Below are 57,365 nucleotides of genomic sequence, written 5' to 3'. Positions count from 1 at the left end.
CGCCGTCCGGGTGGTGTGGCTCACGGCGTCAGACTGGCGCGATTCGAAAGCCCGGCCGGGCGTCCTCGCGCTGCTACCCTCCGATGCCAATTGACCACGTTCGGTGAAACTCAGGGGTGTGTGCGTGAAGGTCGTCTGCGTCGGAGGCGGGCCCGCCGGCCTGTATCTCGCGATCCTGCTCAAGCGGCAGAACCCGTCCCACGACATCGCCGTCCACGAACGCAACCCCGAGGGCTCCACCTACGGCTGGGGCGTCACCTACTGGCGCGCCCTCCTCGACCGGCTGTACGCCTGCGATCCCGAGTCGGCCCGGGCCATCGAGGACAGCTCGGTGCGCTGGACCCAGGGTGTCGCCCACGTCCGCGGCCGGACGGCCCGGCAGCCCGGCGACGCGGGCCACGGCATCGGCCGCCACCGCCTTCTGGAGATCCTCGCCGAACGCGCCCGCAGCCTCGGGATCCGGCTGGAGTTCGAGGACGAGATCACCCCCGAGGACCTCCCCGAGGCCGACCTGGTCGTCGCCGCCGACGGCATCCACAGCGCCCTGCGCACCCGGCACGCCGGCCACTTCGGCACCGAGGCCACCGAGGGCCGCAACCACTACGTGTGGCTCGGCACCACGCGGGTCTTCGACTCCTTCACCTTCGCCTTCGTCGAGACCGGGCACGGCTGGGTCTGGTGCTACGGCTACCCGTACGACGACGGGCACAGCACCTGCGTCATCGAGTGCGCCCCGGACACCCTCACCGGCCTCGGCCTCGACGCGATGGACGAGGCCGGTCAACTGGCGCTGCTCGAGGAGCTGTTCGCCGGCATCCTCGGCGGCCACCCGCTGACCGGGGGCTCCTCGGCGGCCTGGCCCGCCTTCCGTACCCTCACCAACCGCACCTGGCACCACGGCAACCTCGTCCTGCTCGGCGACGCCGCCCACACCACCCACTACTCCATCGGCGCCGGCACCACCCTCGCCCTGGAGGACGCGATGTGCCTGGCCGGCGCCCTGCGCGAGCACGCCGTCCTGCCCGAGGCCCTCGCCGCCTACGAACGGCGCCGCCGGGCCGAACTGGTCTCCGCCCAGAGCGCAGCCCGCCTCAGCGCCCAGTGGTACGAGAACCTGCCCCGCTACATCGGCCTGCCTCCGCACCGCATGTTCGCGCTGCTCGGGCAGCGGCACTCGCCGCTGCTGCCGTACGTCCCGCCGCAGCTCTACTACGGCCTCGACAAGGCCGCCGGACGGCTGGAGATGCTCCGCAGGTTCAAGCGGTGGCTCGGGCCCCGGGCGGCGCGCGCCCTGCACGCCCGGTCGTAGGCGCCGTACGGTCGCGGAATGGTTTGGGTGAAAGGTCATTCACTCGATAGGGTGAATGGGAATTCACCTCCACATCCGCGTCGCCCGCAGGAGTGCCGATGGACCAGCCCGCCCCGACAACAGGCCACCGGGGATCGCCGGCCGCCCCGCCCTCGCTGCGGGGACGGCTGACCATCCCGGTGCTGGCCTTCGGCGGGATCCTCATGGCCGTCATGCAGACGGTCGTCGTCCCCCTCCTGCCGGATCTGCCCCGGCTCACCCACTCCTCGGCCGGCGCCGTCTCCTGGACGGTCACCGCGACCCTGCTCGCCGGAGCCGTCCTCACCCCCGTGCTCGGCCGGGCCGGTGACATGTACGGCAAGCGGCGGGTGCTCACCGGGGCCCTCGCCCTGATGACCCTGGGCTCCGTGATGTGCGCCCTGTCGTCGGACATCACCGTGCTCATCGTCGCCCGCGCGTTGCAGGGCGCCGCCGCCTCCGTCGTACCGCTCTCGATCAGCATCCTGCGCGACGAACTCCCGCCCGAGCGCCGGGGATCGGCGGTGGCGCTGATGAGTTCCACCGTCGGCATCGGCGCCGCGCTGGGCCTGCCGCTGGCCGCGCTCGTCGTGCAGTACTACGACTGGCACACCATGTTCTGGCTGACCAGCTTCCTCGGGGCGCTGGGCGTCGCGGCCGTGTGGTGGGCGGTACGGGAGTCCCCGGTCCGCGAGAGCGGCCGCTTCGACGTCCTCGGTGCGCTCGGGCTGGCCGCCGGGCTGACCTGCCTGCTGCTCGGCGTCTCACAGGGCGGCCAGTGGGGCTGGGGCAGCCCCCGTGTCCTCGGGCTCTTCGGCGCCGCCGTCCTCGTGCTGGCCCTGTGGTGGTGGCAGCAGCTGCGGACCGGGCAGCCCCTGGTCGACCTGCACCTCGTGGCCCGGCCGCGGGTCGGCCTCTCGCACGTCGCCGCCCTGCTCACCGGGTTCGCCTTCTACGCCAACTCACTCGTCACCGCCCAGCTGGTGCAGGCGCCGAAAGCCACCGGGTACGGCCTCGGCCTGTCGATCGTGGCCACCGGCCTGTGCCTGCTCCCCGGCGGCGTGACCATGCTGCTGTTCTCGCCGCTCTCCGCCCGGATCTCCGCCTCCCGCGGACCGCGCATCACCCTGGCCCTCGGCGCGGCGGTCATCGCCTGCGGATACGCGGTCCGCATCGCCGACAGCCGCGACCTGTGGATGATCATCCTGGGTGCCACCGTCGTCTCCACCGGCACCACCCTCGCCTACTCCGCGCTGCCCACGCTGATCCTGCGGGCCGTACCGGCGGGCCAGACCGCCTCCGCCAACGGCGTCAACGTCCTCATGCGGACCATCGGCCAGGCCACCTCCAGCGCCGCCGTGGCCGCCGTCCTCACCCACCACACCAGCCTCGTCGGCGGCGCCCCGATCGCCACGCTCCACGGCTATCTGCTGGCCTTCGTGATGGCCGGCGTCGTCGCCCTCGCGGCCGGTGCCGCCGCCCTCTCCATCCCCGGCGACAAGGCGCCCGACGACACCCCGCGGGTCCGCAGCCGTGCCGGGAGTGTCAGGGACGACGCGCTGGAGGGAGCGTGAGTGCCGTGAACACCCGCCCCGGCACCCCCGCCCCGGCTCCCGCCCGCCGGGACGCCGAGGCCACCAAGGCGGCCATCCTCAGAGCCGCCCGGTACCTCCTCGCCCGGCACGCGCACGCCGACATCACCCTCAAGGACGTCGCCGAACGCGCAGGGGTCAGCGCACCGCTGATCCTCAAGTACTTCGGCAACAAGGACAGCCTCTTCGCCCGTGTCATGTCCTTCGACACCGACGCGGCCGCCCTGCTGGACGCACCCCTTGAGGACCTCGGCCGGCACATGGTCCGGCACGTCCTGGAGAGCCAGCGCGACCGCGGTGCCGACCCGCTGCTGCGCATCGCCTTCGCACCCCTGCACGGCGACCACGGAGACGTACTGCGCGCCAACTTCCGCGCCCACGTGGTCGACGCCCTCGCCGCCCGGCTCACCGGCCCCGACCCCGGCCTGCGTGCCGAACTCGCGGTCGCCCAGCTGATCGGCCTGGGCGTGATGTACGGCATCGCCCGCGGCCCGCGGCTGCGGGACCGCGCGGCCACCGACGTCACGGACATCGCCGACCGCTACGGCCCGGCCCTCCAGGCCCAGCTGACCCCCTAGGGCCTGTCTGACAATTCCCGTCTGCCGCGCGACGCCATGCACGCACTCTCGCCGCACCGGCCCCAGATCCAAGTACGTCCAGTACGAGGGTCTGGGGCCGGCACGCCGAGAGCACGCACCTGACGCCGCGCGGCCGCCCTTCGGGCAACGACGCGAATTGTCAGACAGGCCCTAGTCCGGCTCCGCGGCCGGCCCCGTCAGCAGCGCCTCGGCCGACCTGCGGAAGGCGGCCGTCAGCCGGTGTCTGTCGCCGGCGCGGGTCGCCAGCACCACGTGGCTCGGTTCCAGGCCGTGCAGCGGGACCGTGGTGAGGTCCGGGCGGACGACCGCGCCCGGCACCCAGGGCACGATCGCCACGGCCTGCCCGGCGGCCACATGCTCGAACTTGTCCTCCACCGCGCCGATCAGCGGCCCGTCGGGCGCGGGGCTGCCGTCCGGCCGGGGATCGACGCGCCAGAACGCGTTCCACAGCGGATCCCGGCCGCGGGGCAGCGGCTCGTCGGCGATGTCGTCGAGCGTGACCGACTCCTTCCCGGCCAGCCGGTGGTCCAGCGGGACGACCAGGACGCGCGGCTCGTCGTGGAGGACGGTCACCCGCAGACCCTCGGTGGCCAGCGGCAGACGGGTCACGACCGCGTCCGCCCGCCCCGTCAGCAGGGCCTCGCGCGGCTCGTCCCAGTCGAGGTGCACGGTCCGCACCTCGGCGTCCGGGAAACGGCGGCGCAGGTCGCGTACGGCGGGGGTGACGAAGATCCCGTTGATGTAGGCCCGGGTGACGGCCGCGGCCTCGCCCGCGGCCCGCAGCAACCCCTCGGCCCGCGGCAGGAACACCTCGCCGGCCTCGGTGAGCCGGGCCCCCTGCGGGGTGCGGTCGAAGAGCCGCGCCCCCAGCACCTGCTCCAGCCGCTGGATCTGCCTGCTCAGCGCCGGCTGCGTGACGTGCAGGGCGCCCGCGGCCCGGCCGAAGTGCCGATGCTCGGCGACGACGGTGAAGTACCGGACGAGCCGCAGATCGAGGTCGGGGACGGAAGCGGGATCGGCCATTTCTCCAGAATACGTTCGGCGACCTGCGTTCATGCCTGAAGTGCATTGCGCATTGCGAAAGAGGTTTTGGACGCCCCCGGCCCGTCGGCCCAACGATGGACGCACCACCCCCTCATCCGAAGGAGCACCCACCATGCGCGTGTTCGTCACCGGCGGCAGCGGCTTCATCGGCTCCGCCCTCATCCCCGAACTCCTCGGCGCAGGCCACCAGGTCCTCGCCCTCGCCCGCTCGGACAAGTCGGCCGAGTCCCTGCGGGTGGCGGGCGCCGAAGTGCACCGCGGCAGCCTCGACGACACCGAGGACCTGGCCCGCGCGGCGGCCGTAACCGACGGCGTCATCCACCTGGCCTTCAACCACGACGACTTCCCGAACCTCACCGGCGCGGCGGAGAGCGACCTGCGCGTGATCGAGGCGGTCGGCGCCGCGCTGGAGGGCTCGCACCGCCCCTTCGTGATCACCTCGGGAACCCTGATGCTCGCCTCCGTCGACGGGGTGGCGACAGAGGAGGACACCCCGGTGCCGGGCACCTACCGCGCCGACTCCGACCTCGCCGCCCTCGCCCTGGCCGGGCGCGGCGTACGCAGCGCGGTGGTCCGCCTGGCCCCCTCGGTGCACGGCCGCGGCGACCAGGGCTTCCTGCCCCGGCTGATCGACGTCGCCCGGGAGAAGGGCGTCGCCGCGTACGTCGGCGACGGCACCAACCGCTGGCCGGCCGTCCACCGCCTGGACGCGGCCCGCCTGTTCCGCCTGGCCCTGGAGTCGGCCCCGGCGGGCACCGGCCTCCATGGCGCGGCCGACGAGGGGATCCCCTTCAAGGACATCGCGGCGGCGATAGGCAGCGGCCTCGGCGTTCCGCTGCAGAGCATCCCGGCGGACGAAGCCCAGGCCCACTTCGGCTGGCTCGGCATGGTGGCGGCCGTCGACAACGCGACGTCGAGCGAGCGGACCCGCAAGCTGCTGGGCTGGGATCCGGAACAGCCGGGCCTGATCGCCGACTTGGAGGAGGGGCACTACTTCCCCCATTAGCCCGCGCATGTCAACGGCGCACAAGCATCCCGTCCAGGAACCCGTTGCTGAAAACCCGGTGTGGGTCGAGGCGGTCCACCACCTCGACCGCCGCATCCCACACCGCACTTCCGAACGACTCCGGAACCCTCGTGCCCAGCACCTCCTCATCGCTCCACACACCGGACTCCGTATAAGCCCACCCCTTGGACCACTCCACCCGGGTCCCTTCGAACCTCTCGAACAGAAACCTCTCCAACTCCCGCAGGAACGCCTCCGCATGAGGCGTCCCCGGCAGCGTCAGCACATCCAGCCACACAGCGGTGTCGGCCCCCTCGCGGGGCCGCACCGCCGACAGCAACGGCACCTGTGCCCCGGCCACCCCGGCGTCGGACGCCTCGTCCAGTCCCGTCACCCGGATCTCCACCGACCCGTTGACCGGGAACCGCCCGGACGCCGCGTAGGCGGTCAGCCGTTCCCGGTAGAACGACGTGAACTCGTGCACCACCCGCTGCACGTCGGGCCGCCCCGTGAGCACCGCGTACCCGTTCGCGCCGACCCGCAGCGTGGTCGGCCTGATGTACAGCAGCGTGTTCTTCGACGCCCCCCAGATGTCCGAGGACGACGTCGCCGCCAACCCCACGGTGGCCACGTCCAGTTGCGCGTTCCCGAGCACCGGCGCCAGGTACCAGGCGGCGTCCGACACCATCCGCCCCACCAGGTCGGCGACCACGGTCGGTACGTTGTCGGAGAAGGGGTAGTTGTACGGCGAGGTGACGTGCCGCGAGGTGAGCGGCCTGTCCGGTGCCACGCTCCACTCCTTCAGCCACGGGTACTCGGTGAAGGCGAACCAGATCGCCTCGACCCGCCCGGACCGCCGCAGGAAGCCGTCCAGGGTCCGGCCGCCGGAACCGGGCGCGGCGAACAGCTCGGCGGCCGGGACGTCGGTCCGGCTGACGCACCGCAGCCTGCTGTTCGCCCCCACCCGCAGCACGACCTCGGTGACCAGCGCGCGGCCCAGATGCGTCAGCAGCGCCGCGCAGTCCGCCTCGTCGCGCCGGAACGTCCGCAGGACGTACGCTCCGGCGCTCCCGTCCCACACCACCGCCGTCAGCGACAGCACGAGGTTGCTCAGCGAGCCGTAGGTGTGCCCGGGCACCGGGTCCTCGCCGTCGGCGGGTACGGCGGTGCCGTGCGCGTCGATCGCGAGCGCGCCGCCGAGCGTCAGATCGCCCGGCGCGGGCGCGGCGGTGAGCCCGAGGCCCTGGTCCTCCAGGAAGGTGAGCAGCGCCTCCAGGGTCACCCCGGTCCCGGCCCGGACCGCGGAGCCGGAGTCCAGGGAGAGCCCGGTGAGATGGCTCGTGGTGTCGACGAGCAGAACCTGTTCGGCGGCTCCCGTCCCCTCGGTGATCGTCAGGGGCGACCAGCCGTGCGAGGAGCCACGCGCGCGGACCCGCCACCCGTTGCGCCAGGCCCAGTCGACGACCGCGAGCACCTGACCGGCGTCGGCCGGGGCACAGGCCCACAGCCCGTCGGCGGTGATCTCGCCGACCCAGTTGCGGTAGGCGGAACGATACAGCGCGACATCCGCGGGGAAGCCGGGCAGTTCGGCGGCGGCCACGGCCGGATCGGCGGCGAGCAGCACCGGAACGGCGGCGAGCGCGGCGGCGGACCGCAGGAAGCCACGGCGGCTCCAGCCGTCCACGGCAGGGAAGTTGTCCGATGAACGATCAGTCACGCCGACACGCTAGGGGCCCGGTGGACACACCTCCGATTTCCGTCCACCAAAATCACCCGTGTGAGTGAAGGATTCACAGGCGGTCGGTGATGCACCGGCCCGTGACACCGTTGTCGGTGGCGGATGACAGACTGGCGCCATGGACGAACGCGTAATCGGCAGGTCGGGACAGCGGGCATCGGTCGTCGGCCTCGGCACATGGCAGCTCGGCGCCGACTGGGGCGAGGTGGACGACAAGGAGGCGCTCGCCGTTCTGGAGACGGCGGCGGAGGCAGGGGTGACCTTCTTCGACACCGCCGACGTGTACGGGGACGGGCGCAGCGAGCAGACCATCGCCACGTTCCTGCGCGGCAGGCCGGACCTGCACGTGCTGGTGGCCACCAAGATGGGCCGCCGGGTCGACCAGATCCCGGAGAACTACGTCCTGGACAACTTCCGCGCATGGAACGACCGGTCGCGCCGCAACCTCGGCGTGGACCGCCTGGACCTGGTGCAGCTGCACTGCCCGCCGACGCCGGTCTACTCCTCCGACGCGGTGTACGACGCCCTCGACACCCTGGTCGAGGAGGAGCGCATCGCCGCCTACGGCGTGAGCGTCGAGACCAGCGCGGAGGCCCTCACCGCGATCGCCCGCCCGGGCGTGGCCAGCGTGCAGATCATCCTCAACCCGTTCCGCATGAAGCCGCTGCACGAGGTGCTCCCGGCCGCCCGCGAGGCCGGCGTCGGCATCATCGCGCGCGTGCCCCTCGCCTCCGGGCTGCTGTCCGGCAAGTACACCAAGGACACCGTCTTCGCGGCCGACGACCACCGCACCTACAACCGCCACGGCGAGGCCTTCGACCAGGGCGAGACCTTCTCCGGCGTCGACTACGCGACGGGCGTCGAGGCCGCCGCCGAGTTCGCCGCCCTCGCCCCCGAGGGGTACACCCCGGCCCAGCTCGCCCTGCGCTGGATCATCGACCAGCCCGGCGTGACCACCGTGATCCCGGGCGCCCGCAATCCGGAGCAGGCCCGCGCCAACGCGGCCGCCGCGCAGCTCCCGGAGCTGTCGGGGGAGACGGTCGCCGCGATCCGCGACCTCTACGACCGCCGGATCAAGGACCAGGTGGAAGCCCGCTGGTAGCACCGGAGCGGGCCGGGAGCGCGGCCCTGCCGCTCCCGGCCCGCGCCGTTTGAAGGCCCGTCCCGTGGGTTACACGCACTCCATGACCGACCAGGAGAGGCGGACCGGCCGAGACGAGACGGCGGACGAACGCGCCGACCGCATGTGGACGGATCTCATCCAGGAGGTGCGCGTCGCGCAGACCGGTGTGCAGATCCTCTTCGGCTTCCTGCTCACCGTGGTCTTCCAGCAGAAGTACGCCCAGCTGTCCCACGTGGACAAGACGATCTACGTCGTGACCGTCATCCTGGGCGCGTCCGCGACGGGTGCCCTGATCGGCCCGGTCTCCCTGCACCGGCTGGTCTCCGGCCGCCGGGTGAAGCCGGAGGCGGTACGGCTGGCGTCCCGGCTGACCTCGATCGGCCTGTTCCTGCTGCTGGCCACCATGACCGCCTCCCTGGTGCTGATCCTCCGGGTGGCCACCGAGGGGAGCCGGGTGACCTGGGTGGTGGCGGGCATCGTCGTCTGGTACCTGGCGTGCTGGTACGGCCTGCCCCTGTGGTCCCGGCACCGCCACACGGCCCGCTGAGCCCGGTCGCACGGCCACTCCCGCGCGGCGTCGCACCACGGCCGAGCCGTGTCACACGCCCCGCCGAGCCGCCTCCAGCACCCGCAGCTGCCGGTCGTGCACCCTGCTCAGCACCAGCACGGACACCGTCGCCCCGATCAGCGCGCAGAACATGTCCCACTGGGTGTCCCACACATCGCCCTGCGTGGCCAGGAAGGCATCCGCGCCGTGCCCGCCGATCTCGGCCGCCAGCCACTCCAGCAGCTCGAAGCAGGCGCTGAACGCGAGGCACGCGCACACCGTCAGCGGGGCCAGCCAGCGGCTGCCGCGCAGCGGCGAGGTACGGACGAGCAGCTCCCGGACCAGGACCGCCGGCACGAACCCCTGCATGAGGTGCCCGAAGCGGTCGTAGGGATTGCGGGACAGGTGGAAGGTGTCGCGCACCCAGTCGCCCACCGGCACCTCGGCGTAGGTGTAGTGACCGCCGACGGCGAGCACCAGGGCGTGCGCCGCGAGGAGCCCGGCCAGCAGCCCGGTCAGCGGGAAGCGGCGCCAGGTCAGCACCACCAGCGGCAGCCCGGCCAGCACCCACACCGTCTCCAGGAACCAGGTCGTACGGTCCCGCGCGCCCCACGCCGAGAGGGCCAGGCCGGCCACCACCACCCCGGCGAGCAGGGCCGGCGGAACCCGGCGGGGCACGCGGTGCGGAACGGGGCGCGGGGCGGGGTGCACTGCGGTCATCGCGGACTCCTTGTCGTGGGAGCCCCATCGTGACCGCGGCGTCCGGGCGCCTGCATGAGTACGGCTACTCAGCCGGTGGCGAGGATCTCCGCGAGTACGTCGTCCACCGGGACCTCTTCGCGGCCGGGCGGCACGGCCATGTAGGTGTCGCTCAGGAAGGAGGCCAGCGCGGGTGCCCACGCGAACACCACGGCGTGGTGGCGGCTGCCGCCGGGCAGCGGGTCGCCGAGGAAATCCATGCGCACTTCCCTCCAGCGCCCCTGCCGCACGGGACGCAGCCGGACGTCCCCCACCCCGACCGGTTCTCTCAGCCCGTCGTTGAGCATCTCCCGGTCCAGCCGCCACCGGGCGAGCACCCGGCCGTCCAGGGTGAACACCGCGGTGACGGCGAACGGGTCACCGGCGTCGTACGACAGATGGGCGAGGACGGGACAGCGGCCCGTCCCGTCCGTCCGCAGCTGTACGACCAGGGTCCTGTGCACGATGGGGTTCACGCGAGTGGCCTCCGAGAACGATCGGCTTGGTGCCCTCTAGTACCCCTCTCGCGGGAAAAACGCTCAATCCCGAGCGGAATTCTCCTGCGCGTACGGTGCGTCCTGCGCCCCCGCGGTGGGCTCGGTGCTCTTCGTGCCGCGCAGCGCGGCCAGGCAGGAACCGATGGCCTGCCGGAGGTCCTCCAGGCGCTGGACCATGTCGTCCTCGTAGAAGTCCTGGGCGTCGTCGAAGGTGAGCTCCTCGAACGCCCTGGTCGCCTTCTGCAGGCTGTTGTAGAACTTGGTGCGCTTCTCCTGGACCCGCAGTTCGGGGTCGGCCTCCACCGCCTCCACGACCAGGTTCCTCATGGTGTCGTAGGCCTCGGTCGCCCACTCGCCGGAGTCCTCGTCCTCGTCCAGTTCGTCGAGGAGCGACAGATGGCGCTCGGCCTCCTGGCGCAGCTCCGAGGGCGCGTCGACGGTCTGCCCGGCCGGGGTCCTGATCTGGCCAGACTCGGCGATCTGCCGGACGTAGCCGATGCGTTCGGCCGAGCGGCTCTCGCTGGCGACGGCCTTCTTCAGGTCCGCGGTGCGCACCACGTCCCGGGCCAGTACGGTCTGCAGCTCCGGGTCCTCCTTGATGCGGTCGAGGAGGGCAGAGCGGGCGGCGCGGGCGGTGGACGGGTCCGCGAGGATCGCGGCGCGCAGCGCGGTGGGGTTCTCGGCGACCTCGAGGGCCTTGGTGGGCCGGATGCCCTCGGCCTCGGCGGCCTCCGCGATGGCCGTGCCGCGCTCGGAACCGGCACTGCTGCGGGAGACGTAGTAGTCCAGCCAGACGTCGGAGTCCGGCAGTTCCACCTCCTGGCCCGGTGCGAGGGCCTCGAAGTGCGGGACCAGACCGTCGTCGGCGGCCTTGTCCCAGGCCTTGTAGTAGCGCATGACCCGCTCCGCGGAGCAGCCGGCCAGCTCGGCGAACTCTTTCGCCGACACCTTCGGCGTCCCGTCCGCGCCCTGACCTCCGGGCCGCACGCTGCGGGCCACCATCAGCCCGAACGTCCAGCCTCCGGTCCGCACGTAGGCGCCGAACTCGCGGGCGTCCCGCGCCACCAGGTCGGAGAGGGGAGCCGGAGACGCGCTGGACGTCTCGGACGGGTCGATCGCTAGGGTCACGGAGGACACTCCTGAAGGCTGCCGAACTGCGTACGTACCGACGGGCAGCCTATATCGACCCATTGGCCGGGGTTTGCCGGACCGGTGGAGATCAGCCGAGGGCGTCGCGCAGCGCCGGCAGCAGCGTCTTGCGCGACCAGTCCAGGTACTCCGGCTGCGACTCGCCGCCGATCTGCACCAGGGCGATCTCCCCGAACCCGGCCTCGGCGTACGGCCGTACGGCCTCGACGAAGTCGTCCGGATCGTCCCCGCAGGGGATGGACGCGGCCACGTCGTCCTGGGTGACGAACTGGGTCGCGGATTCGAAGGCGTCCGGGTGCGGCAGTTCGGAGTTGACCTTCCAGCCGTTGCCGAACCAGCGGAACTGGGCGTGCGCGCGCTTGACCGCCGTGTCCCGGTCGGGGTCCCAGCACACCGGCAACTGGCCGACCCGGGGCTTGCCCGAGCCGCCGTGCCGGTCGAAGGCGTCGAGGAGGGAGGACTTCGGCTCGGTGGCGATGACCAGGTCGGCGAGGTGCCCGGCGAGGGTACAGGACTGCTCGCCGGAGACCGCGATGCCGATCGGCGGCGGCTCGTCCGGCAGGTCCCACAGTCGGGCCGACTCCACGTCGAAGTGGGTGCCCCGGTGGTTCACATGGCCGCCGGCGAACAGCGCCCTGATGATCTCCACCGCCTCTTCCAGCATCTCGTGCCGTACGTCCACCGACGGCCAGCCGCCGCCCACCACGTGCTCGTTGAGATTCTCTCCCGCGCCGAGGCCGAGCCGGAACCTGCCCCCGGACAGCAACTGCACGGTGGCCGCCTTCTGGGCCACGACCGCCGGGTGGTACCGGAACGTCGGGCAGGTCACGTAGGTCATCAGCGGGATCCGCTCGGTGGCCTGGGCGGCGGCACCGAGCACACTCCACACGTAGGGCGAGTGACCCTGCGAACGCAGCCACGGAAAGTAGTGGTCCGAGGCCACCGAGAAGTCGAAGCCCGCCTCCTCGGCCCCCACCAGATGGTCCACGAGATCACGTGGACCGGCCTGCTCGGTCATCATCGTGTATCCGATTTGCACCATGGGAGCCGAGTCCCCCGACCGGGCGGCCGGAAAACGGATCAGCCGGCTCAGGTACGGAACGTCTCCAGGAAGGTCTTCATGGCGAGCTTGTCCGCGGCGCCGTCCCAGTCGGCGGCGGGTGCCGTGATGCGCAGTGAGAAGCTGCGGCCGCCGCCGAGCAGGAAGCCACGGCCGAAGGTGTGCACCCGGTCGGCACCCGTGCCGGACAGCCACTCCATGTCCGCGGCCTTGTGGCCCTGGTAGGTGGTCGCCTCGATCTCGCCGACCCGTTGGTAACCGTCCAGCTTCGCCAGCCCCGGTTCCACGTCGTCCCGCCAGATCGCGACCGGGTCCGGGCCCGCCTGGGTGCTGTAGGTGACCGCCAGGGTGCGCAGGTCGTCGCCGCCCGGGCCGAAGGTGACGCGGTAGGCGACGTCGTCCCGGGCGGTGTCGAGGCGCTTCCAGCCCTGCGGGAGCGCCACGGAGAACCCCTCCGGGGCGGTGTAACGGTGAAAGCCGGCCGGGAGGGCACCGGCGGTGGCCGTCGCCGTGGCAGACGCAGATGCGGATGCGGATGCGGATGCGGAGGCCGACGCGGTGGAGGAGGAGGGGGCCGTCCGGGACGGGGAGGCGCTGGGGACGTTGCCGTCCGTGCGGTTGCCCGGGGCGCCGGCCGTGGCCGAGGCGCTCGGCGCCGAGCCGGCCGTGGCGGCGCCCGGCAGGCCCTGGGTCGCGGCCAGCACCGCTACGGACACGGTCACCACGGCCAGCGCGGTCCCGCCGATCATGGTGGTTCGGCTCCACCCGGAGGCCCGGGCGGCGACGTAGGCGCCGCGCAGCCGGGAGACGGGGGCGGGCTGCTCGGTCGTCTCGGGGTCCTCGTCCAGGACACGTGTCAGTGCCTGACGCACCACTGCCCGGCTCAGCCGCTCCCGGGAGTTCTTCCGCAGCAGCCCCTGCACCACCTGGGTCAGCGGCCCGGCCCGCAGCGGGGTGCGCAACGGCAGCCGGTCCACGCCCTTGAGGGTGGCGTCGGCCTTGCCCCGGTCCCGGAACGGCGGCCGGCCCTCGACCATCGTGTAGAGGATCGCGCCGAGTGCCCACAGGTCGGCGGCCGGGCCGATGCGCTCGTCGCGGGCCTGCTCCGGCGAGGCGTACGACGGCGCGGTGACCCGGGGCGCCAGTGTCGCCCCGGCCAGACCGAACCCGGTGACGACCACCGGGCCCCGGTCCCGGACGAAGATCTGGCCGGGGCTCAGCTCGCCGTGCGTGTAGCCGTCGGCATGCGCGGCCTCCAGCACGTCGAGCACCTCCAGGGCGATGCGTGCGGCCCGTACGTAGGTGAAGGTGGCCTGCTGGGCGAGCAGTTCACTGAGCGGCGTCCCGTCGATCAGCTCCGTCACCGTCCACAGCGCGCCGGCCTCCTCGAAGGCGTCGATCACCATGGCGACCCGGCCCGGCCGCAGCGCGCTCATCACCTCGGAGGAGCGCAGAATGCGGGCGGTGGCCCGGCGCACGGTGTCCTCGGTGGGCGCCTCGGGGAACGCGATCTCGGTCACCAGACGCGGTCGCTCGGCCTGCACGTCCTCCGCGTACCAGCTGACGCGGTTCGGCTCGCGGTCGGCGACCTCGAGGAGCCGGTACCTTCCGGCGACCAACTCTTGTGCGGAGACATGCGCCTTGACCATCGTCATCCCTCGCTGAAACCCCTGCCTCGTCATTAACCAGAGGTACGCGGGACGTGCCCCGGTGTGTTCAAAGAATCTGCAACTCGGGGAGCGTTCTTGCCTTTTATTCAACCGGCCGCACCGGCCCGGCGCTTGGGGAAAACAGCGTATGGCCGGGCTTCGACCTGTGGGTAACCGACGGTAAAAGCCCGGCTGCGATCCGCTGGTCAGTCCAGTCCGAAGCGCTCGGTCCACTCCGAGATCTCCCGGTGCGTCACATTGCCCCCGCACACCACGAGGCCGATCCGCGCCCCGGCGCCGACCCGCGCGAGCACCTGGCGGGCCGCGGGCAGCAGACAGCCGGCGGCCGGCTCGGTCCACACCTTGGCGTGCTCGGCGAACTCCAGACTGCCCCGCACCGCCTCCCGGTCCGGCACCACCAGCACCTCCTCCACCAGCGCGGCCGCGTGGTCGTACGTCAGCCGGGACACGGACGGCGCGCTGAGCGTCGTCACGATCGACGACACCGCGACCGGCAGCGGAGCGCCCGCCGCGAGCGCCTCGGACATGGCCTGCGCGCCCGCCGTCTCCACACCCCACACCCGCACCTGGGGGCGGCGGGCCCGCAGGGCCGCCGCGACGCCCGCGATCAGGCCCCCGCCGCCGATGCTGACGATCACGTCGGTGACGTCGTCGTCCGCGTCCTCGGCGAGTTCCAGGCCCACCGTGCCCTGTCCGGCGATCACCACCGGGTCGTCGAAGGGGTGGACCAGGGTGAGCCCCTCGTCCCGCAGCCGCGGCACCAGCTCGAACGCCGAGTCCATGCCGTCGGTGAGCCGCACCGCCGCCCCGGCCGCCTCGACCAGCGCGATCGACCGCGCGGGCGCCGTCCGCGGCATCACCACCGTCGCCTTCACGTGGAGGGCCGCGGCCATCACCGCGAGGGCGATGCCGTGGTTGCCGCCGCTGACCGCCACCACACCCGCCGCCCGCTCGGCCTCGCTCAGGGAGAGCAGCTTCGCCGTGGCACCGCGCGCCTTGAACGAGCCGGTGCGCTGCAGGAGTTCGAGCTTGGCGGTGACCGGGACACCGAGCAGCTCCGACAGGCCGGGACCGGGCACGGTGGGAGTGCGTACGACGTGTCCTTCGATCAGCCGGGCCGCGGCTTCGATGTCCGAGATGCCGATGATGCCGTTCAAGGCGGTTCACCCTTCCGGCGCGGGGCGAGGGTCCGCGCCGCTCGCACCCTCACCCGGCCGGACCGCCCTGGTCAACCCGGCCCGGCCCTCGGCGGCCGGACCACGCGGACCAGGGCGGCGGGTGTCAGTGCTGCTGTACCTTCTGCGGGGTCGCCTCGCTCGGCCGGACCACGACGTGGCCCTCGCCCTGGAGCATCAGCTGGACCGCCTCGCCGGAGCCGCCGCGCAGCATCGAGCCGATGGACTGCGAACGGTGCAGCGAGGTCTGCAGGTGCGCGGTCCAGCCCACCACCGCGTCCGTGTCGACGTACACCGGTGCCTGTGGCGAGACCGGGATCACCAGCGGGTTGCCGTCGCAGATCAGGCCGAGTCTGCCGTATCCGGAGAACACGCTGTTGAACAGGCCGCCGCCCGCGATGCCGGACCCCTTCACGGTCCGGATCTCGTACGACAGCGTGGCGTCGAAGCACAGCACGTTGCGGCCGTTCACGGTGAACTGGTCGCCCGGCTCTATCTCCACGATGAAACAGTTCTGCGCCTCGTGCGCGAACCAGGCCTCGCCCTGGCCCTGCACGGACATCAGCGGCAGCCCCTCGCCGGTCACCGCGCGCTTGAGCATCCCGCCCACGCCCTGGCCCTTGCGCTCGAACTTCAGACCGCCGCGGTGCGCGATCATCGCGCCCTGGCGGGCGTACATCTCGCCGTTGACCGTGTACCTGAGGCACTTCGCGTTCTCGACCGTCATGCCGGGCTCGACCGCCGGCGCCACCATGTGCTGACTTGAAAAGAGATCACCCTTCATGCCGGGCATGGTGTCCCGGACGGACCCGTTCCGCCAAGATCGCGGAGGGTACCGGTTCAGGCACCGAACAGCTGGGTCCAGTAGGTGCCGGCCCGGCCGCCCCCGGCGAAGCCGGTGCCTATGTGGGTGAAATCCGGTTTGAGGATGTTGGCCCGGTGGCCCGGGCTGTTCATCCAGCCCTCCACCACCTCGGCCGCCGAACGCTGGCCGCAGGCGATGTTCTCGCCGATGGTGCGCCGCCGGGAGCCCGCGGCGGCGGCCCGGTCCCAGGGCTGGGTGCCCTCGGGGGAGGTGTGCGAGTAGAAGTCGCGGGCCGCCATGTCCGTGCTGTAGGCCTGAGCTGCCGTCGCCAGCTGCGGATCCGCCGCGAGCGGCCGCAGCCCGGCCCGGGTGCGTTCCCGGTTGGTGAGGTCGACGACCTCGGCGCGGGTGCGGGTCAGTTCGGCCGGGGTGAGGGGTCTGGCCCACAGGGCGGTCCAGTACGTGTCCCCGTCCCGCGGGCCGCGGGCGTGCGCCAGGCCGGCGTGGGTGAAGGTTGGGTCGAGCAGGGTCCGCCGGGCGTCCTCGGTGCGCAGGCAGTAGTCGACGAACTCGGCCGGGGTCCGGGGGCCGGAGACGAGGTGTTCGCCGACCGTGACATAGGCGAAGCCGGTGGCGCTGATGCGCTGGTGGACCGAGACGCCGTCGGGACCCTCGGCCGCCAGACGGCCGGCGTCGGCCACCGCGGTGGCGTGGGCGAGGGCGGCGGAGATGAGCCGGCCGTCCGGGGCCACCGGCGGGCGGCCGGCCCGGGCGCGGGCGGAGTTGACCAGGCCCAGCAGACCGTCCGGATCGGGGAGCGCGGCCGTCGACGGGCGGGCCGGCGAGGCCGCCGTGCGCTGGGCCGGGATCGTGGCGCGGAAGCCGGGGGACGGCTGCTGGTCCTCGACCACGTCGACCCCGAAGTCCCGGGCGAGCCCGGCCAGTCCGTCCGCGTACCCCTGGCCGATCGCGCGCAGCTTCCAGCCGGTGCCCCGGCGGTATATCTCGGAGAGCAGCAGCAGGGTCTCCGTCTGCGGGCGCGGCGGTGCGAAGCGGGCCACCGTACGGCCGAGGCGGTCGGTGACGTGCAGGGTGGCCGCGGGCAGCCGGCCGAGCGGGGTGCCGGGCTCGGCGGCGGTGACCGTGAGGGTGACGCGCTGGGCGCCCGCCCGCAGCAGGTGTGGCTCGACGGTCAGCGTGTCACCGCGCAGCCGGACGCCGGGTGCGTCCGGCTGGTTGTAGAAGACGAAGTCGGCGTCCCCGCCGACCTTGCCGCTCTCGCCGGTGATCAGCGCCGACACGTCGAAGGGACCGGGCACCCGCAGCGTCAGCGCGCCGCCCGGAAGGGGCAGATTGCCCCCGGGGACCAGCTCGCTCATCTCACCGCCTCTGCGAGGTCGGGGGCCGAAGGTCGCGCCCGGTGGGGGAGTCGCCGGTTGAACGTCCGGCCCGGGCGCGGGGTTCCCTCCGGGGACGGGGGCGCTACTGCTCCCGCGGCGCGGCCGGTGCCACGTCCTCGCGCTCCAGTGGCACGGCAGCGGTCCGCGCAGCCTTCTGCTTGCCGCAGAACACCGGCTCCAGCGTGGTCGCCAGCGTGTTGAGCACGTCGGAGCTGTTGGAGGCGTTGGCGAGCGCGGTGAGGCTGCGCCTGCCGTCCTTGCTGGTGAAGGAGTACGTGTAGTAGCCCTGGACGGCGCCCGTGTGGCCGTAGACGGAGATCCCGCAGGACAGGTCGCGGCGGCGCAGCCCGAGGCCGTAGGAGGTGTTGGCGTTGACGCGGGTGAAGCGCTCCATCTCCGCGAGGCGGGCGGCCGACGTCAGCTTTCCGCGCACCAGCGCCGAGTAGAAGGTGTCGAGGTCGCGTGCGCTGGAGATGATCGCGCCCGCGCTCTGCGCCCAGGAGACCGTCTGGTCCGTGGCGTCGACGGGCGCGGCGCCCGCCCGGTCCGCGGTGAGGTAGCCGTTGGCGTGCCGCCCCGGGATCTTCGTGTCGGGGTGCACGTAGGAGGTGTCGTCGAGCTTGAGCGGCTTGAAGATGCGGTTCTCGTACTCCGTGCGCACGCTGTGCCCGGTCAGCTTCTCGATCAGCATCCCGGCGACCACGAAGTTGGTGTTGGAGTACGAATAGGCGGCGCCCGGCGCGTTGGTGCGCGCCTTCCTCAGGGACATGTCCACCAGCTGGCGGTAGGTGAAGACCTTGTTGCGCACGGCCTCGAAGCCGGACACGCTGCTGGCGAACATGTCGTTGGTGTAGTCGTAGAGACCGCTGCGGTGGCTCAGCACGTGCCGCACGGTGATGCGGTCGTCCGGCAGCAGCCCCGGCAGGTAGCGGTTGACGGGCGCGTCCAGGGCCAGCTTGTGCTCGTCCACCAGTTGCAGCAGGACCACCGCCGAGAACGTCTTGGTGATGCTGCCCACCCGGAAGCGGTCGGTGGTGGTGAGGGCCCGCCGGGTGGCCCGGTCGGCGATGCCCTGTGCGGACCGGTATACCTGCGTGCCGTCGTCGATGCGGGCCATCGCGCCGGGCGCGCCCTTCGCCACGACCGAGCGCAGCACCGCGGCCAGCCCCGTGGTGTCGGGCGCCGGGAGGGTGGTGGCCGCCCGCGGCCCCGCCGCCGTCTTCAGGGGTGCCGCCTGGGCCGGGACCGCGAACAGTGACAGCGTCACCGCCCCGAGCACCGCGCTTCTGCACATCGTTGCCGAGACCATTCGGACCTGTTCCTCTCTGGGCTGTCTTCGATGCGAGATGAGTCACATACGGCTCGGGGAACCCTCTCGCATCCCGTCACATCTCCACAGCCGACGCACAGTTGGTCATTCCCTGATCACTGTGCGGTGTGGATTCGTCAAGTATTGCCACGAAAAGCAAGAAACGTAACGAATCCTGCTTTACATGGACATGATTCGTCCGGAAGGGTTGCGGCTCAGGGCCCGACCAGCCCTCTTGGCGCCCAACGGCGTCCTGCCGAAAGGCGGTTGGTGATCCCGCCGCCTTCGAACGAAGGAACCCTGATCAGTGCGTAGCGCGCACATACGCAGCGTGGCGGTCGCCGTCGCGGTGACGACGGCCGCCACGGGCCTGGCCGGTACGGCCTTCGCCGGTCCCGCGACGGGGGAACGACGGCCGGCCGCGACGGCCTCCGCCACGACGGCCGCGCAGGTGGTGGCGGCGGCCCGGACCGCGGCCTTCGCCCATGCCGCGGCGACCGGAGTCGGCGCGGGCGACGAGCTCCAGCCACAGGACGTGATGATCGACCCCGAAGGGGCGCGCCATGTCCGCTTCGTCCGCACCCACCGGGGGCTGCCGGTGCTCGGCGGCGACCTCGTCGTCCACCTTTCCCGTCGGTTGGCCTACACCGGCGTCACCCGGGCGGCCGACCACACCGTCAGGCCCGCCGCCACCGAGGCGAAGCTGACCGCCCGGCAGGCCGAGGAGAAGGCCGCCGCGGCCGCCGACGGCGACGCCGGCACCGCCCGGCTCGTGGTGGACGCACGCGACGGCGCCGCCGCCCTCGCCTACCAGGTGGCGGTCGACGGTTCGAACGGCTCCAGCACGGTCGTCGTCGACGCCCTCACCGGCAAGGTGCGCAGCAACACGCCGGACAGCGACGAGTTCCTCTCGCCCCGGCTGCTGGACACCCTCCGCCGCCACGGCGAGACCCTCGACCCGGCCACCGGCATCGGCGCCCAGGCCCAGGCCCTCGCCGGCGCGTCCGTCTCCGCCGCCGTCCACTACCCGGTGACCGCCCACGGCTCCGGCCGGTCCCTGTTCGTCGGCAAGGTCCCGCTCACCACCACGCAGACCGCCCGCAGGAGCTTCCTGCTCAAGGACCCCACCCGCTACGGCACCGAGACCCGGGACGCCAAGGGCAGGGAGACCGAGAGCTTCGGCCAGGGCACCAAGTTCACCAGCACCACCGACAGCTGGGGCAACGGCACCACCACCAGCCGGGGCAGCGCCGCCGCCGACGCCCAGTACGGCATCACCGAGACCCTGGACTTCTACAAGAAGGCCTTCGGCCGCAAGGGCATAGCGAACAACTCCAAGCCCGCCCGCGCCATGGTCCACTGGGGCAGCAAGGTCGGCAACGCCTTCTGGGACTCCGCCTGCGGCTGCATGCTGTACGGCGACGGGGACGGCGACGAGATCAAGAAGCCGCTGGTCGTCCTCGACGTCACCGGCCACGAGCTGACCCACGGCGTGGTGGACGCCACCGCCAAGCTCGAACCGACACGCGTCGACAACGACGGCAACCAGTTCGGCGAACCGGGCGCGCTGAACGAGTCGCTGGCCGACATCTTCGGCTCCGGCGTGGAGTTCTTCGCCGACAACCCGAAGAACCCGCCGAACTACCTGCTGGGCGAGAAGCTGGGCCTGCGCCAGAAGTTCCTGCGCCGCCTCGACCACCCCTCGCTCGACCGCCTCGAAGGCACGGTCGACTACTGGTCGCCCGAGGTGACGGACGCCGAGGTGCACGCCGGCTCCGGCGTCTCCTCGCACGCCTTCTACCTGCTCGCCGAGGGCAGTGGCCGCAAGACGATCGGCGCCACCACCTATGACTCGCCGACCTACGACGGGTCCACGGTCACCGGCATCGGCCGTGCCAGGGCCACGGCGATCTTCTACCGTGCCCTGACCCGGTACATGGTCTCCTCGACCGACTTCCACGACGCGCGGATCGCGACGCTGAAGGCGGCCAAGGACCTCTACGGCGCGAGCGGCGTCGAGTACCGCACGGTCGACCAGGCGTGGGCCGCGGTCAACGTCACCGAGGCCGACACACCGGTCGCCCGCCACTGACGGGCGCGCCCCGCAGCCGATCCGGGTGCCCCGTCGGGGGGCTGGGCACCCGGATCGGTCGCGCTTGCGGAACACGAGCCAACGCGCCCGTGCCACCCGTCATTTGAAGGCCACGGGAGCCTCACAGTCAACCATCAGGTGATTCCTGTTTCTTTTATTGACAGCGGAAAATAAGCCACCTAAGTTCCCGGCCATGCGCTCCACCTCCCGTGCCGAGACGTTCCCGGCCCACACGCCGGCCGTCTCGCAGATCTTCACCACGGTCCTGTCCCACGGCCCCGTGACCCGGCTGGAGGCGGCCCGCCTGGCCGGCCTGTCGCCGGCGGCCGTGACCAAGGCCGTCCGGCCGCTCCTCGCGGCCGGGTACCTGGCGGAGGACGCCGACGGCGAGGCCCGGCCCGCCCTCGGACGCCCGGCCAACCTGGTACGGGTGGACGGCGGACGCGCGCTGTTCATCGGGGTCAAGGTGACCGGCGACGAGGTCATCGCGGTCCTCACCGACCTGTGCTGCCGGATCCTGCTGGCCCGCCGGCTGCCGGTCACGGACCGCGCGGCCAGGGCCGTCCTGACCTCCGTCGCCGAACTCACCCACGAACTGCGCACCGAGGCCGAGGACTTCGGCGCCCCCGTGCTCGGCCTCGGCATCGCCGTCTCCGGCGACGTGGACCGGGCGGAAGGGGTCGTGCGCTACTCGCCCTTCCTCGACTGGCGGGACGTGCCCCTCGCCGAACTCGCCGTGATGACCACCGGACTGCCGGTCGTCGTCGACCACGACGTCCGCGCCCTGACCGTCGCCGAGCAGTGGTTCGGCGCCGGGGTCGGGCTCTCCGACTTCGCCGTCGTCACCGTCGGCGCCGGCATCGGCTGCGGACTGGTGATCCACGGCCAGGTGGTGTCGGGCGCGCACGGCGTGGCCGGGGAGATCGGGCACGTGGCCATCGACCCGGCCGGGCCCCTCTGCCACTGCGGCAACCGCGGCTGCGTGGAGGCGATCGCCGGGGACGCCGCGCTCGTCACCCGCATGCGGGAGGTGACCGGCCGTCAGGTCGCCGACTCCGCGGCGGCGGTGGCCCTCGCCCACGAGGGCGTGCCCGGCGCGCGCGAGGTGTACGCCCGCGCCGGTGAGGCCATCGGCCGGGGCATCGCGACCGTGGCCAACCTCTTCGGCCCCGAACGCGTGATCATCTCCGGCGAGGGGCTCGCCGCCTACGACCTCTTCGCCGAGCAGATCCTCGACTCGTTCACCGCGGCCGCCTTCGGCTCCGCCGCGCGGTGCGACGTACAGACCCGCCCGCTCCCCTTCGAGGAGTGGGCGCGCGGGGCCGCGGCCGCCGCGATCCAGTCCTTCATCACCTCTTCTCCCACACCGACGGGCAAGGGCTGAGCCGCCCGAGACCCCGAACCCTGGAGGGCCCATGCGGTCACCTTCGACATCCGCCCTGCCCGTACGCGGGCTGAGAACCGTCCTCGTGCTGGCACTGACGGCCGCCTTCGCGGCCGCCGTGCCCGCCGCGCAGGCCGAGACACCCGCCCCGATCGCCGCCAAGCCGTACATGGGCTGGTCGAGCTGGAGCATGCAGTCGTCCAAGTACCCGGGCCTGAACGACAAGGGCGACTACAGCTACCTCACCGAGGCGAACGTCCTCAAGCAGACCGACGCCCTGGCGAGCAAGCTGAAGAAGTACGGCTACGACTACGTCAACATCGACGCCGGCTGGTGGATGGACTGGAACTGGAAGCAGGGGTACGACCAGTACGGCCGCCAGAAGGCCGACCCCGCCCGCTTCCCCAGCGGCATGAAGGCCGTCGCCGACCACATCCACGCCAAGGGGCTCAAGGCGGGCATCTACCTGCCGGTCGGCCTGGAGAAGGGCGCGTACGGCGACGGCAGTACGCCGATCTGGAACGCCGACGGCTGCACCACCGCCGACATCGTCTATCCCGACCTGCGCACCACCAATGGCTGGGACAGCTCGTACAAGATCGATTTCGACAGGCCGTGCGCGCAGAAGTACATAGACTCCCAGGCTCAGTTGCTCGCCGGCTGGGGCTACGACTTCCTCAAGCTCGACGGCGTCGGCCCAGGCTCCGGCAAGAGCGGTGACCAGTACGACAACGTCGCCGACGTCGCCGCCTGGCACAAGGCGATCGCCGCCACCGGCCGCCCGATCCACCTGGAAGCCTCCTGGTCGCTGGACTTCGGCCATGCCGCCGACTGGCAGAAGTACACCAACGGCTGGCGCATCGACACCGACGTCGAGTGCTACTGCAACACCCTCGTCAGCTGGGAGAACTCCGTCGACGACCGCTGGGACGACACCCCGGCCTGGACCGGCGAGGCAGGCCCCGGCGGCTGGAACGACCTCGACTCCCTCGACGTCGGCAACGGCGCGATGGACGGCCTCACCAAGGCCGAACGGCAGAGCTACGCCACCCTCTGGGCCATCGCCAAGTCGCCCCTGTTCACCGGCGACGACCTCACCAAGCTGGACGACTACGGCGTCTCCCTGCTGACCAACCGCGACGTCATCGCGATCGACCAGAGCGGCAACCCGCCGGCCCGCCCGATCACCCCGTCCGACCCGCAGCAGGTCTGGGCCGCGAAGAACGCCGACGGCACGTACACCGTCGCCCTGTTCAACCTCGCGGACTCGCCCTCGGCGGTCACGGCCGACTGGACGGCGCTGGGATTCACCGGCAAGGCGTCGGTGCGGGACCTGTGGAACCACGAGAACCTGGGCAGCTTCCAGAACAAGATCACGGAGGCGCTGCCGGCCCACGGCTCGCGTCTGTTCACCGTGACGCCGAAGGGCAGCGCGCTGGCCGCCACCGGCTACGAGGCCGAGGCGAGCGGCAACACGCTCAGCGGCAACGCGTCCGTCGCCGGGTGCGACGCGTGCTCCGGGCAGAAGAAGGTCGGGAACCTGTACCAGGGCGGCAAGCTGACCTTCAACGACGTCGTCGTCGACAGGGCGGGGACGTACCTGGTGAAGGTGGCCTACATCAGCGGTGACTCCCGGCCGGCGGTTGTCTCGGCCAACTCCGGGTCCGGGACCAGCCACAAGTTCCCGTCCACCGGGGACTGGGGGACCGTCGCGACGGTGAGCGTGCCGGTGGTGCTGAAGGCCGGTGCGAACACGATCAGCTTCGACAGCGGGTCGGGGTACGCGCCGGACGTCGACCGGATCGACGTTCCCAAGTCGCCGAGGTAGTTGCCTCGGTAAGTGCGTCGTCGGGAACTGCGGACCGGTGGGGGGCTGGTCGCGCAGTTCCCCGCGCCCCTGAGGGGCGCGTTGTTCCTCCGCCCGACTGCAAAGGAACCGGTCATGCAGAACAGCCAGCCCAGCAGACGCAGTTTTCTCGCCCTCGCCGCAGCCACCGGAGCCCTCGCCGGGCTGCCCTCCTTCACCGCAACCGCCGCGCCGGTGCGGTCGTCCGCACCCCTCGCCACCCCTCGCCACCAACTCTGGTGGCAGGCGCCCGCCGACGACGGGTCGATGATCACGCAGGGGCTGCCCGTCGGCAACGGCCGGCTCGGCGCCCTCGCGAGCAACGACCCCGGGCGTGAGCTCCTCCTGGTCACCGATGCCACCCTCTGGACCGGCGGCCTCAACGACACCCTCGACTCCGACGGCCAGTTCCCCTACGGCCGGGCGGACTTCGGTTCGCTCACCCTCCTCGCCCGGCTCACCGTCGAGATACCCGACCACGACCTGGGCGCCGTCTCCGACTACCGCCGCACCCTCGACCTCGACAACGGTGTCGTGACGGCGTCCTACGTCCGCTCCGGAGTGACGTACCGGCGGCAGGTGTTCGCCAGCCGTCCCGACGACGTGATCGTGCTGCACTTCGGCCAGGACGGCGGCGGGCGCTACACCGGCACCATCACCCTGGAGGGCACCCACGGTGAGACCGGCGGCACGGCCGAGGCGTTCGCCGGGTCCTTCGCCAACGGGCTCAAGTACGGTGCGGTCGTGAAGGCGTACGGCAACGGCGGCAGCGTGCGGGTGAGCGGGTCGCACATCGGCTTCACCGACTGCCGCGAGCTGACCGTCGTACTCAGCGGCGGTACCGACTACGCGCCGGACGCCGCCGCCGGCTACCGGGACCCCTCCGTCGACCCGGTGGCGCTGGCCCGCACCAAGGTCAGGGCGGCCGCCCTGCACTCCGCGGACTCGCTGCTGCGCACGCACGCGGCCGATCACCGGGCGCTGTTCGGCCGGTTCGACCTGTCGCTCGGCACCTCGACGGACGACCAGCGTGGACTGGACACCTGGGCGCGCATCCAGGCCCGCGCCGACACCGGCGACCCGGATCCGGAACTGGAGGCCGCCTACGCCCAGTTCGGGCGCTACCTGATGATCGCCGGATCGCGCGACAGCCTGCCGATGGGCCTCCAGGGCCTCTGGCTGGACGGCAACGACCCGGACTGGATGGGCGACTACCACACCGACATCAACATCCAGATGAACTACTGGATGTCCGACCGGCTGGGCCTGTCCCAGTGCTTCGACGCCTTCACCGACTACTGCGTCGCCCAGCTCCCGGCCTGGACCGATCTCACGCAGCGCCTCTTCCAGGACTCCCGCAACCGCTACCGCAACTCCCGTGGGAAGGTGGCCGGCTGGACCGTCGCCATCTCCACCAACCCCTTCGGCGGAGGCGGCTGGTGGTGGCACCCGGCGGGCAACGCCTGGCTGTGCCAGAGCCTCTGGGAGCACTACGAGTTCACCCGGTCCCGCGCCCACCTGGAGAAGATCTACCCTCTCCTCAAGGGTGCCTGCGAGTTCTGGGAGGCGCGGTTGCTCACCACCACCCTCGACGACGGCAGGGAGGTGCTGATCGCGGACAGCGACTGGTCGCCGGAGCAGGGACCGCTGGACGCCAAGGGCATCACCTACGCCCAGGAACAGGTGTGGACGCTGTTCGGGAACTTCCGTACTGCGTCCGCCGAGCTGAAGAGGGATGCTGGATACGCGGGCACCGTCGGCAAGCTCCGGGACCGCCTCTACCTGCCGGTGGTGAGCCCCAAGACCGGCTGGCTGGAGGAGTGGATGTCCCCGGACAACCTCGGCGAGACCACCCACCGCCACCTCTCGCCCCTGATCAACCTCTTCCCCGGCGACCGGATCCGCCCCGACGGCTCGACCCCCGCCGACATCGTCAAGGGCGCCACCGCCCTGCTCACCGCCCGCGGCATGGACAGCTTCGGCTGGGCCAACGCCTGGCGCTCGCTGTGCTGGGCCCGGCTGAAGGACGCCGACAAGGCCTACGAGCTCGTCGTCCGCAACCTCCGCCCCTCCGGCAACGGCAGCAACGGCACCTCGCCCAACCTCTTCGACATCTACGAGGTCCAGCAGGGCCGGGGCATCTTCCAGATCGACGCCAACTTCGGCACCCCGGCCGCGATCCTGGAGATGCTGCTCTACTCCCGCCCGGGTCATCTGGAGCTCCTGCCGGCCCTCCCCGACGCCTGGGCCGCCGCCGGCAAGGTCACCGGGGCGGGCGCCCGCGGCGGCTTCGTCGTGGACCTGAGCTGGCGGGACGGCAAGCCGACGGAGGCCCGGATCCGCAGCGTCGGCGGCCGTACCACCACGGTCGCCTACGGCGGAAAGACCCGGACGATCACGCTGAAGCCCGGCGCGTCCGTCACGCTGAAGGACCTGGCGCGGTGACCGGCCGGTTCGCGCGGCTGCTCGGCCCCGCCGCCGTCCTCCTGGCCACGGTCGCCTGCCAGACCGGGCCCGCCGGCGCGACACCCGCGCGGGAGTCCTCCGCCCAGCCGTCCTCGCAGTCCTCGCAGGCCTCCCGATCCGCTCAGTCCGCCCGGTCCGCTCCGTCCCCCTCCCGGTCCGCGGCCTCCGCCCGGCACGACGTCGTCACCTGGGGGGCCAGCGCCGACCGGCTGGGACAGGGCACCGCCGACCGCGGCTACCGGCTGGTCGTGCACACCAGTACGGCCGGCAGCGACCTGCGGATACGGCTGTCCAACGCCTTCGGCGACCGGCCGCTGAACCTGGACAGCGTCTACGCCGGTCTGCAGAGCCAGGGCGCCGCCCTCAAGCCGGGCAGCAACAGGCGGCTGACCTTCGACGGCGCCCGCACGGTCGCCGTGCCGGCCGGCGCCACCGTCTGGAGCGACCCGCTGCCCCGCGCCCTGCCTGCCGGCAGCAACCTGGTCGTCAGCCTGCACAGCCCGGACGCGGCCGGCCCCGCCACCGGTCACGGCATGGCCATGCAGACCTCCTACCTCACCCAGGGCGACCACACCGCTGAGGAGAGTGCCGCCAACTGGACCGGCACCACGGGATCCTGGTGGTACCTGGACTCGGTCTCCGTACGGCCGAAGAACCCGGACACCGGGGCGGTGGTGGCGCTCGGCGACTCCATCACCGACGGCTGGGCGTCCACCAGCGACCAGAACCGGCGCTGGCCCGACTACCTCGCCCGCCGGCTCCAGAAGGCCGGCACCGAAATCAAGGGCGTGGCCGACGAAGGGATCTCCGGCAACCAGGTCCTCACCGACGGCGCCGGCCAGGCGGCCGTCAACCGGCTGGACCGCGACGTCCTCAGCCAGCCCGGCGTCCGTACCGTCTTCCTCTTCGAGGGGATCAACGACATCAAGGCCCACACCGGGGTCACCGCGGCCGACCTGATCGCCGGGTACCAGGAGGTCGTCCGGCGGGCGCACGCGGCCGGGAAGTGCGTGGTCGCCTCGACCGTCGGGCCGTTCGAGGGCTGGCCGGAGTGGGACCAGGCGGGCGAGACCGTCCGCCAGGAGGTGAACCGGTACATCCGCACCAGCGGGGCGTTCGACGGGATCGCCGACTTCGACCGGATCCTGCGCAGCCCTTACGACCAGGCGCGGATGCTGCCGTTCCTGGACGGCGGCGACCACATCCACCCCGACGACAAGGGCATGCAGGCCATGGCCGACTCCGTCGACCTGGCGGGCCTCGACTGCGACCGCTGAAGCACCGGCACCACCCCGCGTCCGGCACCACCCCGCGTCCGATCAGCCCCGGGCCGACGGCCCAGGGCTGATCAGACGTTCCCGGTAGGCGATCGCCACCGCCTCCGTACGGCTCGCCGCGCCCAGCTTGGCGAGGATGTTGGAGACGTGCACGCTCGCCGTCTTGCCCGTGATGAACAGCTCCTCGCCGATCTGCCGGTTGCTGCGGCCCAGCGCCAGCAGCCGCAGCACGTCCTGCTCCCGTGCGGTCAGCGGCGAGACCTGGTCCTTCACCGGCGCCGCCCGGCGCAGCACCGCGTCCGACCGCGCCAGCAGGGGCGCGGCCCCCAGCGCCACCGCCGTCTCCCGGGCCGCCCGTGCCTGCTCCGCGGCCTCCGTAGGCCGCCCGTCGGCCGCCAGGGCCTCGGCGTACCGCAGCCGCACCCGGGCCGCCTCGTACACATCGCCGTACGCGAAGGCGGCCACCGCCTTCTCCCAGGCCGCCACCTCCGGCCCGGACACGGCCCGGGCCCACTCCGCCTCGGCACGCGCCAGCCAGGCCTGCCCCTCCGGACCCTGCCGCGCGGCCGTGGCCCGGGCCAGCCCCACCAGTTCACCGGCGACGCCGCTCCAGCCGTCCGCGCTCCCGTCACCGCGGGACGAGACCGACCGGTCCGCGACCGCGGCCAGCGCGAGCGCGGCGAGCCGGACCGTCACGTCCGGCGCCCGCCCCGACTCGTCGGTGAGCGCCGCGACCGCCTCCCGCGCCCGTCTCACGGCCTCCTCCGGTTCACCCCGCACCGCGGCCGCGTCGGTCAGCACGATCCCCCCGACGAGCCGGCCCATCCAGTCGAACGGCTCCCCGAGCAGCGCCCCGGCCCGTGCCACGACATCCGGCTCGCCCCGGGCCAGGGCGACGTACAGGACGGGTCCCGTGGTGAACGCGGGCGCCGGTCCCTCCGCGCCGGCCACCCGCACGCATTCGTCCCACTGCCCCAGCGTGTGGAGCACCAGCAGCCGCAGGTACCGCATCTCCAGGGCGTACGGCGAGGACAGCAGCCCCGACCGCCGGGCCCGGTCGAGCCCCTCGGTGAGCCACGGCAGGCACTCCCGCAGCTCGCCCGACTCGTAGCAGCCGATGGCCAGGCTGAACAGCGCCCGCATCTCCACCGGCGTGTCCCCGGCCTCCCGGGCCAGCTCCCGCGCCTGCCGGAGCCGTTCCCGGCCCTCCTGGGTGCGTCGCCCGCCACCCTCCAGGCGGGCCAGGGAGATCAGCAGGTCGGCCCGGGCGGCGGTGGCACCGATCCGCTCGGCGGCTTCCAGGGCCTGCCGCGCGACCCGCAGCGCGGTCGCGTCGTCCCCGACCTGACGGGCCGCCATGACATGCGTGGCCGCGGCCCACACCCAGGTCCGGGACGGCGGCTCGGCGGGGATCATCGCCAGCGCCTCGCTGCTGTAGGCGAACGCGGCGGCGAGGTTGTCGACGGTCATGAGGTTCCCCGCGAGAGTGTAGCGCACCCGGGCGGCGAGTTCGGGATCCGCGTCCTGGCCGGCGCCGGCCAGCGCGGCCCGGGTCAGCGACACGGCCCGGTGCGCGTCCCCGGAGTGGGCGGCCGCCGCCGACGCCCGCAGGGTCAGGCTCACCGGGTCCAGCCCCTCGCCGGAGGGCCGCGCCTCGCACGGCACGGCCGGCCACAGGTCCAGGGCCGCCTCCAGGTGCCGCAGCTCCTCCGCCGGGGCACCCATCCGCCGGGCGTGACCGGCGGCCTCCACGGAGGCGGCCAGCGCCTCGGGCAGATCGTGGCTCTCCCGGTAGTGGTGCGCCCGCTCGGCAGCGGTCGCCGCCCCGCCGCCGCGGGCGGCGAGCAGCCCCGCGTAGGTGCCATGCAGCCGCGCCCGCTGCCCGGGCAGCAGATCGCCGTACACGGCCTCGCGTGCGAGGGCGTGCCGGAAGGCGTAGGTGTCCCCGTCCCCGGCGACGAGCAACTGCCGTCCCACCGCCTCCCGCAGGGCGGCCTCCAGCTCCTCCTCCGGAAGTCCGACGGCCTCCCGCAGCAGGTCGTGCCCGACCCGGCGCCCGGCCACCGCGGCCGTCCGCAGCACCTGCTGGGCCGTCTCCGACAGCTGCTCGACCCGGATCAGCAGCAGATCGGCGAGCCCGGTGGGCATCCCGTCCGTGCCGGCGGCGGCCACCAGCTCCTCGGTGTAGAAGGCGTTGCCCTCGGCCCGCTCGACGATGTCCCGTACGGTCGCCTCGGCCAGCGGCCGCTGCTCCAGCGCCCGCACCAGCCGCGCCACCTCGCCGTCGGCCAGCGGCCGCACCTCCAGCCGGTCCACGCCGGGCAGCCGCACCAGCTCGGCGAGGAGCGGCCGCAGCGGATGCCGCCGGTGCAGGTCGTCGGCGCGGTAGGAGGCCAGCACGGCGAGGCGCGGGGGCAGCACCCCACGGCTCAGCAGGAACCGCAGCAGATCACGGGACGACTGGTCGGCCCAGTGCAGGTCCTCCAGGATCAGCAGCAGCGGCGCGGCGGCCGCCAACTCGGCGAACAGCCCGGCGACGCCCTCGAAGAGCCGCAGCCGCGCACCCGCGTCGCCGGAAGAGTCCGGGGCGGCCCCGAGCAGCCGCTCCACGACGGGATGCGCGGCCAGCACCCCACTGAACCGCTCATCACCGGCCAGCACCCCGAGAACCTCGGTGAACGGCAGATACGGCAGCCCCACATCCCCGAGATCCACACAGTGCCCGACGACGACGGTGACTCCGTCCGCGGCCGCCGTGGCCGCCACCTCGTCCAGCAGCCGGGTCTTGCCGACCCCCGCGTCCCCGGCGACCAGCAGGGCCTGCCCACTGCCGTTCCGGGCTCGCTGAAGGATCTCCGCGAGGCGGGCCGACTCGCGATCCCGGCCGATCAGGGGAGTGCTGAACGATCTCTGCGACACCCTCACATCCTGACAAAGGCCCAGCGGAGAAGCCAGGGGCGCTGGGGGCACCCCCGGCCGAAGGCTGAGGGAGGAACTGCGCGACCAGCCACCCCCGAGCCGCACCCGCCGTCACCGCAGAGCCCCCGCCCCCCTAGGCGCTCAACCCCGCAGAACCCGAGCCCAGTCCGCCGGCACCCGCTCCGCAGGACCCGGCACCGACTGCTCCGCAGGATGACTCACCGGCGGCGCCAACTCCGGCCCGGCCTCGTACAGTTCCTCCGTCTCGAAGTTCCAGAACCAGCCCTCGCCCGGCTCGTAGCTACGGATCACCGGATGCCCGGTGGAATGGAAGTGCGCCGTCGCGTGCTTCGAGGGCGAGTCGTCGCAGCACCCGATGTGCCCGCACTGCGCGCACCGCCGCAGATGGAACCACCAGCCCCCCGCCGCGTCGCACTCCACACACCCGGCGCCGCTCGGCGGAACGTTCGGGTCTATCGCGGTGTCGCCACTCATACTGCCTCCACAGGTGTCTCGGATTCCTCGGGCGCCTCGGCGGTCAGCGGGAGCAGCACCTGGAACCGGGTGTCGCCGGGCTCCGACTCCACCCGCATGGTGCCGTGATGCTTGTTCACGACGATCCGCCAGGAGATGTCCAGACCGAGCCCCGTGCCCTGCCCCACGGGCTTGGTCGTGAAGAAGGGGTCGAAGATCCGGTCCTTGATCTCCGGCGGGATCCCCGTCCCGGTGTCCCGGAACTCGACCAGCAGCTGCTCGTGGTCGAGCGCGGTCCGCACGGTCAGCGTGCCGTGTCCGCCGCCCGCGCCGTCGCCGTCCTTCATCGCACAGACCGCGTTGTCGATGAGGTTGGTCCACACCTGGTTGAGCTCGGCGGGGTAGGCGGGGACGGGCGGGACCGTACGGTCGTACTCCTTGACCACCCGGATGTCCTGCCCGATCTTCCCGGACAGCATCAGCAGGGTGCTGTCCAGGAGTTCGTGCACGTCCACCACCCGGTACGGCGCCCGGTCCAGCTGGCTGTACTGCTTGGCGGCGTCGACGAGGTTCGAGATGCGGGTGGTCGAGTCCTCGATCTCGTTCATCAACAGCTCGGTCTCGATGGTGTAGTTGAGCCAGCCGACCGAGTTCGGCAGGATCTCCTCGTCCACGGCCGCCGCGACCTGCTCCAGCCAGTCCACGTCGAGCCCGGCCTGTACGAAGGTGGGCGCGAGCTGCCAGCCGTGGTCGATGCCGTGGTCCTCCAGCCAGTCCGTGAGCGCGTCCTCGCGGTCCGAGGCCTCCAGCGGACTGAGGGCCGGCGCCTTGGCGACCCGCTCCGCGGTGCGCTCCTGGATCTCGATCAGCCCGGCCAGCTGCTCCCGCGAGAAGGGGCTCTCGGCGATGACCGCGAGCTTGTGCCGCATCTTCGCCACCCGCTCGCGCAGCGTGGACGTGGCCCGCACGGCCGCCGCGGCCGGGTTGTTGAGCTCGTGGGTGAGCCCGGCGGACAACGAGCCGAGAGCCAGCAGCCGTTCGCGCTGCCCGATCGCCGCCTGGGTGTTCTTCGAACCGAAGAACAGGCCTTCCAGCAGGTGCACGGCCATCGGGAACCACTCGCGCATGATGTCCGCGAACGTGTCGGCCGGGAGCACGAAGAACCGGGTCGGCTCGGTCACCCGCATCGAGTTGTTGTACGCCTGCCGCACCCGGTCCCCGAGGTAGGCCTGCATGGCGCCCGCGTACACACCGGACTGCGAGGTCCGGGTGACCTCGACGTCGTCCCCGCCGACCTGCCGGGAGAGCACCACCGTGCCCTCGATCATCACGTAGAAGCAGGTGGCCGGCTCGCCCTCGGTGTAGACCGGGCCCGGCTGGAACAGCTCGACCCGGCCCGCCGCGCACAGCCGCCCGAGCTGCTCCGGCTCCAGCTTCTCGAACAGGAACAGCGCGCCGATCTCCTTCGGGCTGCACGGCATCGGCTGCCCGCTCATGACTGCTCCAGGTACCGGTGGACGAGCATCACTGCCATGGCTCCTTCTCCGACGGCGGACGCGACGCGCTTGGCGGAATCGGCGCGTGCGTCGCCCGCCACGAAAACGCCGGGAATGCTGGTCTCCAGGTGGTACGGCGGCCGGTCCAGCTCCCAGCCCCCCGGTGGCCGTCCGTCGACGGTCAGGTCGGGCCCGGCCAGGATGAACCCGCGTTCGTCCCGCAGCACCGTGTCACCGAGCCAGTCGGTGAGCGGAGCCGCCCCGATGAACACGAACATCCACTGGGCGTCGACCTGTTCCCGTTCCCCGCTGCTGACATGGCGCAGGGTGAGCTGCTCCAGGCGCTCGACGCCGTGCGCGGCGTCCACCACGGTGTGGCTGCGCACGGCGATGTTGGGGGCCTCGTTGATCTGCTGGATCAGGTAGTACGACATCGAGGCCGACAGGTCGGCGCCGCGGACCAGCAGGGTCACGGACTTGGCGAACCGGGACAGGTACATCGCCGCTTGGCCGGCCGAGTTGGCGCCGCCGACGATGTACACGTCCTGGCCCTGGCAGGAGGTCGCCTCGGTGAGCGCGGATCCGTAGTACACCCCGCAGCCGGTCAGGTCGAGACAGCCCGCGGCCTCCAGCTGCCGGTACTGCACACCGGTCGCCAGGATCACGCTGTGCGCCGCGACCGCCGAACCGTCCGTGAACCGCACCACCCGTGCGGCCCCGTTGACCTCGAGAGCCGTCACCTCGCGCGCGGTCAGGATCTCCGCGCCGAACTTGGCGGCCTGCCGGCGGGCCCGGTCGGTGAGCTGGGCGCCCGACACGCCGTCCGGGAAGCCCAGGTAGTTCTCGATCCGCGAGCTCTGCCCGGCCTGCCCGCCGGTCGCCGACCGCTCCACGAGCACGGTCCGCAGCCCCTCCGACGCCCCATACACGGCCGCGCCGAGCCCGGCCGGGCCGCCGCCGATCACCACCAGGTCGTAGAAGTCCGCCGTCGGTGTCGTCGCCAGCCCCACGTGCGCGGCCAGCTCGGGCGCCTCGGGTTCCACCAGGGGCGTGCCGTCCGGCGTGATCACCAGCGGCAGCCGGTCCCCGTCGGCCCCGGCCGCGGCCAGCAGCCGCCGGCCCTCCGGCTCCTCCACCGAGTACCAGCGGTACGGCACCTGGTTGCGGGCCAGGAACTCCCGCACGTCCGAGGACCGCGCCGACCAGCGGTGCCCGACGACCTTGGTGGCCGGCACCGGCTTGTAGTCGCTGGCCCGCCAGGCGTCCAGCAGGTCGTCCAGGACCGGGTAGAGCTTCTCCTCCGGCGGATCCCAGGGCTTGAGCAGGTAGTGGTCCAGATCGACGACGTTGATCGCGTCGATCGCCGCGTTGGTGTCCGCGTACGCGGTCAGCAGCACCCGGCGCGCACCGGGATACACGTCGAGGGCCTGTTCCAGGAACTCGATGCCGTTCATCTGCGGCATCCGGTAGTCGGCGAGGATCACGGCCACCAGGTCGCCGCGCAGCTTCAGCTCTCGCAGCGCGTCCAGCGCCGACTCCCCGGACTCCGCGCGCACGATCCGGTACGACGCGCCGTAGCGGCGCCGCAGGTCCCGGGCGACGGCACGGGACACTCCCGGGTCGTCGTCCACGGTCATGATTACACCTACGGTTGAGCTTTTAGGTGGCATAGAACGACCGTACGGGACGGGGAGGGGCCATGGCCACGGGAACCGTGACAAGGGCGGCACGCGAGTACCTGCGTGTGTCCAAGGGCAAGGGCTAGACCGCGCGCAGCATCACTGACCAGCACCGCGACAACATCGCTGCCGAAGCCGATCACGGTCCGTGGACGTGGGGCGAGCCGTACAGGGACACCGGCTCGGCCTCCAAGTTCGCGGCCAAGGTGCGCGACGACTTCGAGAAGCTGCTGGCCGGCCTGACGTCCGGCGCCATCGGTGAACCCGGCGACGTGCTCGTGCTGTGGGAGGTGTCCAGGTTCGCCCGTGAGACCGGCCGGGGCGTGGCCCTGGTCGACGCGGCGGAGGCGGGCGGATACCTGATCCACGTGACCAGCCTGGACCGCACCTTCAACCCCCGCGACTACGGTGACCGGCACTCCTTGATCAGTGGCATCAACGACGCGGAGAAGGAGGCCCGGCTCCTGTCGGTGCGTACGCTGCGTGGTGTGAACCCCGCAGTCGGCGAGGGCCGCCCCCACGGCAAGATCCCCTTCGGTTACCGGCGCACGTACGAGCTGATCGACGGTCGCCCGCGTCCGGTGCCGCAGGAGGCCGACCCGGCCGAGGGGCCGCACGTGGTCGAGCTGTAAGGACTTCTCCGGCAAGCACAAGCCCATGGCCTGCTGTTTCTCGCACTGGCCGACGAGAAAGGGCAATCTGATCTGGATCTCGGGCCCTGGTCGACCTCGGCTTCATCGGCCTGGACGACGACCCCGACGACCCGGTGATCACCACCGGCCGCAAGGCCACCCGCAACCACCGCCTCACCGGCGCGGAGAAGGAAGCGAACCGCCTGCTCAATCGCGAACGCGCCGCTGTCGAGCACGGCTTCGCGAACCTGAAGTCCTGGCGCTTCCTGACCAAGATCCGCATGAACGCCCGGCACGCCACCACCCTCCTGCGCGCCCTGCTCGTCCTCGCAAACACCGAAATCCACAGGTGACAGACGATCTCCCGAAGAAGATCACGCCCCAGACCGGCGCGAGTACATCACCGCAACCTCACACCAGCCCCGTGACCTGTGAAAACCGGGCGCAGCGCACACACCGTGCGCTGCGCTTATTGGGGTCAGTTCAGCGTGCTGTCGACCGAGGACAGCGGTACGGAGTACAGCAGCCGTTGTGGCCGCGCGGTGTCAGTGCCCGACCAGTGGGCGTTGATGTCGGCCGCCCATTCGGTCACCGTCCACAGCCGGCCGGTGTTCCACCAGTAGGACATGCCCTCCGTGTGCATGCCCCAGCAGGCGTACGTGATGTCGCCCCCGCAGTTGGCTGCCGCGCTGGCGTCGCTGGTGTTCTGCCGCCACAGGATGCCGTGCTGGTCGACGCCGCCGCGCGCGTCGTCGACGTAGAAGTTCGGCGTGCCCCCCTGGGTCGTACTGTGCGACAGCACGCCCTGGAGACCGACGGCGTTCGTCTCGTAGATCTTGTCGGCCTCCACGTACCCGTTGCTGTCCTTGGCGAGGTAGCCCGGGTCGTTGCCGTCGAAGTTGTAGCGCCAGATGCGGGCCGGCTGGGTGCCCCCGGAGGAGAACCACTCGGTGGCAACCAGACTGTCCGGCACGCTGCTGCGGTCGAGCGAGATGGAGGCGAAGCACGGGAAGGAGTCGTCGCTGGTCGAGACGCAGCCCCCGCCGGCGAGGCTGTAGGAGCCGATCGCCGGCATTACGTACTGGTAGCCGTCGGCGGACCAGCCGTTGCTCACCTTGCCGACCACGGAACTGTTGACGGTCGCCTGCAGGATGCGGTGCATGTCGAAGATGTACAGCTGGTTGTGATCGGAATCCCCCTCCCAGGAGGTGACGATCAGCTTGTCCTGATACCAGACCATGCCGCCGATGTGGGACTTCAGGGCGCGGTAGTCGGTGCCGCCGTTGAGGGGGATGACGGGCAGGACCCAGCGGTACTTGAAGTTGCTCGGGTCGTTCGCGTCGATGAAGGCGATGCGGGCCATGTGGTCCGTGGTGGTGGACCCGTTCTCGCCCCAGCCGGACAGGATCACCTTGTTCGTGCCCCACAGGCCGTCGTTGTCCGCGTCACCGCTGGACGTCACCGACTGCGGCAGCCAGTCCTGGGTCTTGTCGTCACCGTAGTCCCAGCAGTAGTAGGACTCAGCCGTCGGCTTCAGCGGCAGCGCGGTCTTCTCCATGGTGGAGCAGTCCGCCGCGTTGCGCATCGGGTGGTTGGCGCTGGCGAGGACCTGGTCGACCCCGCGGGCGGTGCCCATCTCGCTGGCCAGGTTGTCCAGTGACGAGGTCGGGACCCGGTGCTCCTGGAGTTCCAACCTCGCGTAGTCCGACGAGGAGGTGAGGGTGGTCAGCTTCCCGGGGTTGCCACCGGGAGCCGCCTGCGCGGGGCCCGTCGGCACCATGACGAGGGCCACCACGGAGAACACGGTGGCCACCACGAGTCTCAGACGGTTTCGAAATATGCCAGAAGTCTTCACGCAGCAGATGCTAGTAGTTCTTGATCAGGTGAGCTGTGGAGTAACTCTCAAATCCCGTGGATCAGTTGAGGTGGCTCGGGCGTCGGCTTACTGAGTTTTCGTCAGTTCTGTGGTTGCAGGAGCTGCAACGGTGTGAGGCTGTTGGTGTGTCTTCCAAGTCGCAGGCCGTGCTTTCCGATGTGTGTCCGTTCCGCCCCTGACACGGCCCCAGTTGGCCGAGGCGCGTCGCATGCGGGCGGTGGAGTTGTTCGAGCAGGGGCGTGCCACGTCCGAGGGTGCACGGATGGTGGGGATGCATGCCGAGAGCGTGCGCCGGTGGAAACGCTTATGGGAGCAGGGCGGTGCTCAGGCACTGCGGCGGCGTCCGGCCACCGGTCGGCCGCCCAAGCTGGATGATGCCCAAGCCGAAGCTGTTCGGGTCGCGTTGGATGCAGGCGCTCAGGCGCACGGGTTCGAGGCAGACCTGTGGTCGTTGGAACGGGCCGGCGTGGTGGTGGAGCGGGTAACCGGGGTGAAGGTGGCCCGGGCCTCGGTATGGCGCCTGCTGACCGGGAGGCTGGGGTGGAGTCTGCAACGGCCCAGGCGCCAGGCGCCAGGCGGTCGAGCGGGACGTGTCCGAGATCGCCCGATGGGTCGCTCAGGAATGGCCACGCATCAAAGGGGGGCGGTGAAGAAACGTGCCTGGATAGTGTTCCTTCGACGAATCAGGCATATCGCTGCTGCCACAGGTGCGCCGCACCTACGCGCCGGGCACCTACGACACCACCTCCCTGATCGACGTGCTGGAACGCCTCAAGGCCTTCTACGCCGGGGAGTCGGTGGTCTCGGTATGGGACGGACTCTCCGCTCATTGGAGTCAGGGCATGCGGGCCTGGGCGGCCGAGCAGGACTGGCTGACGCTCGAGCGGCTGCCGGCCTACGCGCCCGAACTCAACCCCGTCGAACTGCCGTGGTCGGCCATCAAAACCTGCGAGCTGGCCAACCTCGCCGGCGACCACCTCGCCGACGTCGCTGACGCAGCCGAACACGGCATCCAACGCGTCTGCTCCAGCGAGCAACTCCCGTGGTCCTTCCTCACCCACACCGGCCTCACCATCCACCCCCAACCCGCACAGAACTAACGAAAAACTCAGTAGGACTCGGATCAGAATGAGGTTTTGAGTCGTCGCCAGCAGATGATGGCGCAGCCGAGGGTGATGAAGGCTTGGTGGATGCCGTCGCGGCGTTCCCAGCGGATGCGGCTACGCCAGTGTCCGTGCCTACGTCAGCAGGACGCTTCGCGCCAAACCTCAACCGCTCGGCCTTCACCACGCCCGCCGTGTCCAGTCCGGCCGCAGCGGGCCGCGAACCAGCCGTCAGGTGGGCGCGTCTCCTCCAGCAGAGCGAGGGCCTGCGGTGTACGGACGGATGGTGCGGGGCCGCACCCTCGCAGGCCACCGCGGCGAGCACCACCGCCTCCCAAACCTGCGGGCCGCGGTGCCGGCCAGCTCGGAGCGGGATTGCTTGAGAATCCACTGCGAGGTGTCCACGGTCAGGATGACGGTCCGTGCTGCGTCGGCAGCCTGTGCCATACGTCTCCCACCCCGAGCCGTTGGTTCCACGGCACGGCGGGCTCTCCTGGAGGAGCGCGCCCACCGTACCGGTTCCCGCCCATCGTATGTTCGATCGCCCGCCTTCGCTCTTGTACGGCGGTGCACAGCGGGCACCCGTCAGTGCGGAAGACTGATCACGCGGACACGGAACGGACGAGGAGGCCGGTGCATGACACGCCCGATCACGGCAGGGGTGGACGGTACGGAGGAGAGCCTCGCCGCTCTCGACTGGGCGGCCCGGGAAGCGGTGCGCCGGGGGCTGCCGCTGCGGGTGGTGCACGCCTGGCGGTACGAGCAGCACGAGGCGCTCGGCGGTGACCGGGAGGCCCAGCGCGGGTGGGTGTCCGACGGGGTGGCCGAGTCGGTGCGGGCCGTCGCCGGGCGGTATCCGGAGCTCGCGGTGAGCGTCGACGTGCTGGAGGGCGGGCCGGTGGAGGTGCTGGTCGACGCGGCGGCCGGGGCCGAGCTGCTGGCACTGGGGTCGCGCGGGCACGGCCGGGTCGTCGGGTTCCTGCTGGGCTCCGTCGGACAGCAGGTGATCGCGGAGGCGGCACGCCCGGTGGTACTGGTGCGCGCCGGTGACCGGCCCACCGCGGAGGCCGCCGGACGGGAGGTCGTCGTGGGCCAGCAGGGCGGCCCCGAGGACAGCACGGCGACACTGGAGTTCGCGTTCGAGACGGCGGCGGCCCGGGGCGCGACGGTCCGGGTGGTGCGGGCCTGGACCCTGCCGCCGGTCTTCGCCTACAGCCCGGGGTCGCTGAAGCTGCTCGACGAGTCCGGAGGCATGGAGCCCTTCGAGAAGGAGGCGCTGTCCGAGGCGGTACGGCCGCTGCGCGAGCGGTTCCCGGACGTGCCGGTCGCCGAGCACGTGGAGATGGGCAGTGCGGGGCAGGTGCTGCTCTCGGTGGCCGGCCGGGCCCAGCTGATGGTCGTCGGGCGGGGCGCCCACCGCACGGCGGTCGGCGCCCGCATCGGCTCGGTCGCGTACGGGGTGCTGCACCACGCCGACTGCCCGGTGGCCGTCGTACCGCACGGGTGACCCGGCGCGGGGCTTCCTCCGGGGCTCGCTCCGGGCTTACTCGGGGGTGACCGGCTCCAGGGTCTCCCGTGCCTTGGGCAGGACGTTCTCGATGTAGTCCTCGACCGCGTTGTCCAGGCCTATGTCGTGCTGGGCCCGCTCGGACAGGTACCAGCGGTGTTCGAGCAGCTCGTGGTAGATCTCCGCCGGGTCCATCGATCCGCGCAGCTCCAGTGGCACGGCCCGCACGGTGGGGCGGAAGACGTCCCGCACCCACCGGTGGGCCAGCACCTCGGGGCGGGCCGCGAGGGGGTCCCCGGGGGCGTAGTCGTCCTGGGTGGCCATCCAGCTCTCCAGGTCGTTGAGCAGCCGCCGCGCCTGGTTCTCCTCGGCGTCCAGGCCGGTCAGCCGCAACAGCTGGCGCTGGTGGTGACCGGCGTCGACGACCTTCGGTACGAAGGTGACGCTGTCGCCGTTGGAGGAGTGCTCGATCTGCATCTCGGCGACGTCGAACCCGAGGTCGTTGAGCCGCCTGATCCGGCGCTCGATGTACTGGTACTTGCCCGCCGGGTACACCGAGGTCCGGGTCAGCTCCTCCCACAGCTCGCCGTACCGGGTGCAGATCTCGAACCCGAACTCGATCGGGTCCAGCGAGGGATGCAGCGCCCCCGAGGCCTCCAGGTCGAGGAGTTCCCCGCTGATGTTCACCCGGGCCAGGTCGAGGTCGTACTCCCGCTGCCCGTTGCTCAGCTGCGGGTGCAGGTCGCCCGTCTCGGCGTCCACCAGGTACGCCGCGTAGGCGCCCGCGTCCCGCCGGAACAGGGTGTTGGACAGCGAGCAGTCGCCCCACGCGAACCCGGCCAGGTGCAGGCGGACCAGCAGCACCGCCAGGGCGTCCATGAGGCGGTGCATGGTGGCCGGGCGCATGGTCGTCTCGAACATCGAGCGGTACGGCATGGAGCCGCCGAGGTGCCGGGTGACCAGCACCGACTCCAGGGGTTCGCCCTCGGCGTCGGTGCGGCCGGTGATCACCGCGAGCGGGTCGACCGCGGGGATGGCGAGCCGGTCCAGGTCGCGCAGCAGCTCGTACTCGCGCAGCGCAGGGCGCTCCGCCAGCTCCTTCACCGCGAGGACCTCGTCGCCGGCCCGTGCGTAGCGCACCACGTGCCGGGAGATGCCGCGGGGGAGCGGCACGAGGTACTCCTCGGGCCATTCCTCCAGCGGGACGTCCCAGGGGAGTTCGAGCAGGAGCGCGGGGTGCTCCGGGTTGGTGGCGTTGATCTGCAAGGCCATGGGACGAACCTTAAGGCCGGCGGGTCACGAGGCCAGCTCCCGGGCCCGTTCGGCGGCCGCCCGCACCGGACCGCGGTGCAGCGGGCCGTGTCCCGGCAGCAGGGCGTCCCCGTCGAGGGCGCCGATCAGTTCCAGTGAGGCGACGGCCCGGGCCCGCTCGTGGTGGAACATGTCGGGCAGCAGCTGCGGGCCCTGGATGCGCGAGGTGCGGTGGCCGCTGACCAGCGCGTCACCGGAGATCACGAGGCCGGCCTCGGGCAGGTGGTAGACGGTGTGCCCGTCGGTGTGGCCCGGGGTGTGCACCGGGACCGGGCGGCCCGGGAGGTCGAGCGGTCCCTCGGCGACCGGGAACGCGTCGGGCGCCTTGACCGGGTGCTGCTCGGTGCCGCCGACGCGCAGCACGTGCACCAGCCACGGCACCACACCCGGCCGCCAGGCGTTCTTCACCACCTCGCCCACGGACACCTGCTGGAGGTACTCCCGCCGGGCGTGCGGTACTTCGGCCTCGTGGAGGTAGACCGGGGTGCCGTGGGCGGCGCGCAGGTACTCGGCCGAGCCGAGGTGGTCGTTGTGCGCGTGCGTGATCAGCACGGCCGCGACCGCCTCCGGTGAACCGCCCACCTCCGCGAGGGAGTCGAGCAGCCCCTGCCGGTCTCCGGGGTAGCCGGTGTCCACCAGCGTGACGGCGTCCCCGTCCTTGAGGATCACCCAGTTGGTGTGCTGGCCGTGCACCAGATAGGCGCCCTTGCCGACTTCGTGTACCTCTGCCCGCATGATCACTCCGGCTTGCCCGTTCGTGCCGATCGAAACGGAGCACAGCCAACCACATGCAGGGGGCCGCCCGGCGCCGAGGTCCAGGTCACCGCACCCCCTGTGGCCTGAACTGGATGCTGATCCGCGGCCCGGCGGCCCGGGCCGTCTTCGGTACGCAGTGCTCCCAGGTCCGCTGGCAGGAGCCGCCCATCACGATCAGGTCGCCGTGGCCGAGCGGGCGCCGCACCGAGGGGCCGCCGACCAGGGGGCGCAGCAGCAGGTCGCGGGGCTCGCCCACGGAGAGGATCGCAACCATGGTGTCCTCCCGTGCACCCCGGCCGATCCGGTCGCCGTGCCAGGCCACGCTGTCCCGGCCGTCGCGGTAGTAGCAGAGCCCGGCCGTGGCGAACGGCTCGCCCAACTCCTCGGCGTAGTGCCGGGTGAGCGCCTCGCGGGCCTCGGTGAGGACGGGGTGGGGGAGCGGGTCGGCGGCGCCGTAGAAGGCGAGCAGGCGGGGTACGTCCACGACGTTGTCGTACATCTGCCGGCGCTCGGCGTGCCAGGGGACGTCCGCCGCCAGCTGTTCGAACAGCGCGTCGGCGCCGCTCAGCCAGCCGGGCAGCACGTCGATCCAGGCGCCGGAGCCCAGCGCCGTCCGGTCGATGCCGTCGAGGGTGCCGAGCCGCAGCTCGTCGGTCTGGTCGAACAGGGAGCCCTGGAGGTGCGTGGCCATGAGCCCCAGCGTACTCCTTAATCGAAAATCTGTTCCTATTTGATCTCCGGGCAGGCTGGGCACACCCCTTTCGATACATCCATGCATCCGATACATTCGTGTATCGAATGGAGGCCGGTACATGACAGCGAAGGGCGGCGCGCCCCCACGCGTGACCCGGCGGCGGGTGCAGACCCGCGCCCGGCTGCTCGATGCCGCGTTCACCGTGTTCGCCGCCAAGGGGTTCGGGCGGGTCTCCATCGAGGAGGTCTGCGAGGCCGCCGGGTTCAGCCGGGGCGCCTTCTACTCCAACTTCGCCACCCTCGACGAGCTGTTCTTCGCCCTCTACCGGGAGCGTGCCGACCTCATCGCCCGGCAGGTCGCCGACGCGCTCTCCGGCGACGGACCCGACCTGGACGTGCCGGCCTCCGTGGACCGGGTCTCCGACGTGCTCCTCCTCGACGTGGACTGGCTGCTGGTGAAGACCGACTTCCTGGTGCACGCCGCCCGGGACCCGGCCGTCGCCGAACTCCTCCTCGACCACCGCACCCGGCTCCGCGAGGCCATCGCCGACCGGCTCCTGCGGGCCCGTGGCCACACCCCGATCCCCGCCGTGCTCGGTGACGTCGAGGGCGCGGCCCATGCGGTGGTCGCCGCCTACGACGGGGTCACCGTCCAGCTGCTGCTCGACAGGGACGTGCACCGGGCCCGTGCCTGGCTCAAACAACTGCTCACCGCGCTGCTGACCGACGGCAGCACCCGATCCGGATAAGAAAGGCGTCGCCATGGACGCGGACGTCATCGTCGTCGGAGCCGGCCTCGCCGGCCTGGTCGCGGCGCACGAACTCACCAGCAGGGGCAGGCGCGTCGCCCTGGTCGACCAGGAGAACGCCGCCAACCTCGGCGGCCAGGCGTTCTGGTCCTTCGGCGGGCTCTTCCTCGTCGACTCGCCCGAACAGCGCCGCCTCGGCATCAAGGACTCCCTCGACCTCGCCTGGAGCGACTGGCAGGGCAGCGCCCAGTTCGACCGCGAGGACGACGAGGACTCCTGGGCGGTGCGCTGGGCGCGGGCCTATGTCGAGTTCGCGGCGGGGGAGAAGCGGCCCTGGCTGCAGAGCCACGGCATCAGCCTGCTGCCGACGGTCGGCTGGGCCGAGCGCGGCGACCTGCGCGCCCACGGCCACGGCAACTCCGTCCCCCGCTTCCACGTGGCCTGGGGCACCGGCACCGGCGTGGTCGAGCCCTTCGTCCGGTACGCCAGGCAGGCCGCCCGCGACGGACTGCTCACCTTCCACCACCGCCACCAGGTCGACGAACTCGTCATCGAGGACGGCGAGGCGCGCGGCGTCCGCGGCACCGTGCTCGCCCCCGACGACTCGCCGCGCGGCGTCGCCTCGGGCCGCGACCGCATCGGCGACTTCGAACTCACCGCCCAGGCCGTCGTAGTCACCACCGGCGGCATCGGCGCCAACCACGACATGGTCCGCCGCTACTGGCCCGAGCGTCTCGGCACACCCCCCGCCGAGATGGTCACCGGCGTCCCCGCCTACGTGGACGGCCGCATGCTCGACATCAGCGCCGGGGCCGGCGTCCGCCTGGTCAACCGCGACCGCATGTGGCACTACACCGAGGGCATCCAGAACTGGAACTCCATCTGGCCCGGCCACGGCATCCGCATCCTGCCCGGCCCCTCCTCCATCTGGCTCGACGCCCTCGGCCGCCGCCTGCCCGACCCCTGCCTGCCGGGCTACGACACCCTCAGCACCCTCAGGCACCTGCGCACCACCGAGGACATCGCCGGGTACGACCACTCCTGGTTCGTCCTCACGAGGAAGATCGTCGAGAAGGAGTTCGCCCTCTCCGGCTCCGAGCAGAACCCCGACATCACCGCCAAGGACCGCAAGGCCGTGCTGCGCGACCGGCTGCTCGGCAAGGGCGCTCCCGGCCCGGTGCAGGCCTTCCTCGACCACGGCGCGGACTTCGTGACCGCGGCGTCCCTGGACCAGCTCGTCGAGAAGATGAACGGCCTCACCGACAAGGCGCTCCTCGACGCGGCCGAGGTGCGCCGCCAGATCGTCGCCCGCGACCTGCAGATCAACAACTCCTACAGCAAGGACTCCCAGGTCCAGGGCATCCACAACGCCCGCCGCTACATCGGCGACCGGCTCGGCCGGGTCGCCACCCCGCACCGCATCCTCGACCCGGCCGCCGGACCGCTGATCGGCGTCAAGCTGCACGTCCTGACCCGCAAGACCCTCGGCGGCATCCAGACCGACCTGGACTCCCGCGCCCTCGGCGCCGACGGGCAGCCGATCGGCGGGCTCTACGCGGCCGGCGAGGTGGCCGGCTTCGGCGGCGGTGGCGTGCACGGCTACAACGCGCTGGAGGGCACGTTCCTCGGCGGCTGCCTGTTCTCGGGCCGGGCGGCGGGGCGCGCGGCGGCGAAGCAGACCGCCTGAGCGCTGCGCCGGCAGTGCCGCGATGCGCCGCCCGCCGTCTTCGTCTGCGGCGCCGTCGTGGCTGGTCGCGCAGTTCCTCCCCCCAGCCTTCGGCCGGGGGGACCCCAGCGCCCCTTCGGGGGCGGGAAACTGACCGGCTCAGCCGGCGAGGAGCCGCGCCAGCACGGTGGCGTGGCTCTCGTCCGGGGTCTTGGACGCGGTGAGCAGGGTCACCTGTCCCTCGCGCACCGACTTCCGCAGGCCGTCGAGGAGTTCGGCGGCCTCGGGAGCGGCCAGCTCCGCCTCGTATCGGCGCACGAACTCCTCGTACGTCCCGCCGGCGTGGAACCAGCGGCGCAGTTCGTCCGACGGCGTCAGCCCCTTCGGCCACTCGTCCACGTGCGCGACCTCCTTGGACAGCCCGCGCGGCCAGAGCCGGTCCACCAGGACGCGCACCCCGTCCTCCGGCTCGGGCGACTCGTAGATCCTGCGGACGCGCACGCTCACGGTCGATGCACCCTTCGGCTCGGCGACGGTGCCGCGAGCGTAGTCGGCGGCCCCGCCCCGCGGGCTGCCGACGCGGCGCGGCTTGACCAGAATGAGGGGGAAACGCGGACACCCGCGCGCCTAGTCTGTGGGCCACTGATCATCGGCCACCCCCCCAGGGAGTTCATGTGCAGGGCGCAAGCAGACGTACCGCAGTCCTCCGCCGCGAGGCCGTCCTCGGCACCGTCCCGGTCGCCGTGGCGGCCCTCCTCGCCGCTGCCGGAACGGCCTCGGCGAGCACGATCGGCGCCGCGGGCGCGGGCGACCCCTACTTCCCGCTCAGCGGCAACGGCGGCTACCACGTCAGCCACTACGACCTGACGCTCCGCTACGACACTTCCTCCCGGCACCTCGACGGCAAGGCGGTCCTCACCGCCCGCGCCACCGAGAAGCTGACCCGCTTCGACCTCGACCTCAGCGGCCTGAAGGTCACCCGGGTGACCGTCGACGGCCGGGCCGCCCGCTTCAGCCGCAGCGGACAGGAACTCGTCGTCACGCCGTCGCGGGCGCTGGCCAAGGGCCGGGACTTCCGGGTCACCGTGGTGTACGGTGGCACGCCCAAGCAGGTCACCGACCCCGATGGCTCGGCCGACGGGTGGATCCGCACCGACGACGGCGCGTTCGTCGCCGGGGAGCCGCAGGGCGCGATGACCTGGTTCCCGGCCAACAGCCATCCCAAGGACAAGTCGTCGTACGACTTCACGATCACCGTCCCCGAGGGCCGCACCGCCGTCGCCAACGGCGTCCTGCTCGGCCGGCGCACCTCCGGCGGCCGCACGACCTTCCGGTGGCGGCAGACCGAGCCGATGGCCGCGTACCTCGCGACCGCCACGGTCGGCAAGTTCAACATCCAGCAGTACACCACCCGGGACGGGGTCAAGGTGTACAACGCGGTCGACCCGCGCGAGGCGAGCGGGTCGGCGGCCGTGCTGAAGAAGCTGCCGTCGGTGCTGGAGTGGGAGAGCAAGCTGTTCGGGCCGTACCCCTTCCGGTCCGCCGGATCGATAGTCGACCACGCGCCGAGCGTCGGGTACGCGCTGGAGACGCAGGGCCGGCCGATCTACGACTCGGCGCCGGATCTCAGCACACTGGTGCACGAGAACGCCCACCAGTGGTTCGGCGACTCCGTCTCCCTCACCGCCTGGAAGGACATCTGGCTCAACGAGGGCTTCGCCACGTACGCGGAGTGGCTGTACAGCGAGCAGCACGGGGGCGACAGCGCGCAGAAGACCTTCGACGCGCTGTACGCGAAGCCGGCCGGCGACGAGTTGTGGGCGTACCCGCCGGGGGATCCGGGGAGCGGGAAGAACATCTTCGGTGAACCGGTGTACGCGCGGGGGGCGATGGCCCTGCACGAGCTGCGGAAGACGGTCGGGGACCCGGTGTTCTTCCGGATTCTGCGGGCGTGGGCTTCGGAGCACCGGTACGGGCACGGGACGACTGCGGAGTTTGTGAAGCTGGCCGAGGGGGAGTCGGGGAAGGACCTCGGTTCCTTGTTCCAGACGTGGTTGTACAAGAAGGGCAAGCCGTAGCGGTACGGGTGCCGGCCGGTGGGGGTTGCTCGCGCAGTTCCTCCCCCGGCCTTCGGCCGGGGGTGCCCCCAGCGCTCCTGAAGGGGCGCGCTGCCGCTAACGAGCATCAAAAGCTGACGAGTTTCTTACATTCGTCGGTCAGGGTCGGTCTCATGATCCATCGCAGAACTGCCGTTGCCCTCCTCTCCGCCTCCCCCCTCCTGCTCTCGGGTTGCGGGGGAGGCGCCGAGGCCGCGCCGAGTCGGTCGGGCGACGACCGGTCGGAGCGGGCGACGGCTTCCCCCACACCCGAGAGCAGCAGCCCGCGGCCCAGCGGCATACCGGGGCTCGGGCCCAGGACTACGGCCGCGATACCCGGGCGGGCCGAACAGGTGGTCGTCGCCTCCGGGCGCGGCGAGGACTCGCCGCTCTCCACCGTCGTCCTCTACGAACGCGACGACAACGTCTGGCAGCCCGGCGCCAGTTGGCCCGCACACAACGGCCGGGACGGCTGGAGCGAGCACCACATGGCCGGGGACCTGCGCTCACCCGTCGGCGTGTACGGGCTGACCGACGCCGGGGGCCTGCTCGCCGACCCGGGGAGCAGGCTGCCGTACCACCGGTCCTACGGCTTCACCTCGCCCGGTACCGGATTCGAGGGCGAACCGCTGGAAGGTTCCTTCGACTACGTCGTCGCCATCAACTACAACCGCCAGGCAGGCACTTCCCCGCTCGACTGGACCCGGCCGATGGGCGCGAAACGGGGCGGTGGCGTGTGGCTGCACGTCGACCACGGCGGGCCCACGCACGCCTGCGTCAGTGTCGCCAAGGCGCACATGAAGGAGCTGCTCCGCACCCTCGACCCGGACCGGCACCCGGTGATCGTCATGGGCCACGCCGGCTGGCTCGCCCGCTAGCCCGCCGGAACTCCGCTTAGGATCCGAACCTGTGTGCGCACATGTGCTGGTCGCCGAGGACGACGAGATGCAGGCCGAGCTGATCCGGAGATCGCTGCTCGCCGAGGGGCACAGCGCGACCGTGGTCCATGACGGGGCCGCCGCGCTGGACGCGGCCCGGCGGCTCGGTCCCGACCTGGTCGTCCTCGACCTGATGCTCCCGGTGATCGACGGCTTCGGCGTCTGCCGGGTGCTGCGCGGCGGCGACCCGGAGATCCCGGTGCTGATGCTCACGGCCCGCTCCGACGAGGACGACGTGCTGCTCGGCCTGGAGCTGGGCGCCGACGACTACATGACCAAGCCGTACAGCCCGCGCGAGCTGATGGCCCGGATCCGGACGATCCTGCGGCGCAGCGGGCGGGCCGCCCCGGTCCGGGAGGAGGAACCCGCCGTGACCGCCGCCGGGATCAGCGTCGATCCCGTGCGGCACGCGGTGCGCTGCGACGGGGAGCCGGTGGAGGTGACCCCGGCCGAGTTCCAGATCCTGCTCGCCATGGCGGGGGAACCGGACCGGGTGTTCACCCGGCGGCAGCTGCTGCAGTGCACCCGGGGCTTCGACCGGTCCTCCACCGAACGCGCCGTCGACGTCCATGTGATGAACCTGCGCCGGAAGATCGAGGCCGATCCCCGGCGGCCGGTGCGGCTGGTGACCGTGTTCGGCGTCGGCTACAAGCTGAGCGGCGGCCGGCCGTGAAGCCGCGGATACCGTGGCGCAAGCGGCTGCTGGTCCGGCTGCTGTTCACCTCGGTGCTGATCGCCGTCTGCTCGGTGGCCGCCACCGCCTGGCTCGCCGTGACGACCACCACCAGCGCGCTGGAGGAGGAACAGGGGCAGGACCTGGCCGCCGACAACAAGATCCTCGCCGAGCTCAGCGGGTACGCGGCGGACCACCCCGACTGGAGCGGGGTCCAGCACACCGTCCGGGCCCTGGCGGCCAAGACCGGCCGCCGGGTCGCCCTGACGACCGCCGACCGCACGCTGATCGCCGACTCGGCGCCCCGCGACACACCGCTGCCCCCGCGGCCCGCCGCCGCCGTGGACCCCCTGCACACCGACACCTACACCGAGTTCGGCGCCCAGCTCAGCGGCATCGACCCGCGCGCGGTGGGCCCGTTCCTGCTGACCGGGCCGGAGCGCGCGAAGCTGGAGGCGGTCGCGAAGAAGCAGCAGGAGTGCTTCGGCCGCGTGGGCGTCCGGACCACCGTCCAGCACACTCCGAGCGGGCGGCCCCATGTCGTCGTCGACGACGCCAGGGACGCTCCCCTCGAACTCAAGGTCGGGTGCGGCAACGTCTACGGCGAGTCGACCGCCGACACGGGGGACGCCCTCGACTTCCCGATGCCCACCGAGACCAAGGCCCTCGCCGCGCTGACCTCCCTGGCCCGCCCCTGCCTCCGGGCCAAGGACCTGGACTTCGGCAAGGAGCTCGCCCTCACCTTCGACACGACGGGACGCAACCCCGTCTCCGGCGGGTTCCTCGTCACCAAGAGGGGCGTCGAGCGGCAGACGGACCAGGCCGCCAGGAACTGCATCACCAACGCCCGCCGCACCCAGCTCGAACCGTACGTCGCCCCGGCCGCCGAACTCTTCCTCGGCATCGGCGACCAGACCGCACCCCGCTTCGACATGTCCCCGGCCAACAAGGCCAGGATCGTCGGGGCGGCCGGCCTGGTCCTCGCCGTCACGGTCGCCGTCACCGTCCTGGTCGCCACCCGCCTGGTACGACCGCTGCGCGCGCTCACGGCCGCAGCCCAGCAGCCGCCCGAACTGCACGTCCGGGCCCGGGTGCGCACCCGGGACGAGACCGGGCTGCTGGCCGAGGCGTTCAACGACCTCACCGAGCGCCGGGAGCGCCTGGAAGAGCAGCGCAAGGCGATGGTCAGCGACATCGCCCACGAACTGCGCAGCCCCCTCACCAACATCCGCGGCTGGCTGGAGGTCACCCGGGACGGCCTCGTCGACCCCGACCCGGCCCTGCTCGGCTCCCTGCACGAGGAGGCGCTGGTCCTGCAGCGGATCATCGACGACCTCCAGGACCTGGCCGCCGCCGACGCCGGCACCCTGCGCCTGCACCGCGAACCGGTGCGCGCCGCCGACCTGGTCGACCAGGTCGCCGCCGCCCACCGTGTCGCCGCCGACGCGGCCGGGGTCACCCTGCTGACCGACGCCGACGGCAGCGCCTGGCTCGACGCCGACCCGGTCCGGATGCGGCAGGCCCTCGGCAACCTGGTCTCCAACGCCATCCGGCACACCCCCGCCGACGGCACGGTGACCCTGTCCGCCCGCCGTGACGGCGACGACGTCGTCCTCACCGTCACCGACACCGGTGCGGGCATCGCCGCCGACGATCTCCCGCACGTCTTCGAGCGGTTCTGGCGCGCGGAGAAGTCCCGCAGCCGCCGTACCGGAGGCAGCGGCCTCGGCCTGCCGATCGTGCGCCATCTGCTCGCCGCCCACGACGGCACCGCCGAGGCACGCAGCGAACCCGGCAAGGGCGCCGAGTTCATCCTGCGGCTGCCGGCCGCACCGGCCCCGGCCGACGTCAGCTGAACCGGCGCTCCGCCCGCTGCCGGCGCCGGGTCAGCAGCCGGCGCTCCGCCTCGGTGGTACCGCCCCAGATGCCCACGGCCTGCCCGGTCTCCATCGCCCAGCGCAGGCAGGGGTCCTGTACCGGACACCGCTCGCACACGGCCTTCGCGCGCCGTGTCTGGTGCAGCGACGGGCCGGTGGTCCCGATCGGGAAAAAGAGGTCGGGGTCCTCGTAGCGGCACTCGGCGTGGTCTCGCCAGTCGTCCATCGAAGTCACCTGCGATCCAAGTCGATTCTGCCGTGTCGGGTACGCGTTGCTCGGTTCCGGGTCACCGGTCCGGGCGCGGCTGAAACGGCCAAGTCCCGCAGGATTCGCGGACGGTCACTGCTCGCGCAGACCCCAGGGGGAACCGTATGCGGTCAGCAGGTCGAGGAACGGGCGGGCCGGGAACGCCTCCGGGCCGAGGACGCCCGAGCCCGACCACGCGCCGGTGGCCAGGAGTTCGAGGGCGACGACCGGGTTGAGGGCCGTCTGCCACACCACGGCCTGACAACCGTACTCCGCCATGGACCACTGGTTGTCGACAACGTGGTAGAGATACACCTCCCGCGGCCGCCCGTCCTTCACCCCGCGCACCCAGGTGCCCGCACAGGTCTTGCCGCGCATGCGCTCGCCCAGCGTCGCCGGGTCGGGCAGCGACGCGGCGACCACGTCCCGGGGCGAGACCGCGACCGGGCCGTCGGCGCCGGGCACCGTCACCGGTGCGGTGCGGTCCAGGCCCAGCAGGTGCAGCGTCCTGAGGGTCTCGATGAACTCACGCCCGAGCCCGTACTTGAAGGTGACCCGCCGCGCGCCCACCCAGCGCGGCACCAGCAGCACCTCCTCGTGCTCGACGTTCACGCACTCGACCGGCCCGATCCCGGCCGGGAAGTCGAACACCTCGGGCTCGCTGAACGGTTCGGTGGTGAACCAGCCGCGCTCCCGCTCGTACACGACGGGCGGGTTGAGGCACTCCTCGATGGTGGTCCAGATGCTGAAGGAGGGCGCGAAGTCGTAGCCGTCCACGGTCAGGTTCGCGCCGTCGCGGATACCGAGCTCCTCGATCTCGTCGAAGAGCTCGTCGGCCGCGTACCGGGCGAACACGTCCGACAGCCCGGGCTCGACACCCATCCCGACCAGCGCCAGCGCGCCCGCCCGCTCCCACTCCCCGGCCAGCGCGAACTGCTCGTCGCCCAGCTTGACCCCGCACTCCTCGTACGGCCGCTCGGGATGCGGCCGCGACAACGACATCGCCATGTCGAGGTAGTCCGCGCCCGCCTTGCGGGCGGCCCGGAACAGGGGCAGGACGAAGCGCGGATCGGTGGCGTTGAGCAGCACGTCGCACTGGTGCCGGGCGAGCAGCGCGGCGACGGCCGGCTCGTCACCGGCGTCGACGTGCTCGGCGCGGAACCGGTCGTCGCCGACGGCCGCCACCGCCGCCTCGGCGCGGGCCAGGTCGTAGTCGGCGACCACCATCAGGTCGAAGAACGGGCGCCGGGCCGCGATCCGGGTGACGGCGGTGCCCACACCACCGGCTCCCACGAGCAGAACACGCATGCGGAAATCTCCTTCTGGGACAGAGAGCGAGGTCGGTACGGGGGCGCCTTGGCCGGAATGAAACGCCCGGCCGTCACGTAAGGTCAATGGCGTTGGCATAAGGACGGCAGGGAGCGTGCGATGCCCAAGAAGGTCGTACCGGAGGAGAAGCGCCGCAGGCGCCGTCCCACCCGCAGCGGCACGGTGCTCTCAGAGCGGCTGATCGTGGAGACCGCGCTGCGCCTGCTGCGCGAGCACGGCAGCGCCGGCCTGACCGCCCGCCGCCTGGGGCTCGCCCTCGACTGCGACCCCAGCACCCTGTACCGCTACTTCCGGGGCATGGACGACCTGACCCTGGCGATCGGCGACGCCCTCATCGGCCAGGCGCTGGCCGGCTGGACCCCGACGGGGGAGTGGCGGACGGACCTGCGGACCATCGGCCTGCGCATCCACGCGCAGTACGTCGCCCACCCGCAGGCGGCCCTGCTCACGACGAACCGCGTGACCGGCCGGGCGCACGAACTGGCCGCCGACGAGGCGGTCCTGGACGTCCTGCGCACGGCAGGCTTCTCGCTCGCCGACACCGTCCGCGTCTACCACGCCTTCATCGACCAGACCCTCGCCTTCGCAGCCCTGGACGCGGCCTCCCTCACCCTCCCGAACGACTCCCGGCGAGCCGACGAGGACAAGTGGCACTCGACCTACGCCCGCCTCCCGCACACCACCCACCCGCGCATCGCGGAGGCGTCCCGCCTGCTCGCGAAACGCATGGTGACCAGTGCCTATCCGACGGCCCTGGACATGCTTTTGGACAGCGCAGAACGGTCCTTGTAAGCACCTGCGGCTGGAGCGCCCCTTCAGGGGAGCTGGGGGCACCCCCGGCCGAAGGCTGGGGGAGGAACTGCGCGAGAAGTCCCCACCGACCCGCACTCGCACGACCGCCGGCAGCCCCCTCACGGTTGGCGCAACGCACCCCCCGCCGTACGTATGACCGCCTCCGCCACCGCCACCAAAGCCGGCGAATCCAGCTTCCACTGCTGCCAGTACAACGGCACGTCCACCCACCACTCCCGCCCTCCGACCCGCACCAACCGCCCCTCCCGCAACCGCGGCTGCGCCTGGGCCTCCGGCACCATCCCCCACCCCAACCCCGCCGTCACCGCGTCCACGAACCCCTCGGACGTCGGCACGTAGTGCCGCAGGGCACTCGCGGCCGCACCGCCCAGCCGCCGGACGAACCCGTCCTGGAAGTCGTCGACCCGGTCGAACACGACCACCGGCGCCTCGGCGAGCGCCTCCGGCAGCGCCCCCGAAAGTCGCTCCGCCGCGAACTCCGGCGCCGCAACCGGCAGGTACCGCATCCGCCCCAGCGCCCGCACCGAGCACCCCGGCACCGCCTCCGCCGACGACGTCACCGCCGCCATCACCAGCCCCTCCCGCAGCAGGGCAGCCGTGTGGTCCTCGTCCTCCCGGCGCAGTTCGACATAGACGTGCGGCAGCCCGGTCAGCGCCCGCAGGAACCACGTCGCCAGCGAGTCCGCGTTCACCGCGACCGAGACCCGGGTGGGCTCCCCGGCGCCGCTCATGCCCAGCTCACCGCGCGCGTCCCGCTCCAGCCGCGCCAGCTGCCGGGCGAACCGGACCAGCACCTCACCCGACTCCGTCGGCCGCACCGGCTTGGTGCGCTGGAGCAGCACCCGGCCGGTGCGCTGCTCCAGCGCCTTGACCCGCTGGCTGACCGCCGACGGCGTCACATGCAGGGCCGCGGCCGCCGCGTCGAACGTGCCCTCGTCCACGACCGCCAGCAACGTCCGCACCTGGTCGAGCGGAAGCTCCACGGACCCACTCCTGTCTGTCTTCAGCTGTGCTAAGGGTACGTAAAATCTTTAGCTGTACCTACAGTGATCGCTTCCGTAGCGTCGAGGTCATGTCCAGCTCTCTCGCCGCCGCTGCCGCGGGCTTCGGCAGCGGCCTCTCGCTCATCGTCGCCATCGGTGCCCAGAACGCCTTCGTCCTCCGCCAGGGCATCCGCCGTGACGCGGTCCTCGTGGTCGTCGGCATCTGCGCGCTCTCCGACGCCGTCCCACCGAGGACGAGGCCGCGGGGTCCCGGCGGCGGGCGGTGCTCACCTGCCTGGCCATGACCTGGCTGAACCCGCACGTCTACCTGGACACCGTGTTCCTGCTCGGCACCCTCGCCGCCGACCGCGGCGACCTGCGCTGGACCTTCGGACTGGGCGCCGCCCTGGCCAGCCTCTGCTGGTTCACCGCCCTCGGCTTCGGCGCCCGGCTGCTCGGCCGGTACCTCGCCGGGCCGGCCGCCTGGCGGGTGCTGGACGGGCTGGTGGCGCTGACCATGATCGGGCTCGGCCTGCTGCTCGTGGCGGGATCCTGAGGCGCCCGGATCCCGAACGGCCGCATCCTGAGACAAGCGGTTCGGCAGGCGCGGAAGTTGCTGCGATAGTGAACCCGCAACCGAAAAGATGTAGCGGGCATCGAGAAGAGCAGGACACCAGGAACTCCGTGGACACCAGCGAGAGCGGCACCCAGTCCGACATACAGACCCCCGACGGCACCTCGGCCGCACCGCCCCGGAGCGGCTGGCGGCGCTGGGCGATGGACACCCGCCCGCTGCGCATCCCGGCCTATCGCCGGCTGTGGACGTCGACCATCGTCACCTCGGTCGGCAGCCAGCTGACCGCCGTGGCCGTGCCCAAGCAGATCTTCGACATCACCGGGTCGTCCGCCTGGGTCGGCGCGGCGAGTCTCGCCGGGCTGCTGCCGCTGATCGTGTTCGCGCTGTGGGGCGGCGCGGTGGCCGACACCATGGACCGCCGCAAGCTGCTGCTGATCACCAACATCGGTATCGGCGTGACCTCGCTGCTCTTCTTCGTGCAGGCGGCCACCGGGATGAATTCCGTGACCGCGCTGATGGTGCTGCTCGCGATGCAGCAGGCGTTCTGGGGGCTGAACGCGCCGGCCCGTACCGCCTCCATCGCCCGGCTGGTCCCCGAGGCGCAGCTGCCCGCCGCCAACGCGCTCGGGTCGACGGTCATGCAGACCGGGCAGGTGGTCGGTCCGCTGCTCGCCGGTGCCCTGATCCCCGTCATCGGGCTGCCCGAGCTGTATCTGATCGACGCGCTGGCGCTCTGTGTGACGGTGTGGGCGGTCCACCGGCTGCCCGCGCTGCCGCCGCTGGCGGGCGCGACCGCGCGGCGGGCCGGGGTGCGCGAGATCGTGGCGGGCTTCCGCTACATCTCCATGCACAAGGTGCTGCTGCTGTCGTTCCTCGCGGACATCATCGCGATGGTCTTCGGCATGCCCCGCGCCCTGTTCCCGCAACTGGCCGCCCAGACCTACGCCCCCTACGGCGAGGGGCTCGCGCTCGGCCTGCTGTTCGCGGCGATCCCGGTCGGCGCGGTCCTCGGCGGGCTCTTCTCCGGCACCTTCTCGCGGGCCCGCCGGCACGGCCTGATGGTGATCGGCGCGGTGGTCGGCTGGGGCGCGGCCGTCGCCGGGTTCGGGCTGAGCCGCAACCTCTGGGTGGCCGCGGCCTTCCTGGCCGCCGCCGGGGTCGCCGACATGGTCTCGATGGTCTTCCGCGGCGCGATCCTGTTGTCCGCGGCGACCGACGAGATGCGGGGCCGGATGCAGGGCGTGTTCACCGTGGTGGTCGCGGGCGGCCCGCGGCTGGCCGACGTGCTGCACGGCACCGCGGGCTCGGTCTTCGGGCCGCGGGCGGCGGTCGCGGGCGGCGGGCTGCTGGTGGTCGCGGTGATGCTCGTTCTGGCCGCCGCCGTCCCGGCCCTGCGCCGCTACCGCGTCTGAGCGGCTACGCCGGCCGTCGTCCGACGTAGGCGTCGAGGAGCTTGCCGCGGGTGACCTCCAGGCGGCTGGCGAGGATCTCGGCGACCGTCCGCACCAGCGACAGACCGAGCAGCGGGTCCTCCACGCACAGTGCGAGCACGGCCGAGGCGTCGTACTCGTAGGCCCGCACCTGGCTGAAGGCCACCGCCCCGAAGTCCCAGGTGTACGGCGGGAACAGCCAGGACCAGCCGAGCAGGTCGCCGGCGCCCAGAGTGGCGACGGTGACCCGCTTGTGGGTCGTCACCTCCTGGTCCAGGTTGACCGCCCCGGAGCGGATCACCCAGAAGCGGTCCGCGGTGCCGCCGGCCTCGAAGATCCTGGAGTCCTCGGGGAAGGACACCTCGTGAGCCAGTTCCATGAGGCGCTCGCGCTGGGCCTGGGGCAGGGCGGTGAGCAGTTTGATGGCTTTGGTCATGGCACGGGGCTCCTCGCCGGCGAGGGTACGGGGTGCTTTCCCTACGCCCATTTCAGCCGCTGCCGACCCGCCGGGCACCTCGAAGAAGGTGAGAATCGCCGTCGGAAACCGGTCCGGGCATGAAAAAGCCCTGGCTGGACGGGGGAGGCCAGCCAGGGCCGTCAGAGGTGGCGCGGGAGGACCTGTTGTCAACTCCTCGACCACTTATGGGTGAACGATAAACCATCCAGAGCGATTTCGCGTAGCCGTGAACAGGTTACGTGACCTGTTTCACTTTGGGGAGCCCCGGGGCGCCCGCGAAGGGTTTGGCCGCGCCCCGACCGGTGAGCCGAAGAGTAGAGCCCCGTACGGACGGGACTGAGCCGACCAACCGGTCCACCACCCAGGGAGCGAAAGGATGTACGAAGAGCACCGGACCGAGTCAACCGTGGCACCACCTGAGTCCCGTCGGCCACCGCAGCGGCCGGCCGACGCCCGCAGAGCGGTACGCGGCGCCCTCGCCCGACGAGCCGTACCGTGCCCCGCCGAGGCACTCGACGACGCCCTTCTCGTCACCTCGGAACTGACCACCAACGCGATTCTGCACGGCGGCGGGATCACCGGCTTCGCCGTCGACGTCGAAGGGTGCGCGGTACGGGTCTCGGTCAGCGACCGCAGCGACGAGATACCCGTGGCCGACCGGCCCGCCGACGAACGGCACCGGTGGCGGGCGCACGGCCGGGGCTGGCCCATCGTCTGCCGGCTGGCCCGGGACGTGGAGGTCGCCGGCCTGCCCAGTGGCGGCAAGCGGATCACCGCGGTCGTGCCCCTGCGCTGAGCCCGCCGCGGGGCTCGTGCCGGGAACGGTGTTTGGGCCCGGATCGAAGGGGCAGGCGGAGTGTCGTGCTTCGGACCGGAGGCGCGCGCCAGTGGGAGCAGTCGTACGACAGCCCCCGGGCCCGCAGAGCGGTCCGGGTGGTGCTTCCGCGGCGACCCTGACATCGCAGTTCGGGTCGAGTCCCGGAACCACGTTCCGGTGACGCCCTGAAACCCACAGTTCAGGAGCGAATCCGCATGCCCACCGAGTTGTCGACCAGCCGTTCCCGCACGCCCGACCGCACCACCCGCACGACACCCCGCCGCACCCATGACGACGCCCCCGACACGGCGGCCCTCTTCAGCCGTCTCGCGGCTCTGGAGGAGGGCCCGGAGCGGGACGCGCTGCGCGACGAACTGGTCGCCGCCTGGCTGCCCATGGCCCACCGCATCGCCGGCCGCTTCC

The 57,365-nt window shown here is 72.0% G+C and carries 48 protein-coding genes and 3 pseudogenes; 27 read left to right on the top strand and 24 right to left on the bottom strand.

Translation table 11 applies throughout. The features are described from left to right. Positions 1 to 118 precede the first annotated feature (118 nt). The 3 genes from JF597_RS30155 to JF597_RS30145 all read left to right on the top strand — a co-directional run bounded on the left by JF597_RS30155 (position 119) and on the right by JF597_RS30145 (position 3,497). Positions 119 to 1,309 (top strand): FAD-dependent monooxygenase, encoded by a 1,191-nt coding sequence (locus JF597_RS30155; RefSeq protein WP_294002547.1) that lies wholly within the window; start codon positions 119 to 121, stop codon positions 1,307 to 1,309. Positions 1,310 to 1,407: 98 nt separating this feature from the next. After that, positions 1,408 to 2,901 (top strand): MFS transporter, encoded by a 1,494-nt coding sequence (locus JF597_RS30150; protein WP_294002544.1) that lies wholly within the window; start codon positions 1,408 to 1,410, stop codon positions 2,899 to 2,901. Beyond that, the gene (locus tag JF597_RS30145; RefSeq protein ID WP_294002542.1) at positions 2,898 to 3,497 is read left to right on the top strand and encodes a TetR family transcriptional regulator; all 600 of its coding nucleotides are present in this window, start codon (positions 2,898 to 2,900) and stop codon (positions 3,495 to 3,497) included. Before JF597_RS30150 ends, JF597_RS30145 begins: the two co-directional genes overlap by 4 nt. Before the next feature lie 171 nt (positions 3,498 to 3,668). On the opposite strand, the gene JF597_RS30140 is transcribed toward JF597_RS30145, so the two are convergent. After that, positions 3,669 to 4,541 (bottom strand): LysR family transcriptional regulator, encoded by an 873-nt coding sequence (locus JF597_RS30140; RefSeq protein ID WP_294002540.1) that lies wholly within the window; start codon positions 4,539 to 4,541, stop codon positions 3,669 to 3,671. Between the two features lie 133 nt (positions 4,542 to 4,674). Between JF597_RS30140 and JF597_RS30135 the strand changes: the two genes are divergently transcribed. Beyond that, a complete protein-coding gene (locus JF597_RS30135; RefSeq protein WP_294002537.1) occupies positions 4,675 to 5,568 on the top strand; it encodes an SDR family oxidoreductase in 894 nt (297 codons plus the stop codon). A gap of 10 nt (positions 5,569 to 5,578) precedes the next feature. On the opposite strand, the gene JF597_RS30130 is transcribed toward JF597_RS30135, so the two are convergent. After that, the gene (locus JF597_RS30130) at positions 5,579 to 7,285 is read right to left on the bottom strand and encodes a cholesterol oxidase substrate-binding domain-containing protein (RefSeq protein ID WP_294002534.1); all 1,707 of its coding nucleotides are present in this window, start codon (positions 7,283 to 7,285) and stop codon (positions 5,579 to 5,581) included. A gap of 139 nt (positions 7,286 to 7,424) precedes the next feature. On the opposite strand from JF597_RS30130, the gene JF597_RS30125 reads away from it, so the two are divergent. Together JF597_RS30125 and JF597_RS30120 are read left to right on the top strand one after the other, a co-directional pair. Then, the gene (locus tag JF597_RS30125) at positions 7,425 to 8,408 is read left to right on the top strand and encodes an aldo/keto reductase (protein ID WP_294002531.1); all 984 of its coding nucleotides are present in this window, start codon (positions 7,425 to 7,427) and stop codon (positions 8,406 to 8,408) included. An 82-nt stretch (positions 8,409 to 8,490) separates the two neighbouring features. Further along, on the top strand, positions 8,491 to 8,976 hold the full coding sequence (locus JF597_RS30120) for a DUF6328 family protein (RefSeq protein WP_294002529.1): 486 nt from the start codon (positions 8,491 to 8,493) through the stop codon (positions 8,974 to 8,976). Positions 8,977 to 9,027: 51 nt separating this feature from the next. Here JF597_RS30120 and JF597_RS30115 read toward each other — a convergent pair whose 3' ends face one another. The 9 genes from JF597_RS30115 to JF597_RS30075 form a co-directional block, all read right to left on the bottom strand. Continuing rightward, positions 9,028 to 9,696: a DUF2238 domain-containing protein gene (locus JF597_RS30115; RefSeq protein ID WP_294002526.1), complete on the bottom strand. Its 669-nt coding sequence runs from the start codon at positions 9,694 to 9,696 to the stop codon at positions 9,028 to 9,030. 68 nt (positions 9,697 to 9,764) lie between these two features. Continuing rightward, positions 9,765 to 10,190 (bottom strand): SsgA family sporulation/cell division regulator, encoded by a 426-nt coding sequence (locus JF597_RS30110; protein ID WP_294002523.1) that lies wholly within the window; start codon positions 10,188 to 10,190, stop codon positions 9,765 to 9,767. Between the two features lie 63 nt (positions 10,191 to 10,253). Continuing rightward, positions 10,254 to 11,339, bottom strand: a complete 1,086-nt coding sequence (locus JF597_RS30105; protein WP_294002520.1) for a hypothetical protein — start codon at positions 11,337 to 11,339, stop codon at positions 10,254 to 10,256. 91 nt (positions 11,340 to 11,430) lie between these two features. Continuing rightward, positions 11,431 to 12,402: an LLM class F420-dependent oxidoreductase gene (locus JF597_RS30100; RefSeq protein WP_294002517.1), complete on the bottom strand. Its 972-nt coding sequence runs from the start codon at positions 12,400 to 12,402 to the stop codon at positions 11,431 to 11,433. Positions 12,403 to 12,449: 47 nt separating this feature from the next. Continuing rightward, a complete protein-coding gene (locus JF597_RS30095; protein WP_294002514.1) occupies positions 12,450 to 14,075 on the bottom strand; it encodes a serine/threonine-protein kinase in 1,626 nt (541 codons plus the stop codon). Between the two features lie 200 nt (positions 14,076 to 14,275). Next, a complete protein-coding gene (locus JF597_RS30090; RefSeq protein WP_294002684.1) occupies positions 14,276 to 15,238 on the bottom strand; it encodes a threonine/serine dehydratase in 963 nt (320 codons plus the stop codon). A 133-nt stretch (positions 15,239 to 15,371) separates the two neighbouring features. After that, positions 15,372 to 16,049 carry an AIM24 family protein gene (locus JF597_RS30085; protein ID WP_294002512.1) on the bottom strand — a complete coding sequence of 226 codons (678 nt, stop codon included), beginning with the start codon at positions 16,047 to 16,049 and terminating at the stop codon, positions 15,372 to 15,374. A gap of 56 nt (positions 16,050 to 16,105) precedes the next feature. Then, positions 16,106 to 17,449, bottom strand: a complete 1,344-nt coding sequence (locus JF597_RS30080) for a CAP domain-containing protein (protein ID WP_294002510.1) — start codon at positions 17,447 to 17,449, stop codon at positions 16,106 to 16,108. Between the two features lie 103 nt (positions 17,450 to 17,552). Then, positions 17,553 to 18,779, bottom strand: a complete 1,227-nt coding sequence (locus tag JF597_RS30075; protein ID WP_294002507.1) for a serine hydrolase domain-containing protein — start codon at positions 18,777 to 18,779, stop codon at positions 17,553 to 17,555. A 307-nt stretch (positions 18,780 to 19,086) separates the two neighbouring features. On the opposite strand from JF597_RS30075, the gene JF597_RS30070 reads away from it, so the two are divergent. From JF597_RS30070 to JF597_RS30050, 5 genes are all read left to right on the top strand, one after another. After that, complete coding sequence (locus JF597_RS30070; RefSeq protein ID WP_294002505.1) at positions 19,087 to 20,871, top strand: M4 family metallopeptidase; 1,785 nt, start codon at positions 19,087 to 19,089, stop codon at positions 20,869 to 20,871. A gap of 193 nt (positions 20,872 to 21,064) precedes the next feature. Continuing rightward, complete coding sequence (locus tag JF597_RS30065) at positions 21,065 to 22,255, top strand: ROK family protein (RefSeq protein ID WP_294002502.1); 1,191 nt, start codon at positions 21,065 to 21,067, stop codon at positions 22,253 to 22,255. A gap of 31 nt (positions 22,256 to 22,286) precedes the next feature. Next, positions 22,287 to 24,083 (top strand): CBM35 domain-containing protein, encoded by a 1,797-nt coding sequence (locus JF597_RS30060; protein ID WP_294002499.1) that lies wholly within the window; start codon positions 22,287 to 22,289, stop codon positions 24,081 to 24,083. 114 nt (positions 24,084 to 24,197) lie between these two features. After that, on the top strand, positions 24,198 to 26,546 hold the full coding sequence (locus JF597_RS30055; RefSeq protein WP_294002496.1) for a glycoside hydrolase N-terminal domain-containing protein: 2,349 nt from the start codon (positions 24,198 to 24,200) through the stop codon (positions 26,544 to 26,546). Then, a complete protein-coding gene (locus JF597_RS30050) occupies positions 26,543 to 27,844 on the top strand; it encodes an SGNH/GDSL hydrolase family protein (RefSeq protein ID WP_294002493.1) in 1,302 nt (433 codons plus the stop codon). The genes JF597_RS30055 and JF597_RS30050 overlap by 4 nt, the downstream gene beginning before the upstream one ends. 42 nt (positions 27,845 to 27,886) lie before the next feature. Here JF597_RS30050 and JF597_RS30045 read toward each other — a convergent pair whose 3' ends face one another. The 4 genes from JF597_RS30045 to JF597_RS30030 form a co-directional block, all read right to left on the bottom strand. Next, positions 27,887 to 30,763 (bottom strand): helix-turn-helix transcriptional regulator, encoded by a 2,877-nt coding sequence (locus tag JF597_RS30045; protein ID WP_294002489.1) that lies wholly within the window; start codon positions 30,761 to 30,763, stop codon positions 27,887 to 27,889. A gap of 141 nt (positions 30,764 to 30,904) precedes the next feature. Next, a complete protein-coding gene (locus JF597_RS30040) occupies positions 30,905 to 31,258 on the bottom strand; it encodes a UBP-type zinc finger domain-containing protein (RefSeq protein ID WP_294002486.1) in 354 nt (117 codons plus the stop codon). Further along, a complete protein-coding gene (locus JF597_RS30035; RefSeq protein ID WP_294002483.1) occupies positions 31,255 to 32,733 on the bottom strand; it encodes an ATP-binding protein in 1,479 nt (492 codons plus the stop codon). Before JF597_RS30035 ends, JF597_RS30040 begins: the two co-directional genes overlap by 4 nt. Beyond that, entirely contained in the window at positions 32,730 to 34,403 is a 1,674-nt protein-coding gene (locus tag JF597_RS30030) for an FAD-dependent oxidoreductase (RefSeq protein ID WP_294002481.1), read from the bottom strand. Before JF597_RS30030 ends, JF597_RS30035 begins: the two co-directional genes overlap by 4 nt. A gap of 107 nt (positions 34,404 to 34,510) precedes the next feature. On the opposite strand from JF597_RS30030, the gene JF597_RS30025 reads away from it, so the two are divergent. Next, entirely contained in the window at positions 34,511 to 35,044 is a 534-nt protein-coding gene (locus JF597_RS30025; protein WP_294002681.1) for a recombinase family protein, read from the top strand. Between the two features lie 86 nt (positions 35,045 to 35,130). Beyond that, positions 35,131 to 35,397 (top strand): transposase family protein, encoded by a 267-nt coding sequence (locus JF597_RS30020; protein WP_294002679.1) that lies wholly within the window; start codon positions 35,131 to 35,133, stop codon positions 35,395 to 35,397. A 125-nt stretch (positions 35,398 to 35,522) separates the two neighbouring features. On the opposite strand, the gene JF597_RS30015 is transcribed toward JF597_RS30020, so the two are convergent. Then, positions 35,523 to 36,860, bottom strand: coding sequence for a hypothetical protein (locus JF597_RS30015; protein WP_294002478.1), 1,338 nt, complete (start codon positions 36,858 to 36,860; stop codon positions 35,523 to 35,525). Positions 36,861 to 37,128: 268 nt separating this feature from the next. Between JF597_RS30015 and JF597_RS55715 the strand changes: the two are divergent. From JF597_RS55715 to JF597_RS30005, 3 genes and pseudogenes are all read left to right on the top strand, one after another. Beyond that, positions 37,129 to 37,488, top strand: a pseudogene (locus tag JF597_RS55715) (helix-turn-helix domain-containing protein); the annotation flags it as partial. Positions 37,489 to 37,627: 139 nt separating this feature from the next. After that, complete coding sequence (locus JF597_RS30010; protein ID WP_294002476.1) at positions 37,628 to 38,020, top strand: transposase; 393 nt, start codon at positions 37,628 to 37,630, stop codon at positions 38,018 to 38,020. Between the two features lie 640 nt (positions 38,021 to 38,660). After that, complete coding sequence (locus JF597_RS30005) at positions 38,661 to 39,530, top strand: universal stress protein (protein WP_294002473.1); 870 nt, start codon at positions 38,661 to 38,663, stop codon at positions 39,528 to 39,530. A 36-nt stretch (positions 39,531 to 39,566) separates the two neighbouring features. Here JF597_RS30005 and JF597_RS30000 read toward each other — a convergent pair whose 3' ends face one another. From JF597_RS30000 to JF597_RS29990, 3 genes are all read right to left on the bottom strand, one after another. Continuing rightward, the gene (locus tag JF597_RS30000; protein WP_294002471.1) at positions 39,567 to 40,802 is read right to left on the bottom strand and encodes a DUF4032 domain-containing protein; all 1,236 of its coding nucleotides are present in this window, start codon (positions 40,800 to 40,802) and stop codon (positions 39,567 to 39,569) included. A 24-nt stretch (positions 40,803 to 40,826) separates the two neighbouring features. Continuing rightward, positions 40,827 to 41,576, bottom strand: coding sequence for an MBL fold metallo-hydrolase (locus JF597_RS29995; protein ID WP_294002470.1), 750 nt, complete (start codon positions 41,574 to 41,576; stop codon positions 40,827 to 40,829). A gap of 85 nt (positions 41,577 to 41,661) precedes the next feature. After that, positions 41,662 to 42,288: an alpha-ketoglutarate-dependent dioxygenase AlkB gene (locus JF597_RS29990; RefSeq protein WP_294002469.1), complete on the bottom strand. Its 627-nt coding sequence runs from the start codon at positions 42,286 to 42,288 to the stop codon at positions 41,662 to 41,664. 121 nt (positions 42,289 to 42,409) lie between these two features. On the opposite strand from JF597_RS29990, the gene JF597_RS29985 reads away from it, so the two are divergent. Together JF597_RS29985 and JF597_RS29980 are read left to right on the top strand one after the other, a co-directional pair. Then, positions 42,410 to 43,039, top strand: coding sequence for a TetR/AcrR family transcriptional regulator (locus JF597_RS29985; RefSeq protein WP_294002468.1), 630 nt, complete (start codon positions 42,410 to 42,412; stop codon positions 43,037 to 43,039). Positions 43,040 to 43,052: 13 nt separating this feature from the next. Then, on the top strand, positions 43,053 to 44,726 hold the full coding sequence (locus tag JF597_RS29980; protein ID WP_294002466.1) for an FAD-binding dehydrogenase: 1,674 nt from the start codon (positions 43,053 to 43,055) through the stop codon (positions 44,724 to 44,726). A gap of 138 nt (positions 44,727 to 44,864) precedes the next feature. Here the strand turns inward: JF597_RS29980 and JF597_RS29975 are convergent, their stop codons facing one another. Continuing rightward, positions 44,865 to 45,212, bottom strand: coding sequence for a DUF488 family protein (locus tag JF597_RS29975; protein WP_294002465.1), 348 nt, complete (start codon positions 45,210 to 45,212; stop codon positions 44,865 to 44,867). Positions 45,213 to 45,379: 167 nt separating this feature from the next. On the opposite strand from JF597_RS29975, the gene JF597_RS29970 reads away from it, so the two are divergent. The 4 genes from JF597_RS29970 to JF597_RS29955 all read left to right on the top strand — a co-directional run bounded on the left by JF597_RS29970 (position 45,380) and on the right by JF597_RS29955 (position 50,268). Next, entirely contained in the window at positions 45,380 to 46,783 is a 1,404-nt protein-coding gene (locus JF597_RS29970) for a M1 family metallopeptidase (protein ID WP_294002463.1), read from the top strand. A gap of 152 nt (positions 46,784 to 46,935) precedes the next feature. Beyond that, positions 46,936 to 47,679, top strand: a complete 744-nt coding sequence (locus JF597_RS29965) for a L,D-transpeptidase family protein (protein ID WP_294002462.1) — start codon at positions 46,936 to 46,938, stop codon at positions 47,677 to 47,679. Between the two features lie 31 nt (positions 47,680 to 47,710). After that, positions 47,711 to 48,412: a response regulator transcription factor gene (locus JF597_RS29960; RefSeq protein WP_294002460.1), complete on the top strand. Its 702-nt coding sequence runs from the start codon at positions 47,711 to 47,713 to the stop codon at positions 48,410 to 48,412. Next, entirely contained in the window at positions 48,409 to 50,268 is a 1,860-nt protein-coding gene (locus JF597_RS29955) for a HAMP domain-containing sensor histidine kinase (protein WP_294002458.1), read from the top strand. The genes JF597_RS29960 and JF597_RS29955 overlap by 4 nt, the downstream gene beginning before the upstream one ends. Here JF597_RS29955 and JF597_RS29950 read toward each other — a convergent pair. Further along, on the bottom strand, positions 50,261 to 50,515 hold the full coding sequence (locus JF597_RS29950) for a WhiB family transcriptional regulator (protein ID WP_294002455.1): 255 nt from the start codon (positions 50,513 to 50,515) through the stop codon (positions 50,261 to 50,263). The genes JF597_RS29955 and JF597_RS29950 overlap by 8 nt on opposite strands. Before the next feature lie 114 nt (positions 50,516 to 50,629). Beyond that, positions 50,630 to 51,844: a saccharopine dehydrogenase C-terminal domain-containing protein gene (locus tag JF597_RS29945; protein WP_294002454.1), complete on the bottom strand. Its 1,215-nt coding sequence runs from the start codon at positions 51,842 to 51,844 to the stop codon at positions 50,630 to 50,632. Between the two features lie 120 nt (positions 51,845 to 51,964). On the opposite strand from JF597_RS29945, the gene JF597_RS29940 reads away from it, so the two are divergent. Continuing rightward, a complete protein-coding gene (locus tag JF597_RS29940; protein ID WP_294002452.1) occupies positions 51,965 to 52,657 on the top strand; it encodes a TetR/AcrR family transcriptional regulator in 693 nt (230 codons plus the stop codon). A 119-nt stretch (positions 52,658 to 52,776) separates the two neighbouring features. On the opposite strand, the gene JF597_RS29935 is transcribed toward JF597_RS29940, so the two are convergent. After that, the gene (locus JF597_RS29935; protein WP_294002450.1) at positions 52,777 to 53,661 is read right to left on the bottom strand and encodes a LysR family transcriptional regulator ArgP; all 885 of its coding nucleotides are present in this window, start codon (positions 53,659 to 53,661) and stop codon (positions 52,777 to 52,779) included. An 89-nt stretch (positions 53,662 to 53,750) separates the two neighbouring features. Here JF597_RS29935 and JF597_RS29930 point away from each other — a divergent pair. Together JF597_RS29930 and JF597_RS29925 are read left to right on the top strand one after the other, a co-directional pair. Continuing rightward, positions 53,751 to 54,217: pseudogene (locus JF597_RS29930) on the top strand (LysE family transporter). A 128-nt stretch (positions 54,218 to 54,345) separates the two neighbouring features. After that, positions 54,346 to 55,650, top strand: a complete 1,305-nt coding sequence (locus JF597_RS29925) for an MFS transporter (protein WP_294002448.1) — start codon at positions 54,346 to 54,348, stop codon at positions 55,648 to 55,650. 4 nt (positions 55,651 to 55,654) lie between these two features. Here JF597_RS29925 and JF597_RS29920 read toward each other — a convergent pair whose 3' ends face one another. After that, on the bottom strand, positions 55,655 to 56,104 hold the full coding sequence (locus tag JF597_RS29920) for a cyclic nucleotide-binding domain-containing protein (RefSeq protein ID WP_294002446.1): 450 nt from the start codon (positions 56,102 to 56,104) through the stop codon (positions 55,655 to 55,657). A gap of 397 nt (positions 56,105 to 56,501) precedes the next feature. Between JF597_RS29920 and JF597_RS29915 the strand changes: the two genes are divergently transcribed. Both JF597_RS29915 and JF597_RS29910 read left to right on the top strand, forming a co-directional pair. Then, entirely contained in the window at positions 56,502 to 56,921 is a 420-nt protein-coding gene (locus JF597_RS29915) for an ATP-binding protein (protein WP_294002445.1), read from the top strand. Positions 56,922 to 57,157: 236 nt separating this feature from the next. Beyond that, a pseudogene (locus tag JF597_RS29910) lies at positions 57,158 to 57,365 on the top strand (B/F/G family RNA polymerase sigma-70 factor); the annotation flags it as partial.

The organism is Streptomyces sp. (assembly GCF_019510245.1).
Classification (GTDB): Bacteria; Actinomycetota; Actinomycetes; order Streptomycetales; family Streptomycetaceae; genus Streptomyces.
This window is presented reverse-complemented; position numbering and strand designations above follow the sequence as displayed.

Excerpts from the sequence above, each read along its gene's own strand:
- JF597_RS29985 (WP_294002468.1), top strand. The coding sequence starts at position 42,410 with ATGACAGCGAAGGGCGGCGCGCCCCCACGCGTGACCCGGCGGCGGGTG.
- JF597_RS30100 (WP_294002517.1), bottom strand. The coding sequence starts at position 12,402 with ATGGTGCAAATCGGATACACGATGATGACCGAGCAGGCCGGTCCACGT.
- JF597_RS30120 (WP_294002529.1), top strand. The coding sequence starts at position 8,491 with ATGACCGACCAGGAGAGGCGGACCGGCCGAGACGAGACGGCGGACGAA.
- JF597_RS29995 (WP_294002470.1), bottom strand. The coding sequence starts at position 41,576 with ATGCGGGCAGAGGTACACGAAGTCGGCAAGGGCGCCTATCTGGTGCAC.
- JF597_RS30055 (WP_294002496.1), top strand. The coding sequence starts at position 24,198 with ATGCAGAACAGCCAGCCCAGCAGACGCAGTTTTCTCGCCCTCGCCGCA.
- JF597_RS30080 (WP_294002510.1), bottom strand. The coding sequence starts at position 17,449 with ATGAGCGAGCTGGTCCCCGGGGGCAATCTGCCCCTTCCGGGCGGCGCG.
- JF597_RS30095 (WP_294002514.1), bottom strand. The coding sequence starts at position 14,075 with ATGACGATGGTCAAGGCGCATGTCTCCGCACAAGAGTTGGTCGCCGGA.
- JF597_RS30000 (WP_294002471.1), bottom strand. The coding sequence starts at position 40,802 with ATGGCCTTGCAGATCAACGCCACCAACCCGGAGCACCCCGCGCTCCTG.
- JF597_RS30150 (WP_294002544.1), top strand. The coding sequence starts at position 1,408 with ATGGACCAGCCCGCCCCGACAACAGGCCACCGGGGATCGCCGGCCGCC.
- JF597_RS30060 (WP_294002499.1), top strand. The coding sequence starts at position 22,287 with ATGCGGTCACCTTCGACATCCGCCCTGCCCGTACGCGGGCTGAGAACC.
- JF597_RS29965 (WP_294002462.1), top strand. The coding sequence starts at position 46,936 with ATGATCCATCGCAGAACTGCCGTTGCCCTCCTCTCCGCCTCCCCCCTC.
- JF597_RS29990 (WP_294002469.1), bottom strand. The coding sequence starts at position 42,288 with ATGGCCACGCACCTCCAGGGCTCCCTGTTCGACCAGACCGACGAGCTG.
- JF597_RS29950 (WP_294002455.1), bottom strand. The coding sequence starts at position 50,515 with ATGGACGACTGGCGAGACCACGCCGAGTGCCGCTACGAGGACCCCGAC.
- JF597_RS30125 (WP_294002531.1), top strand. The coding sequence starts at position 7,425 with ATGGACGAACGCGTAATCGGCAGGTCGGGACAGCGGGCATCGGTCGTC.
- JF597_RS30040 (WP_294002486.1), bottom strand. The coding sequence starts at position 31,258 with ATGAGTGGCGACACCGCGATAGACCCGAACGTTCCGCCGAGCGGCGCC.
- JF597_RS29945 (WP_294002454.1), bottom strand. The coding sequence starts at position 51,844 with ATGCGTGTTCTGCTCGTGGGAGCCGGTGGTGTGGGCACCGCCGTCACC.
- JF597_RS29940 (WP_294002452.1), top strand. The coding sequence starts at position 51,965 with ATGCCCAAGAAGGTCGTACCGGAGGAGAAGCGCCGCAGGCGCCGTCCC.
- JF597_RS29980 (WP_294002466.1), top strand. The coding sequence starts at position 43,053 with ATGGACGCGGACGTCATCGTCGTCGGAGCCGGCCTCGCCGGCCTGGTC.
- JF597_RS30065 (WP_294002502.1), top strand. The coding sequence starts at position 21,065 with ATGCGCTCCACCTCCCGTGCCGAGACGTTCCCGGCCCACACGCCGGCC.
- JF597_RS30140 (WP_294002540.1), bottom strand. The coding sequence starts at position 4,541 with ATGGCCGATCCCGCTTCCGTCCCCGACCTCGATCTGCGGCTCGTCCGG.
- JF597_RS30085 (WP_294002512.1), bottom strand. The coding sequence starts at position 16,049 with ATGAAGGGTGATCTCTTTTCAAGTCAGCACATGGTGGCGCCGGCGGTC.
- JF597_RS30030 (WP_294002481.1), bottom strand. The coding sequence starts at position 34,403 with ATGCCACCTAAAAGCTCAACCGTAGGTGTAATCATGACCGTGGACGAC.
- JF597_RS30035 (WP_294002483.1), bottom strand. The coding sequence starts at position 32,733 with ATGAGCGGGCAGCCGATGCCGTGCAGCCCGAAGGAGATCGGCGCGCTG.
- JF597_RS30075 (WP_294002507.1), bottom strand. The coding sequence starts at position 18,779 with ATGGTCTCGGCAACGATGTGCAGAAGCGCGGTGCTCGGGGCGGTGACG.
- JF597_RS29915 (WP_294002445.1), top strand. The coding sequence starts at position 56,502 with ATGTACGAAGAGCACCGGACCGAGTCAACCGTGGCACCACCTGAGTCC.
- JF597_RS30135 (WP_294002537.1), top strand. The coding sequence starts at position 4,675 with ATGCGCGTGTTCGTCACCGGCGGCAGCGGCTTCATCGGCTCCGCCCTC.
- JF597_RS30005 (WP_294002473.1), top strand. The coding sequence starts at position 38,661 with ATGACACGCCCGATCACGGCAGGGGTGGACGGTACGGAGGAGAGCCTC.
- JF597_RS30115 (WP_294002526.1), bottom strand. The coding sequence starts at position 9,696 with ATGACCGCAGTGCACCCCGCCCCGCGCCCCGTTCCGCACCGCGTGCCC.
- JF597_RS29920 (WP_294002446.1), bottom strand. The coding sequence starts at position 56,104 with ATGACCAAAGCCATCAAACTGCTCACCGCCCTGCCCCAGGCCCAGCGC.